General features: G+C 64.4%; 44 protein-coding genes, 2 tRNA genes, 3 rRNA genes and 2 other RNA genes (2 of these 51 only partly in view). 10 read left to right on the top strand and 41 right to left on the bottom strand.

The annotated features are described in order from the left end of the window. The 3 genes from C2U31_RS08850 to C2U31_RS08840 form a co-directional block, all read right to left on the bottom strand. Positions 1–414: the 5' portion of an Lrp/AsnC family transcriptional regulator gene (locus tag C2U31_RS08850; RefSeq protein WP_103272506.1), read on the bottom strand. The gene continues 45 nt to the left of window position 1, outside the view; the window shows 414 of its 459 coding nt (coding positions 1–414); it begins with the start codon at positions 412–414; its stop codon lies beyond the left edge, outside the window. Between the two features lie 38 nt (positions 415–452). After that, positions 453–1,712: a D-amino acid dehydrogenase gene (locus C2U31_RS08845; protein WP_103272505.1), complete on the bottom strand. Its 1,260-nt coding sequence runs from the start codon at positions 1,710–1,712 to the stop codon at positions 453–455. Positions 1,713–1,924: 212 nt separating this feature from the next. Continuing rightward, complete coding sequence (locus tag C2U31_RS08840; RefSeq protein WP_103276317.1) at positions 1,925–2,707, bottom strand: SDR family oxidoreductase; 783 nt, start codon at positions 2,705–2,707, stop codon at positions 1,925–1,927. Between the two features lie 212 nt (positions 2,708–2,919). Between C2U31_RS08840 and C2U31_RS08835 the strand changes: the two genes are divergently transcribed. After that, on the top strand, positions 2,920–3,468 hold the full coding sequence (locus tag C2U31_RS08835) for a cysteine dioxygenase family protein (protein WP_103272504.1): 549 nt from the start codon (positions 2,920–2,922) through the stop codon (positions 3,466–3,468). Between the two features lie 106 nt (positions 3,469–3,574). Here C2U31_RS08835 and C2U31_RS08830 read toward each other — a convergent pair whose 3' ends face one another. The 6 genes from C2U31_RS08830 to C2U31_RS08805 all read right to left on the bottom strand — a co-directional run bounded on the left by C2U31_RS08830 (position 3,575) and on the right by C2U31_RS08805 (position 11,904). Next, positions 3,575–5,269, bottom strand: a complete 1,695-nt coding sequence (locus C2U31_RS08830) for a thiamine pyrophosphate-binding protein (RefSeq protein ID WP_103272503.1) — start codon at positions 5,267–5,269, stop codon at positions 3,575–3,577. A 54-nt stretch (positions 5,270–5,323) separates the two neighbouring features. Beyond that, positions 5,324–6,313 (bottom strand): tripartite tricarboxylate transporter substrate binding protein, encoded by a 990-nt coding sequence (locus tag C2U31_RS08825; RefSeq protein WP_103272502.1) that lies wholly within the window; start codon positions 6,311–6,313, stop codon positions 5,324–5,326. Beyond that, positions 6,310–7,050: a GntR family transcriptional regulator gene (locus C2U31_RS08820; protein ID WP_103276316.1), complete on the bottom strand. Its 741-nt coding sequence runs from the start codon at positions 7,048–7,050 to the stop codon at positions 6,310–6,312. The genes C2U31_RS08825 and C2U31_RS08820 overlap by 4 nt, the downstream gene beginning before the upstream one ends. Positions 7,051–7,268: 218 nt before the next feature. Next, positions 7,269–7,991, bottom strand: coding sequence for a VOC family protein (locus C2U31_RS08815; RefSeq protein WP_103272501.1), 723 nt, complete (start codon positions 7,989–7,991; stop codon positions 7,269–7,271). A gap of 15 nt (positions 7,992–8,006) precedes the next feature. Then, positions 8,007–10,742, bottom strand: coding sequence for a preprotein translocase subunit SecA (gene secA, locus C2U31_RS08810; protein ID WP_103272500.1), 2,736 nt, complete (start codon positions 10,740–10,742; stop codon positions 8,007–8,009). 175 nt (positions 10,743–10,917) lie between these two features. Beyond that, on the bottom strand, positions 10,918–11,904 hold the full coding sequence (locus tag C2U31_RS08805; RefSeq protein ID WP_103272499.1) for a M23 family metallopeptidase: 987 nt from the start codon (positions 11,902–11,904) through the stop codon (positions 10,918–10,920). A 127-nt stretch (positions 11,905–12,031) separates the two neighbouring features. On the opposite strand from C2U31_RS08805, the gene C2U31_RS08800 reads away from it, so the two are divergent. Beyond that, positions 12,032–12,436, top strand: coding sequence for a flagellar hook-length control protein FliK (locus tag C2U31_RS08800; RefSeq protein ID WP_103272498.1), 405 nt, complete (start codon positions 12,032–12,034; stop codon positions 12,434–12,436). Between the two features lie 352 nt (positions 12,437–12,788). On the opposite strand, the gene lpxC is transcribed toward C2U31_RS08800, so the two are convergent. From lpxC to rnpB, 16 genes are all read right to left on the bottom strand, one after another. After that, positions 12,789–13,712 carry a UDP-3-O-acyl-N-acetylglucosamine deacetylase gene (lpxC, locus tag C2U31_RS08795; RefSeq protein ID WP_103272497.1) on the bottom strand — a complete coding sequence of 308 codons (924 nt, stop codon included), beginning with the start codon at positions 13,710–13,712 and terminating at the stop codon, positions 12,789–12,791. Positions 13,713–14,013: 301 nt separating this feature from the next. Continuing rightward, positions 14,014–15,198 (bottom strand): cell division protein FtsZ, encoded by a 1,185-nt coding sequence (gene ftsZ, locus C2U31_RS08790; protein WP_103272496.1) that lies wholly within the window; start codon positions 15,196–15,198, stop codon positions 14,014–14,016. A gap of 185 nt (positions 15,199–15,383) precedes the next feature. After that, positions 15,384–16,610 carry a cell division protein FtsA gene (gene ftsA, locus C2U31_RS08785; RefSeq protein WP_102775405.1) on the bottom strand — a complete coding sequence of 409 codons (1,227 nt, stop codon included), beginning with the start codon at positions 16,608–16,610 and terminating at the stop codon, positions 15,384–15,386. A gap of 4 nt (positions 16,611–16,614) precedes the next feature. Then, positions 16,615–17,439, bottom strand: a complete 825-nt coding sequence (locus tag C2U31_RS08780) for a cell division protein FtsQ/DivIB (RefSeq protein ID WP_103272495.1) — start codon at positions 17,437–17,439, stop codon at positions 16,615–16,617. Positions 17,440–17,451: 12 nt separating this feature from the next. Next, positions 17,452–18,402 carry a D-alanine--D-alanine ligase gene (locus tag C2U31_RS08775; protein WP_103272494.1) on the bottom strand — a complete coding sequence of 317 codons (951 nt, stop codon included), beginning with the start codon at positions 18,400–18,402 and terminating at the stop codon, positions 17,452–17,454. Continuing rightward, positions 18,399–19,805, bottom strand: a complete 1,407-nt coding sequence (gene murC / locus C2U31_RS08770; protein WP_103272493.1) for a UDP-N-acetylmuramate--L-alanine ligase — start codon at positions 19,803–19,805, stop codon at positions 18,399–18,401. Before murC ends, C2U31_RS08775 begins: the two co-directional genes overlap by 4 nt. Then, on the bottom strand, positions 19,802–20,878 hold the full coding sequence (gene murG / locus C2U31_RS08765) for an undecaprenyldiphospho-muramoylpentapeptide beta-N-acetylglucosaminyltransferase (protein ID WP_103272492.1): 1,077 nt from the start codon (positions 20,876–20,878) through the stop codon (positions 19,802–19,804). Before murG ends, murC begins: the two co-directional genes overlap by 4 nt. Beyond that, a complete protein-coding gene (gene ftsW, locus C2U31_RS08760) occupies positions 20,875–22,068 on the bottom strand; it encodes a putative lipid II flippase FtsW (RefSeq protein ID WP_103272491.1) in 1,194 nt (397 codons plus the stop codon). Before ftsW ends, murG begins: the two co-directional genes overlap by 4 nt. Next, positions 22,065–23,597, bottom strand: coding sequence for a UDP-N-acetylmuramoyl-L-alanine--D-glutamate ligase (murD, locus tag C2U31_RS08755; protein WP_103272490.1), 1,533 nt, complete (start codon positions 23,595–23,597; stop codon positions 22,065–22,067). Before murD ends, ftsW begins: the two co-directional genes overlap by 4 nt. Continuing rightward, the gene (gene mraY, locus C2U31_RS08750) at positions 23,594–24,763 is read right to left on the bottom strand and encodes a phospho-N-acetylmuramoyl-pentapeptide-transferase (protein WP_103272489.1); all 1,170 of its coding nucleotides are present in this window, start codon (positions 24,761–24,763) and stop codon (positions 23,594–23,596) included. The genes murD and mraY overlap by 4 nt, the downstream gene beginning before the upstream one ends. Beyond that, the gene (gene murF / locus C2U31_RS08745; RefSeq protein WP_103272488.1) at positions 24,753–27,608 is read right to left on the bottom strand and encodes a bifunctional UDP-N-acetylmuramoyl-L-alanyl-D-glutamate--2,6-diaminopimelate ligase MurE/UDP-N-acetylmuramoyl-tripeptide--D-alanyl-D-alanine ligase MurF; all 2,856 of its coding nucleotides are present in this window, start codon (positions 27,606–27,608) and stop codon (positions 24,753–24,755) included. Before murF ends, mraY begins: the two co-directional genes overlap by 11 nt. Next, on the bottom strand, positions 27,605–29,332 hold the full coding sequence (locus C2U31_RS08740) for a penicillin-binding protein 2 (RefSeq protein WP_103272487.1): 1,728 nt from the start codon (positions 29,330–29,332) through the stop codon (positions 27,605–27,607). The genes murF and C2U31_RS08740 overlap by 4 nt, the downstream gene beginning before the upstream one ends. Beyond that, entirely contained in the window at positions 29,329–29,613 is a 285-nt protein-coding gene (gene ftsL / locus C2U31_RS08735; protein WP_103272486.1) for a cell division protein FtsL, read from the bottom strand. Before ftsL ends, C2U31_RS08740 begins: the two co-directional genes overlap by 4 nt. Then, the gene (gene rsmH, locus C2U31_RS08730) at positions 29,613–30,707 is read right to left on the bottom strand and encodes a 16S rRNA (cytosine(1402)-N(4))-methyltransferase RsmH (RefSeq protein WP_103272485.1); all 1,095 of its coding nucleotides are present in this window, start codon (positions 30,705–30,707) and stop codon (positions 29,613–29,615) included. Before rsmH ends, ftsL begins: the two co-directional genes overlap by 1 nt. Before the next feature lie 7 nt (positions 30,708–30,714). Then, the gene (mraZ, locus tag C2U31_RS08725) at positions 30,715–31,143 is read right to left on the bottom strand and encodes a division/cell wall cluster transcriptional repressor MraZ (protein ID WP_043542651.1); all 429 of its coding nucleotides are present in this window, start codon (positions 31,141–31,143) and stop codon (positions 30,715–30,717) included. Positions 31,144–31,567: 424 nt separating this feature from the next. Then, an RNA gene (rnpB, locus tag C2U31_RS08720) (RNase P RNA component class A) lies at positions 31,568–31,972 on the bottom strand. A gap of 112 nt (positions 31,973–32,084) precedes the next feature. Between rnpB and C2U31_RS08715 the strand changes: the two genes are divergently transcribed. Further along, complete coding sequence (locus C2U31_RS08715; protein WP_103272484.1) at positions 32,085–33,914, top strand: ATP-binding cassette domain-containing protein; 1,830 nt, start codon at positions 32,085–32,087, stop codon at positions 33,912–33,914. 93 nt (positions 33,915–34,007) lie between these two features. Here C2U31_RS08715 and pyrC read toward each other — a convergent pair whose 3' ends face one another. After that, positions 34,008–35,072, bottom strand: a complete 1,065-nt coding sequence (gene pyrC / locus C2U31_RS08710) for a dihydroorotase (RefSeq protein WP_103272483.1) — start codon at positions 35,070–35,072, stop codon at positions 34,008–34,010. A 14-nt stretch (positions 35,073–35,086) separates the two neighbouring features. Then, positions 35,087–36,280: a M20 aminoacylase family protein gene (locus tag C2U31_RS08705; protein WP_103272482.1), complete on the bottom strand. Its 1,194-nt coding sequence runs from the start codon at positions 36,278–36,280 to the stop codon at positions 35,087–35,089. Positions 36,281–36,428: 148 nt separating this feature from the next. Here C2U31_RS08705 and C2U31_RS08700 point away from each other — a divergent pair, with 148 nt between their 5' ends. Beyond that, positions 36,429–36,707 (top strand): SWIB/MDM2 domain-containing protein, encoded by a 279-nt coding sequence (locus C2U31_RS08700; RefSeq protein ID WP_006217453.1) that lies wholly within the window; start codon positions 36,429–36,431, stop codon positions 36,705–36,707. A 528-nt stretch (positions 36,708–37,235) separates the two neighbouring features. Here C2U31_RS08700 and C2U31_RS08695 read toward each other — a convergent pair. The 7 genes from C2U31_RS08695 to C2U31_RS08665 all read right to left on the bottom strand — a co-directional run bounded on the left by C2U31_RS08695 (position 37,236) and on the right by C2U31_RS08665 (position 45,723). Further along, positions 37,236–37,601, bottom strand: coding sequence for a hypothetical protein (locus tag C2U31_RS08695; RefSeq protein WP_199770974.1), 366 nt, complete (start codon positions 37,599–37,601; stop codon positions 37,236–37,238). 1,055 nt (positions 37,602–38,656) lie between these two features. Then, positions 38,657–38,769: ribosomal RNA gene (gene rrf, locus C2U31_RS08690) — 5S ribosomal RNA — on the bottom strand. Between the two features lie 195 nt (positions 38,770–38,964). Then, positions 38,965–41,844: ribosomal RNA gene (locus tag C2U31_RS08685) — 23S ribosomal RNA — on the bottom strand. A gap of 307 nt (positions 41,845–42,151) precedes the next feature. Then, a tRNA-Ala gene (locus C2U31_RS08680) sits at positions 42,152–42,227 on the bottom strand. 35 nt (positions 42,228–42,262) lie between these two features. Continuing rightward, positions 42,263–42,339 (bottom strand) — tRNA-Ile (locus C2U31_RS08675). 130 nt (positions 42,340–42,469) lie between these two features. Beyond that, a 16S ribosomal RNA gene (locus C2U31_RS08670) occupies positions 42,470–44,000 on the bottom strand. Together the 16S, 23S and 5S rRNA genes with 2 tRNA genes alongside form the textbook arrangement of a ribosomal RNA operon. 1,246 nt (positions 44,001–45,246) lie before the next feature. Next, complete coding sequence (locus C2U31_RS08665) at positions 45,247–45,723, bottom strand: Lrp/AsnC family transcriptional regulator (RefSeq protein ID WP_103272480.1); 477 nt, start codon at positions 45,721–45,723, stop codon at positions 45,247–45,249. Positions 45,724–45,879: 156 nt separating this feature from the next. Here C2U31_RS08665 and hppD point away from each other — a divergent pair, with 156 nt between their 5' ends. Further along, positions 45,880–46,992, top strand: coding sequence for a 4-hydroxyphenylpyruvate dioxygenase (hppD, locus tag C2U31_RS08660; RefSeq protein WP_103272479.1), 1,113 nt, complete (start codon positions 45,880–45,882; stop codon positions 46,990–46,992). A 113-nt stretch (positions 46,993–47,105) separates the two neighbouring features. Here hppD and msrA read toward each other — a convergent pair whose 3' ends face one another. From msrA to ilvD, 3 genes are all read right to left on the bottom strand, one after another. Beyond that, the gene (msrA, locus tag C2U31_RS08655) at positions 47,106–47,660 is read right to left on the bottom strand and encodes a peptide-methionine (S)-S-oxide reductase MsrA (protein ID WP_103272478.1); all 555 of its coding nucleotides are present in this window, start codon (positions 47,658–47,660) and stop codon (positions 47,106–47,108) included. Positions 47,661–47,738: 78 nt separating this feature from the next. Further along, positions 47,739–48,077, bottom strand: coding sequence for a c-type cytochrome (locus C2U31_RS08650; protein WP_199770973.1), 339 nt, complete (start codon positions 48,075–48,077; stop codon positions 47,739–47,741). Beyond that, a complete protein-coding gene (ilvD, locus tag C2U31_RS08645; protein WP_103272477.1) occupies positions 48,061–49,746 on the bottom strand; it encodes a dihydroxy-acid dehydratase in 1,686 nt (561 codons plus the stop codon). The genes C2U31_RS08650 and ilvD overlap by 17 nt, the downstream gene beginning before the upstream one ends. A gap of 126 nt (positions 49,747–49,872) precedes the next feature. Here ilvD and lgt point away from each other — a divergent pair, with 126 nt between their 5' ends. After that, a complete protein-coding gene (lgt, locus tag C2U31_RS08640) occupies positions 49,873–50,661 on the top strand; it encodes a prolipoprotein diacylglyceryl transferase (RefSeq protein ID WP_103272476.1) in 789 nt (262 codons plus the stop codon). Here the strand turns inward: lgt and C2U31_RS08635 are convergent. The 4 genes from C2U31_RS08635 to C2U31_RS08620 all read right to left on the bottom strand — a co-directional run bounded on the left by C2U31_RS08635 (position 50,636) and on the right by C2U31_RS08620 (position 52,456). Further along, positions 50,636–51,400: an SIMPL domain-containing protein gene (locus C2U31_RS08635; protein WP_103272475.1), complete on the bottom strand. Its 765-nt coding sequence runs from the start codon at positions 51,398–51,400 to the stop codon at positions 50,636–50,638. The genes lgt and C2U31_RS08635 overlap by 26 nt on opposite strands. A 73-nt stretch (positions 51,401–51,473) precedes the next feature. Continuing rightward, a non-coding RNA gene (ssrS, locus tag C2U31_RS08630) (6S RNA) lies at positions 51,474–51,658 on the bottom strand. 40 nt (positions 51,659–51,698) lie between these two features. Further along, positions 51,699–52,010: a cell division protein ZapA gene (locus tag C2U31_RS08625; RefSeq protein WP_103272474.1), complete on the bottom strand. Its 312-nt coding sequence runs from the start codon at positions 52,008–52,010 to the stop codon at positions 51,699–51,701. Beyond that, positions 52,010–52,456 carry a hypothetical protein gene (locus C2U31_RS08620; protein ID WP_199770972.1) on the bottom strand — a complete coding sequence of 149 codons (447 nt, stop codon included), beginning with the start codon at positions 52,454–52,456 and terminating at the stop codon, positions 52,010–52,012. The genes C2U31_RS08625 and C2U31_RS08620 overlap by 1 nt, the downstream gene beginning before the upstream one ends. Positions 52,457–52,952: 496 nt before the next feature. Here C2U31_RS08620 and C2U31_RS08615 point away from each other — a divergent pair, with 496 nt between their 5' ends. The 4 genes from C2U31_RS08615 to C2U31_RS08600 all read left to right on the top strand — a co-directional run. Continuing rightward, entirely contained in the window at positions 52,953–53,417 is a 465-nt protein-coding gene (locus tag C2U31_RS08615; RefSeq protein ID WP_103272472.1) for a tripartite tricarboxylate transporter TctB family protein, read from the top strand. Between the two features lie 13 nt (positions 53,418–53,430). After that, entirely contained in the window at positions 53,431–54,936 is a 1,506-nt protein-coding gene (locus C2U31_RS08610) for a tripartite tricarboxylate transporter permease (protein WP_103272471.1), read from the top strand. A 180-nt stretch (positions 54,937–55,116) separates the two neighbouring features. Further along, positions 55,117–56,721 carry a gamma-glutamyltransferase family protein gene (locus C2U31_RS08605; protein ID WP_103272470.1) on the top strand — a complete coding sequence of 535 codons (1,605 nt, stop codon included), beginning with the start codon at positions 55,117–55,119 and terminating at the stop codon, positions 56,719–56,721. A gap of 52 nt (positions 56,722–56,773) precedes the next feature. Continuing rightward, positions 56,774–57,671 carry the 5' portion of an NAD(P)-dependent oxidoreductase gene (locus C2U31_RS08600; RefSeq protein WP_103272469.1) on the top strand. It continues 8 nt past the right edge of the window, so only the first 898 of its 906 coding nucleotides appear in the window; the start codon lies at positions 56,774–56,776; its stop codon lies off the right edge, out of view.

Raw genomic sequence — 57,671 nt, 5'->3', positions numbered from 1 at the left:
CATCGAGAAGCTGGCGCTCACGTCCAGCAGGTCCACCGCGTCGATGAGGCGGCGATAGAAGCGGTCGTAGGCAGCCATGTCCTCGACCACGACCTTGAGCAGGTAATCGATATCGCCCGCCATGCGGTGGAACTCGACCACATTGGGCAGCGCCATCACCGCGTTGATCAGGCTCTGCGTCCACTTGGCGTTGTGCTGGCTGGTCTTGATGGACACGAACACGGTCAGGTTCAGGCCCAGCGCCTTCGGGTCCAGCAGGATCGTGTTGCGCGCGATGACGCCGTCGTCCTTGAGCTTCTGGATGCGCCGCCAGCACGGCGTGACGGACAGGTTCACCTGCTCGGCGATCTCGGCCACGGAACAGGTCGCGTCCTTTTGCAGCAGCGCGAGAATCTTGATGTCTGTCTGGTCCATGCCCTTTCCTCGACTTTCCAACGCACCGGCGGACCGGGTCATGACGCGTAGCGCTCCGCCGTCAGGCCTTCCATGTCCACCTCCGGCGGCCGGCCGGCGACGATGTCGGCCACAATCTTGCCCGTTCCGCATGCCTGCGTCCAGCCATTGGAGCCGTGGCCGCAGTCCAGGAACAGGTTGTCGTAGCGCGTCCGGCCCAGGATGGCCGGGCCGTCCGGTGTCATCGGCCGCAACCCGGCCCAGGGCTGGGCCCGGTCCAGCGCGATGCCCTGTGGAAACCACTCGCGCACCACGGACGTCAGGAACGCCACCCGCCCCGCGTCCACCTCCAAGCCATAACCCTTCAATTCGGCCATGCCCGCGGCCCGGATCCGCGAGCCCAGCCGCGAGATCATCACCTTGTTGTGCTCATCCATGATGGCGGCCTGCGGCGCGCGACCCGCATCGGTCACGTCGGCGGTAATGGAATAGCCCTTGAGCGGATAGATGGGCAGCGTCATCCCCAGCGGTCGCAGCAGGAAGGGGCTTTGACCGCCCAGCGCCACCACATAGGCATCGGCCGTCAGCGTGCCCTGATCCGTCTCGACGCCGGCAATGCGTCCTCCCTGCCCGGCCAGGCGCCGGATCTGGACCCCATAGCGGAAGTCCACGCCCTGACCTTGCAGGTAGGCGCTCATCCCGGTGGCGAACTTGTAGCTGTCGCCGGAGCCGTCCGCCGGCAGGAACAGCGCGCCCGCGATGGACGCGCGCGTGTGCGCCAGCGCCGGCTCGACGCTGGCCGCGTCGGCCCCCTCGAGGAAACGCCACGGCACTTCGAATTCATCCAGCGCGCGGGTGATGCCGGGAACCGCCTTCAGGCCGGCCTCGTCGCGGAACAGTTGCAGCGTGCCATCCTGATGGAAATCGAAATCGATGGGCAGTCCCGCGCCGGCGATCTCCTTCAGGCAGGCAAAGCTGTAGTGCGCCACCCGCTGCATGCGCAGCTTGTTGACGCGAAATCGCTCGGCATTGCACTGCCCCATCCAGCGCGCCAGCCAGGCCAGCTTGCGCGGCTCGGGCGACAGCGAGAAACGGATGGCAGAATTGCGCTGCAGGGACATCTTCAGCACCTTGCCGATCATGCCCGGTGCGGCCCAGGGCCCGGCGAAGCTGGGGCACAGCCCGCCCGCGTTGCCGAAGCTGGTCTCGCGCGCGGCGGCCGGCTGGCGGTCCGCCACGACGACCTCATGCCCGTCCCGCCACAGATAGTAGGCCGCCGCCACACCCGCGACGCCAGCGCCCAACACCAGCACTTTCATGAATGTCCTTTCCTCGTCCTCAATGTCGCACCATCATCCTCGGCACGGTGTCCGCCCCGATCCTGCCAAGAAAACGGCAATGCTGGCGCCACCGGGCACTGCGCCCCCCCGGCACGGCCGCCCCCAATCGGGGCCGCGCGGATCCGGCTCCGCCGGTCCGCCACCGGCGCCCCCTGGGGGGAAGCGCGCAGCGCTTCGGGGGGGACCTAGACCTAATACACTCCGGGATAGCCACCGCCGTCGAGCAGGATGTTCTGCGCGGTCAGATAGCCGGCCTGGGCGGAACAAACATAGGCGCACAAAGCGCCCAGCTCTTCGGGCTCGCCATAGCGGCCCGCCGGATTGGAACGCCCGCGCTCGTCCCAGACCTGCTCGAAGCTCTTGCCCGGGAACTGGTCCATCATGCCCCGGATGTGGCGGGCCTGCGCGTCGGTGGCGAAAACGCCCGGCAGCAGGTTGTTGATGGTGACGTTGTGCCGCACGGTCTGGCGCGCGACGCCGCCGACGAAACCGATCAAGCCGGAGCGCGCGCCATTGGACAGACCCAGCTCGGCGTGCGGCGCCTTGACGCTGCGCGACACGATGTTGACGATGCGCCCGAAGCGGCGCTCGACCATGCCGTCGACCACGCGCCGGATCATGTCGATGGGACCGAGCATCATGGCGTCCAGGGCGGCGACCCAGTCCTCGTGCGACCAGTCGCGGAAATCTCCGGGCAGCGGCCCATCGGCGTTGTTGATCAGGATGTCCGGATGCGGGCAGGCGGCGATGGCCGCGTCGCGTCCGGCCGGCTGCGTCAGGTCGGCCGAGACCCAGCCCACGCCAATGCCGGTTTCGCGCGCGATCTCGGCGGCGGCCTGTTCCAGCCGCTCGGGATTGCGCGCCGCGATCGTCACGGACACGCCCTCGCGCGCCAGTTGCTGCGCGCAGGCGCGCCCCATGCCACGGCTGCCGCCGAACACCAGCGCCGTCCTGCCCTTGATTCCCAGATCCATGCTTTCCCCTTGCCGGTCCATGCCGCATCGCCTGTCTGGCGGGCTTGCTGCATGGCCGGCTGTCTGCGGCCGAAGCCAATCAGTATAGGAGCGCGCCCCCGCGGACGGCGTGGAATTTTTTTCTAATCTTCGCCGCCTCATCCGCCGATTTGGCAAAGGCATTCCAGCCCGAATCCCTAAGATGAAGGTCTGTCCACACCGCGACCGATCCCATGTCCGACGTCCAAACTGCCTGCCCCGATCTGCGCACGCTGTGCGAGTCGGTTCAAACCGCGCAGATGAACGCGGCCCGCGCGCTGCTGCGCGACCTGGCCTCCAGCGTCGCCAGCGCCAATGGCATCCTGCAGGGCCTGCCCGACGCGCTGCGCGCCGGCCGTGCCGAATCCTACATGCGGCACATCGCCTACGCGGATCCGCACGGCGCCTTCACCATCGCCTACCTGGTCTGGCGCCAGGGGCAGTTCAGTCCCGTGCATGGCCACAAGACCTGGTGCACCTATCAGGTTTTGCAGGGCGAGCTGTCCGAAACCCACTACCGCTGGGACGCGGAGGCATCCGCCGCCATTGCTTGCGGCGGAACCACGCGCCGGCCGGGCGACATCGTCACGGCCACGCAGGGCCTGCACCAGATCCACAGGCTGGGCAACGCCAGTCCCGAAGTCGCCATCTCGCTGCACATCTACGGCGTCGATCAGGCCGATATCTGCAGCGGCGTGAATCATCTGATCGACAAGGTGCTGGACGCGTCGCCCAGGCGCTGATTCCGCCGAACGCCTTCCTCGCACGCAGGCGGTCTTGCCGCCTGGCCCATGCCCGCAAGGCGCCACGCCCGGGCAGGACGTTCCCGCCCAGCCCGATGTCCGCGCATCACCCCATCCACTGACTGACCGGCGCCGCCGCATCCTGCAGCGGCTGTGCCAGCACGTCGATCAGGGCCGGGCCATCATGCGCCAGCGCGGCCTTGATCGCCGCGTCCAGCTTGGCCGGATCTTCCACCCGCCATGCCTTCACGCCATAGGCTTCGGCAATGCGGGCGTGGTCGGTGCGATCGAAATCCACGCTGTAGTAGCGCTTGTCGTAGCCGGCCTTCTGGCTGGCCTTGATCCAGCCATAGACCGAATTCGAGAACACCACCATCAGCAGCGGCGCCTTGTGTCGCACGATGGTTTCCAGTTCACCGACCGTGAAGCCAAAGCTGCCGTCGCCCATGACCGCGACGCACTTGGACTGCGGCCGCCCCACCCACGCGCCCATGGCGGCCGACATGGAAAAGCCCAGCGCCCCGTGCGCGCGGTTGGTGATGAAGTGACGGCCGGGACGCGACACGTCGTAGTACGCCGAGAAATACGGGCACGGCGTGCCAGGATCGGCGCAGACCACCGCGTCGTCCGGCAGCAGGCGGTTCAGCGACTGCACCACGCGCTCGGGACGGATCGGCGTATCCAGGCTGGCGGCCAGCGTCTCCAGCTGTTCGCGCCGCGCCTGCTTCGCCCGGCCGGCCAGCACCGAGCCGTCGACCGCGTCGGCGGGTCGATGCGCCAGGCGTTCACGCACCTCGACGGCCAGGGCCTCCAGTGCCAGCCGGGCATCGCCCACCATGCCGACTTCGGTGCGGTAGTTGGCGCCGATCACCGAGGGATCCACGTCGATGTGCAGGATCGGCACGTCACGACTCGGAAAGCGCCAGTGCTCGGTGGACGTGGAGCCCGCGCGGCAACCCACGAACAGCACGGCGTCGGCGGCGGCCACCACATCGCGCGTGGCCATGACGCCGCCGTTGGAACCGACCACGCCGGCGTTGAGCGGATGCGTGTCGGCCAGGCTGCCCTGCCCGCTGACCGTCAGGCAGACGGCCGCCTTCAGCATCTCCGCCAGATCCTGCAAGGCGGCGCTGGCGCCGGCTATGACCACGCCGCCGCCGCAGATGATGACGGGCGAACGCGCGCCGGCCAGCCGCTGCGCGGCCCGCACCACGTCGGCGGGGTCCGGCGCGCAACGCATGGCCGGATAGCTGCCGTGCTCGGGCTGCGCCCAGATGTCGGCCGCATCCACCTGCTGCTTCATCACGTCATAGGGAAAGCAAAGGTGGGCCGCGCCCGGCTTGCCGGAGGTCATGTGGCGGAAGGCCGCGCGCACCATGCCCGGGATCTGGTCGGCGCGGTCGATCGTGCGGTTCCATTTGGTCAACGGACGGTACAGCGCCTCCTGGTCCAGCTCGGTCAGCGGATACTTGCCGCGCGAGCCGACCGCCACGTCCGACGTGATGCCCAGCACGGGCACCGACGACTCGTTGGCCTCCACCAGGCCGGGCAGCAGATAGGTCGCGCCGCCGCCGCTGGGGCCTTCGCATACGCCCACCTTGCCGGTCACCCGGGCGTAGGCGTCGGCCATGTAGCCGGCGCTGCGTTCGTCGCGCGTGAGGATGTGGCGCATGCCGTGGTCGAGCCGGTACAAGGCGTCATAGAACGGCAGGCTGGTATCGCCGCACAGGCCAAAAATATGCTGGACGCCGTTGTGCTGCAGCATGCGCACCATCGCTTCCGCGCCGGTCAGGGTATTCATATCGTCTCCGTGCTTGCTTGACGCTGGGGGGCGGCCCGCCGGGCCGCCGGCGCGTCAGTTTTCGAGGTTGATGTTGCTGGTCTTGATGAAGGCGTTCCAACGTTCGTACTCGGCCTTCACATAGGCATCCAGCGCAGGGCCGTCGGAGGCCACGATCTCGAAGCCCGCCTCGCCCAATTTCCTGCGGACGTCCGGGTCGGCCAGCACGGCCTTGAAATCGCGGGTCAGCTTCTTGATCGTGGCATCGGGCGTGCCCTTGGGCGCGAACATGCCGCTCCATGAGTAGGCGACAAATCCGGGAAAACCGGACTCCGCCACGGTAGGGACGCTGGGCAGGTCGGCCAGCCTTTTTTCGCCGGCGACCGCCAGCGGCTTGATCTTGCCCGCCTGAATCTGGCCACGCAGCGCGGCGAAGCTGAGCCAGGTCATGTTGGCCTGACCGCCCACCACGGCCTGGATCGCTGGTCCGCCGCCGCCATAAGGCACGTGCAACAGTTCCACCTTGGACAGGCGCTTGAGCTCTTCGGGGGCCAGGTGATTGAGCGACCCCACGCCGGTCGACGCGTAGTTGTAGCGATTGGCCGGCTGCCTGGCTGCGGCGGCCAGGAAGTCCTTCAGGTTGTCGCCGGGCACGGACGGATTGGCGCCCAGCACCAGCGGGAAGCGCACGGTCTGTGTGATGGCGACGAAGTCCTTGAAGGTGTCATAGGGCAGCTTGGGTTTCACGGCGGGATTGATGCCGTGATTGTCGAAGCTCACCAGCAGCGTGTTGCCATCGGGTTCGGCCCGGGCCACGAAGGCCGTGGCGATCTGACTGGCGGCGCCCGGTCGATTTTCGACCACGACCGCACGCCCGCCCAGTTCCTGCGACAGGCGCGGCTGCAGGATGCGCGCCAGGATATCGGTGCTGCCGCCCGGCGGATACGGCACCACCAGGATCAACGGCCGCTCTTCGGCCGCCGCGTCGGCCGCCATCCCCAGGCCGCCTATCGCCGCCACCGCGCAGGCCATGGCCAGCGCGCGTCTGTACAACGTATGGATCATCGGTGTTCCCCTGTTGTGGTGTCGGCCTGCGCTGCCTGCGCGGGGTCGGCCTGGTCCCGCATGTAGATGTTGGAAAAACCCGTGCGTATCACGTCGGTGATCTGGTCCAGGCGGCGGCCGATGTGCGCCCCCATCATCGCGGGCAAGGCCTCGATGTCGCGGCGTTCCAGCGCCTGCACGATGCGCATGTGCTCGGCCTGCGTGTGCGCGCGGCGCCCTTGCTGCATGTCGATCCAGCGTACGAAATGGATGCGGGCATTCACGCTTTCCAGCGCGCGCACGAATTCCTCGTTGCGCGAGTAACGCGCCAGCATCAGGTGGAAGGCCTCGTCCAGCTCCAGCAGGCGCGTGGCCTCGCTGTCTTCCGGCACGTCGCGCGAACGCTCGACGAAGGCCCGCAGTTCGGCCAGCTCCGCATCGCTGGCGCGTTCGCAGGCCGCGCGCACGATGCCGGACTCCAGCACGGCGCGGTACTCATACAGCGAATGGATCTGCTTGGCGTCCAGCAGCCGGGCGATGAAGCCCCGGTTGACCGCCCGGGTCAGGAAGCCTTCCACCATCAACTGGTTGAGCACCTCGCGCAAGGGCGTGCGGCTGACGTTCAGGCGCCGGGCCAGTTCAACCTCGTTGATGCGCTCGCCGGGCTTGAAGTCGAAACGCACCGCCATCGCCTTGACGGTGTTGTAAAGCTCTGCCTGGCCTTCGGAGGTGCGGGACGCGAGGCGGGTCTGCGTCATGGTCGGGTCTCCGGCGCCGCGCGCCTTGGGATCAAAGTGCATACTAAAGTGCATACACTTTGACCGACAACCCGGGTTTGCCCGGACGGTAGCGCACAGGAATGCGGCCGGATCACCCGGCGTGCGGTGGCCAGAACGATCCGACGGCCGAAGGCTGGCCGATCAGAGAGAAAACATGCGGGAAGGAAATGCAGTTGGACGCCAACGGCGCCCGGGGATCAGAGCCCGGTATCCAACGCGTAATGCGCGCCGTCCCGGTTCTCCAGGGTCAAGGCCGACAGAGTCGGCTGCGCGGCTTGCGGGTCCTCGCTGACATGGATCCGCAGATTGGCCAGCGGCACGTCCCAGCCGCCGTCCTTGCCAGCTTGCGCGGTCACGCCGGCGACCAGCGCCAGGCGTTGCGCGGCGGCATGGGCGTCGGCCGCGCGGGCATCGATGCGCAGCAGGCTGCGCGCGCCATTGGGGTGGGACATCAAGGCCGGCGACCAGACGCATTCGGGCGTCAGGTGACGACAGAAATACATGCGGATGCCGGGCAAGGGCTGCTCGGCGAAGCGCACGGTATGGAAGCGCGCGGTGACTTCACGTCCGTCCAACAGAGCGGGACGGCTGAGTTCCTGCACCGGATTGACGGCAAAGCCGGCGGCGCGCAGCCGCTCGTAGGTGGCTTCGGCGTCGTGTGTGCGGAAGACCAGGGCTTCCAGCCCAAACGGCGAACCGGCGATTTCCTTGCGCGCCGGCGGCGCGCCGGGCGGCCAGCCCAGCAACTCGATGTACGTGCCCTCGAGCACGATCAGGCGGTTGCACGACCCCAGGTTGTGCACCCCCTTGTCGCTCAGGTGAAAGCCCTGGCGCTCGAAATGCGGCGCCAGCGCATCCAGCCGGTCGCGCACCATGACCACGGCGTGGTCGAATTCGGTGCGGCCGACTGCATGCAGCATGGTCTCAGGCTCCGCTCAGACCAGCTTGCCGTGGCACTGCTTGTACTTCTTGCCGCTGCCGCAGGGGCAGGGATCGTTGCGGCCGACCTTCGGCAGCACGTTGCGCACCGGCTGGGCGCCGCTGTCGTCGGCGGAACTGGCCAGCGCCTCGTCGTAGTCGGAGTGGTGGTACTGCACGTTCTGCACGTGCGGCTGCGCCGCTTCGGCCTCGGCCTGCTCAACCTGCTCCTGCGACTGCACCCGCACCGTCATCAGCACCCGCACCACATCGTCGCGGATGCGGTCCAGCATGCCGGAGAACAGCTCGAAGGCTTCGCGCTTGTATTCCTGCTTGGGGTTCTTCTGTGCGTAGCCGCGCAGATGGATGCCCTGGCGCAGGTAATCCAGCGAGGACAGGTGCTCGCGCCAGTGCGTGTCGATGGCCTGCAGCATGATCGAGCGCTCGAACTGCGACCACGATTCCGTGCCCACCTGCTCGACCTTAGCCGTGTAGTTCTGGCGCGCGGCGGCGACCACGCGTTCGCGCAGGTCCTCGTCGGTGATGTTCGGCTCTTTCTCGAGCATCTCGGTCAGCGGCAGCTGGATCTGCCAGTCGGCTTCCAGCGCCTTCTGCAGGGCCGGCACGTCCCACTGCTCTTCCACCGATTCCGGCGGCACGAAGGTGTTGAACATCTCCGTGACGGCGGCGTCGCGCAGGTTCTCGACCATCGCGCCCACGCTGGCGGCTTCGAGCACTTCGTTGCGCTGCGAGTACAGCACCTTGCGCTGGTCGTTGGCGACGTCGTCGTACTCGAGCAGCTGCTTGCGGATGTCGAAGTTGCGGCCTTCGACCTTGCGCTGCGCGGTCTCGATGGAACGCGTCACCATGCCGGCCTCGATGGGCTCGCCCTCGGGCAGCTTCAGGCGTTCCATGATGGCGCGCACGCGATCGCCGGCGAAGATGCGCATCAGCGGATCTTCCAGCGACAGGTAGAAACGCGAAGAACCCGGGTCGCCCTGGCGACCGGCGCGGCCGCGCAGCTGGTTGTCGATGCGGCGCGACTCATGGCGCTCGGTGCCGATGATGCGCAGGCCGCCGGCAGCCTTGACCTGCTCGTTCAGCGGCTTCCACTCGGAACGCACCTTCTCGATGCGCAGCGTCTTCTCGGTTTCCGTCAGCGACTCGTCGGCGCGGATCAGGTCGATCTGCTTGTCCGCGCTGCCGCCCAGCACGATGTCGGTGCCGCGGCCCGCCATGTTCGTGGCGATGGTGATGTGGCCCGGCTTGCCGGCCTCGGCGACGATCTCGGCTTCGCGCGCGTGCTGCTTGGCGTTGAGCACTTCGTGCTTGAGCTTGGCCTTCTGCAGCAGGCCGGCCAGCAGCTCGGAATTCTCGATGCTGGTCGTACCCACCAGCACGGGCTGGCCGCGCTCGTGGCAGTCGCGGATGTCGTTGAGGATGGCGTTGTACTTTTCCTCGTTGGTCTTGAAGACCTGATCGTTCTGGTCCTTGCGGACCATGGGCTTGTTGGTCGGGATGATGACCGTTTCGAGCCCGTAGATTTCCTGGAATTCGTACGCTTCCGTGTCGGCCGTGCCGGTCATGCCGGACAGCTTCTCGTACATGCGGAAATAGTTCTGGAAGGTGATCGAGGCCAGCGTCTGGTTCTCGTGCTGGATCTTCACGCCTTCCTTGGCCTCGACGGCCTGGTGCAGGCCGTCCGACCAGCGGCGGCCGACCATCAGGCGGCCGGTGAATTCGTCGACGATGACCACTTCGCCGTCCTGGACCACGTACTGCTGGTCGCGGAAGAACAGCGTGTTGGCGCGCAGCGCCACCATCAGGTGATGCATCAGCGCGATATGGCGCGGATCGTACAGCGACTCGCCCTCGGGCAGGATGCCCAGGCGCGCCAGGATGCCCTCGGCATTGACGTGGCCGGCTTCCGACAGGTAGACCTGCTGGCTCTTTTCATCGACCCAGTAGTCGCCTTCGGGTTCCGGCTCCTGCGGCTTGGGCTCGGTGGCCATGCGCTTGAGCAGCGGCGGCACCGCGTTCATGCGGATGTAGAGCTCGGTGTGGTCTTCGGCCTGGCCGGAGATGATCAGCGGCGTGCGCGCCTCGTCGATCAGGATGGAGTCCACTTCGTCGACGATCGCGTAGGCCAGCGCGCGCTGGCGGCGGTCCTCGACGCGGTACTCCATGTTGTCGCGCAGATAGTCGAAGCCGAATTCGTTATTGGTGCCGTAGGTGATGTCGGCGGCGTAGGCGGCCTTCTTTTCCTCGTTCGGCTGCTGCGGCACGACCACGCCCGTGGACATGCCCAGGAAGCGGTACAGGCGTCCCATCCAGTCAGCGTCGCGGCGGGCCAGGTAGTCGTTGACCGTGACCACGTGCACGCCCTTGCCGGCGATCGCGTTCAGGTAGACCGGCAGCGTGGCCATCAGCGTCTTGCCTTCGCCCGTGCGCATTTCGGCGATCTTGCCGCTGTGCAGGACGATGCCGCCCAGCATCTGCACGTCGAAATGACGCATGCCGAACACCCGCTTGCCGGCTTCGCGTACCACGGCGAAGGCTTCGGGCAGCAGGTCGTCCAGCGACGTGCCCTGGGCATGGCGGGAACGGAATTCGTCGGTCTTGGCCGCCAGTTCCGCGTCGGAAAGCGCGGCGATCTTGGACTCCAGTCCATTGATCTGGGTTACCAGCTTGCGATACTGCTTAAGCAGCCGATCGTTGCGGCTACCTATGAGTTTTTTGAGCAGAGAAACCATGCGTGTGTCGGCCGCACAGGCCACGCCGCGGCCATGCAGGCCTGGGCAGCGTCACCCGTGACTTTATGTTATTGGTTGAGCGGGGGTCCGCCGGGAAACGAACCAGTTTAACGCACCTGCGGCGTAATAGCCTGGAACTATGATCAGGCCATCACGCTTGCAGCCAGCGGCGGGATCAGCGCGTGGCGCTGTCCGTGCCGGCCGCGCGGGCCATGGCCGGCGGAGCGTTCTGCTGCGGCCCCAGGAACAGGCGCGGATCCAGCGGCTGGCCGGCCAGCCGCACCTCGAAGTGCAGGTGCGGACCGGTGGAACGTCCGGTGCTGCCGACGCGGGCGATCTGCTGGCCGCGATCGACCAGCTGCCCCTGCTTGACCAGCAGCGACGAGGCGTGCGCGTAGCGGGTGATCAGGCCGTCGCCATGGTCGATCTCGACCATGTTGCCGTAGCCCGGATGGAACTTGGACTCCAGCACCACGCCACCCGACGCGGCAAGAATGGGCGTGCCCGGCGGCGCGGAGAAGTCCAGCCCTTCGTGCAGCGCCGAGCGGCCCGTGACCGGGTTGCGGCGCCAACCGTAGGACGAACTCAAATAAGGATAGTCGGTGATGGGCATGGCGGTCGGCATGCGCGCCTGGTCCGCCGAACGCTGCGTCAACGCGGCGTCCAGCAGCTTCAGGTTGTCGGACTGCTGCGCCAGCCTGACCTGGATGTCGTCCAGCTGCCGGCCCAGTTCCTCGGCCGAGGCGGCCGTGGGCGGCGTCTGGTCGGTGAACAGCTCGTCCATGACGCCCGAGGCCTCGGGCTGGGTCGACACGCTCGGCTGCGCCGAGGCAAGCTGCTTGGCCAGCTCGGGATCGGTATAGGCCACGCCCGCCACCTTGGCCACGCGCTGGCCCAATCCGTCGATGCTGACCAGCTTGGCCTGGAGCGTTCCGATCTTCGCCGCCAGCAGATTCATGTTGCCGCGCAGGAAATCGGCATCGCGCCCGGTGTCCTCGGCCAGCGGCCAGCCCACGGCGCGCACGGCCGGCATGTCGGAAGTGAAGTATCGTTGGATGGCGGCGCCGAAAATGGCCGCCGTGACCAGCGCGCCCCCAAGAAACAAGGCCAGGTGCGCCCCGCCGAGGGTGAAATGCCCGTCCCGCCCGTCGCGGGCGTGCATAATCACGATTTTCAAGGTTGTGCTTCCTAATTCTAGAGACGGCATGAATAGACCCACTTCATTCCGCCAACGTTCCAATTCCAGCCGGCGAGGGGAAAATACCGCCCTGGGATGGCTGGGTCATGACATGCGGGGCGCCGGCGTCCTGGCGACTGCCCGCAAGCACTTGCAAATTCAGTACGCGGTGGCGGCGCTGTTGCCGGCCCCGCTGGGCTCCGTCTGCCAGGTAGGCAAGCTGGAAAACCAGCGCCTGCTGCTGGTTGTGCCCGGTCCCGCCCATGCCGCGAAGCTGCGTCAATTGGCTCCGCGCATCGCGCAAAGCCTGGCGGACCAAGGCTGGAACCTTAACGAAATTGCCGTGAAGGTACAAGCCGGCCTGCCCAAGCCCGGCGCCCGTCAACCGAAGCCGCCGAAAGAAGCGCAACCCCTGGGCGATACCGCCCTGGGCGCGTTCGAGACCTTGCACCACAATTTGCGGCCCGGCCCGCTGGCCGATGCCGTGGCGAAGCTGCTGAAGCACCACAAAGAGTAGCCGAAACCCGCGGGCTTTGCCCGCCCCGTCCCCGCACCATGGAACCCGGCGGTCCTGATAATCGGGGACAGCCTTCTCGCGTTGATGCCGGGCAAACAATGCAGGGACCCGTCGCGCCAGCGCCGCGCAAGTCTGCGCGTCACCCGCCCAGGCGCGCGGCGCCTTTCATAAGTGCATCCAGCCACGGAAAGGTTCCCGGTTGGGATGCACGCAATGCAGTGGCTGGCCAGACCTCAGGGAATGATCAGCGCCGGCCAGGCCATGCGAGTAGGGGCGGCTCGAATGCGGACGGCCTAAATGACAAGGCCGTCCCTGGGACGGCCCGCATCGGATTGGTCCGAGAAAACCAGCCTCAGGCCAGCTTCCACTCGTGACGGAAGGCCTGCGGCGCCTCAGCCTGGGATTCGTAGGTGATCAATTCCCACGCGTCCTGCTGCGCCAGCAGCGCGCGCGCCAGCTGGTTATTCAGTCCGTGTCCGGACTTGCAAGCCACGTAGCGGGCCACCAGCGGCTTGCCCAGCAGATACAGGTCGCCGATGGCGTCCAGGATCTTGTGCTTCACGAATTCGTCGTCGTAACGCAGCCCGTCGCTGTTGAGCACGCGGTACTCGTCCATAACGATGGCATTGTCCAGGCTGCCGCCGCGGGCCAGGCCCATCGAGCGCAGCGCCTCGACTTCGTTGACGAAGCCGAAGGTGCGTGCGCGAGCGATCTCGCGCACGTAGGAATGGGTGGCGAAGTCGATCTCGGCGAAATTGGCCGTGGAGTCGATCGCGGGATGGCGAAAATCGATCGAGAACGCCAGCGCGAAGCCGTCATGCGGTTCGAGGCGGGCCCATTTCTCGTTGCGGCCTTCACCCTCGCGGACTTCGACGGGCTTGAGCACGCGGATGAATTGCTTGGGCGCGTTCTGTTCGACGATGCCGGCCGAGCGCAGCAGGTAGACGAACGTGGCCGCGCTGCCGTCCATGATGGGGACTTCTTCGGCGGTCAGGTCGACATGCAGGTTGTCGATGCCCAGGCCGGCCAGCGCCGACATGAGATGCTCCACCGTGGAAACGCGGACATTGCCTTGTTGCAGCACCGACGCCATGCGAGTGTCGCCCACGCCGGCGGCTTGCGCGGGCAGGTCCACGACCTCGGGCAGGTCGACGCGGTGAAATACGATCCCGGTGTTGGGTTGTGCCGGGCGCAGGGTGAGCTCTACCCGCCGTCCGGAGTGGACGCCGACGCCTGTCGTGCGGACGAGATTCTGAATGCTGCGCTGTCGGAACATGACAATAAGGGATATTTAAGCCAGGAAGCTAGCAAGATGACACGCATATTGCCGGCATAACCGACGTATTGTAACTCTGTCCGATCCTTGACGCCAACGGCGGCGTCCGAATCGACCGGTAAAACCGTCCCTTTTTGATGCCGCGCAAAGGAAACGCGGACCGCTCCGCCTCCGGCCCACCCGCGGGGACAGGCGGGCCGGAGATGAGGGAGTGCGGATGAGCTGCCAGGCCGCTCTTCAGACTGATGCCGCGGCGCCAGGCGCCGGGCTCAGTCTATGGAGCGTCCAGGCGGCTCCAGGTTCAATCCGCTTGCTTGCGCAGGAAGGCCGGGATGTCGAAGTGATCCATGCCCGAGCTTTCCAGCGCACGCACCTGGGCCGACGCCTGGCTGCGCGGGTTGCGCATGACAGACGGCATGTCCAGGTTGCGGTAATCGCCCTGGCCGGCGGCCGGCATCCCGCCCAGGGGCAGGTTGTCGGTGCCGGTGCGCAGCGCCTCGGCGGTGGTCTGCACCAGTTGCGGACGAGCCTGCGCACGGCCCAGGCCGGTCGCAACCACGGTCACGCGCAGGTTCTCGCCCATCGACTCGTCATAGGCCGTGCCGAAGATCACGGTCGCGTCTTCCGAAGCGTAGCTCCGGATCGTTTCCATGATTTCGCGCGTTTCGCGCATCTTCAGCGTGCGGCTGGCGGTGATGTTGACCAGCACGCCGCGAGCGCCGTTCAGGTCCACGCCTTCCAGCAGCGGGCAGGCGATGGCCTGCTCGGCGGCGACGCGGGCGCGGTCAGCGCCCGATGCCGAAGCCGTGCCCATCATGGCCTGGCCCTGCTCGCCCATGATCGTCTTGACGTCTTCGAAGTCGACGTTCACGTTGCCTTCGACGTTGATGATCTCGGCGATGCCCGCGCAAGCGTTGTGCAGGATGTCGTCGGCCGAGCGGAAGCAGTCTTCCTGGGTGGCGTCCTCGTCCATCAGCTCATACAGGTTCTCGTTGAGCACCACGATAAGCGAATGCACATGCTTGGCCAGCTCGGAGATGCCATCCTCGGCCATCTTCATGCGCTTGTTGCCTTCGAAGGAGAAAGGCTTCGTGACCACCCCAACGGTCAGGATGCCCAGCTCCTTCGCCACTTCGGCCACGACCGGGCCCGCGCCCGTGCCGGTGCCGCCGCCCATGCCGGCGGTGATGAAGACCATGTGCGCGCCGTTCAGGGCGGCACGGATCTCCTCGCGCGCGGTTTCGGCCGAAGCGCGGCCCTGCTCCGGCTTGGCGCCGGCGCCCAGGCCGGTGCGGCCCAGGCGAATCTGCACCGGGGCGTTGGTCGCCGCCAGCGCTTGCGCATCGGTGTTGGCGCAGATGAAATCCACGCCGTTCACGCCGTTGCGAATCATGTGCGACACGGCATTGCCGCCCGCACCGCCCACACCAACGACCTTGATTACGGTCCCTTTGGTGTTGTTCTCAAGCATCTCAAAGTTCATCATGATGACTCCCTCACAAGTCCGTATTTGCAAATCACAAAAATTCCCCAACAACCTATTTTTTGTGAATCGCCTCAAAGCCGAAGCCGATCTCAGGATCCGCAACGGGTTTGAAGCGCCTCCCCTTCTGGCCCGCCCCGCCCGACTGCTGCGGCGCGCGCCAAGGAACAGGCCCCTGCCCTGCCCCCTCAATTCATGAACCACTCCTTCATGCGCGCCAGCAGGCTCTTGAAGTTGCCGGTCTGCGCGGCAACCTTGCGGCCGCGCACGCGCTGCATGCGCGCCTCTTGCAGCAGCCCCATCACAGTCGAGAAGCGCGGATTGCGCATCACGTCGGCCAGGCTGCCTTCGTATTCGGGCACCGCCACGCGCACCGGCTTCAGGAACACATCCTCGGCCAGTTCGACCATGCCGGGCAGCTGCGCGGAACCGCCGGTCAGCACCACGCCGGACGCCAGCAGGTCTTCGTAGCCGGAATCGCGCACCACCTGCTGCACCAGCGTGAACAGCTCTTCGACGCGCGGCTCGATCACAGCGCCCAGCGCCTGACGCTTGACCTGGCGCGGACCGCGATCGCCCAGGCCCGGCACTTCCACGGACTCGTCCGGGCTCGCCAGCACCTGCTTGGCCACGCCGTAGCGCAGCTTGATTTCCTCGGCATCGGGCGTGGGCGTGCGCAGCATGGCCGCGATGTCGTTGGTGATCTGGTCGCCAGCGATCGGCAGCACGGCGGTGTGGCGGATCGCACCGCCAGTGAAGATCGCCACGTCGGTGGTGCCGCCACCGATGTCGACCAGCACCACGCCCAGTTCCTTTTCGTCGGCAGTCAGCACGGCCAGGCTGGAAGCCAGCGGCTGCAGGATCAGGTCCTGTACTTCCAGGCCGCAACGGCGCACGCACTTGACGATGTTCTGCGCGGCGCTGACGGCGCCGGTCACGATGTGCACGCGCACTTCCAGGCGCAGGCCGCTCATGCCGATGGGCTCGCGGATGTCTTCCTGGCCATCGACGATGAACTCCTGCGTCAGCACATGCAGCACCTGCTGGTCGGTCGGGATGTTCACCGCCTTGGCGGTCTCGATGACGCGGGCGACGTCGGTGGCGGTGACTTCCTTGTCCTTGACGGCGACCATGCCGCTGGAATTGAAGCTGCGGATATGGCTGCCGGCGATGCCGGTATAGACGTCGCGGATCTTGCAATCGGCCATCAGCTCGGCTTCTTCAAGCGCGCGCTGGATGGAGTTCACGGTGGTCTCGATATTGACGACCACGCCCTTGCGCATGCCGCGCGATTCATGCTGGCCTAGGCCCAGCACTTCGAACCGCCCTTCAGGCAGGATTTCAGCCACCACAGCCACCACCTTGCTGGTGCCGATATCGAGGGCGACGATAAGGTCCTTGATGTCACGGGTCATGGCGTTAGCGTTTCTTGGGAGGTTTCGGTATGGATTTGGACTTGGTTTCCGACGGCGGCAACGGGGCCAGCGCCAGTGCGAAACCATTGGGATAGCGCAGATCGGCCTGGGTGATGGTGCGCCCTTCCAGGCGTCCGGCCACGGCGGGCCACGCCTGCACAAAACGTTGAATGCGCGCCGCGAACGGCAACGCGCCCGGCAGGCCGTGCGGATCCGGCGCGTCGGCGCCCGGATCCCGGCCCAGGTCCAGCAACATGCCGTTGGACAGCACGACGCGCCAGGCGTAGCGGGGACTCAGTTCGAGTTGCTTGACGTGCATGTCCAGCGGCGCGAACCAGCGCGCCAGCTCGGCATAGCGCTGCACCACCAGCGACTCGGTGCCTTCGGGTCCGGAGAACTGCGGCAACACGGTTTCGTCGTCCACCTCGCCCGTATTGGCCGTGAACGCCTCGCCCCAGGTGTTGATCATCTGGTTCTCGTTCCACAGCGCCAGCGGCTGCTGTTCCTCGATGCGCACGCGCAGCACGTTCGGCCAGATGCGCCGCACGGTGGCATGCCGCACCCAGGGCACCGACTCGAAGACCGAGCGGGCGTCGTCCAGGTCCACGGTGAAGAAGTTGCCCTTGAAGCGACCCGCGATCGCCGCGCGCACCGCGCCCGGCGAGACATAGTGCAGCTCGCTGTCCGGCATCGGTTCCAGCTCGATGGCTGACAGCGTGAAGTACGGACGCTGCGCCACCCACGCCACGCCCGCCAGGAGCATGGCGCCGACCGCCAGCACGGCAAGCGTGTTGGCGATCAGGTTGGTAGTTCGGGCGTCGTTCCACACGGAAAATCCAGGTCAGGCGTTACGGGCGGGGCTGCGCATCTTGCACGCAGCGCCAGCGAGAATCGACACGCAGAGATCGGCATAGCTCATCCCCACGGCCTTGGCCGCCATCGGCACGAGCGAATGGCTCGTCATGCCGGGCGAAGTGTTCATTTCCAGCAACCAGGGCTGATTGGCGCGGTCCAGCATGAAATCGGCCCGCCCCCAGCCCTCGCAGCCCAGCGCGCGATAGGCGCGCACGGCGATGTCCGCGACCTGCGCCGCCACGTCCGCCGGCAGGTCGGCCGGGCAGAAGTACTGCGTGTCGTCGGAGAAATACTTGTGTTCGTAGTCGTAGTTGCCGCCGGGCGCGGCGATCTCGATCACTGGCAGCGCGCGCGCGGTCTTGCCTGCGCCCAGCAGGGCCACCGTCAACTCGCGGCCGGTGATGAACTGTTCAGCCAGCACCTCGGCGTCGAACTTCGCCGCCGCCTCGTAGGCGCCCTTCATGTCGGAATAGCCGGCGACCTTGGTGATGCCCACGGTCGAGCCTTCATGCGGCGGCTTGATGATCAGCGGCAGGCTCAGGCGGTCGGGCACCAGACGCAGCTCGGTGTCGGCGTCCAGCACCTCGAAGGCCGGCGTGGGCAGGCCGTGCTGCAGCCATACGCGCTTGGTCATGGTCTTGTCCATGGCCAGCGCCGAAGCCAGCGGGCCGCTGCCCGTATAGGGAATGCCCAGCAGTTCCAGGGCGCCCTGGATCGAGCCGTCCTCGCCATAGCGACCGTGCAGCGCGATGAACACGCGGTCAAAGCCCTGCGCGGCCAGGTCGGCCAGGCTGCGCTCTCCGGTGTCGAACAGGTGCGCGTCAACGCCGGCCGAGCTCAGCGCCTGCTGCACGCCCGCGCCCGACATCAGCGACACGTCCCGCTCGGCGGAACGGCCGCCATACAGCACACCCACCTTGCCGAATTGCGCGCTCATGCCAGTTCTCCCACTTGGGCCGGGACCTTGCTGATCGACCCCGCGCCCATCACGATCACCACGTCGCCGTCCCGCACGAAATCCAGGACCGCCTGCGGCAGTTCCGCCACGTCTTCCACGAACACCGGTTCGACCTTGCCCGCCACCCGCAGCGCGCGCGACAGGGCTCGGCCGTCGGCGGCCACCAGCGGCGGCTCGCCCGCGGCGTACACCTCGGTGAGCAGCACGGCGTCGGCCGTTCCCAGCACGCGCACGAAATCCTCGAAGCAGTCGCGGGTGCGCGTGTAGCGGTGCGGCTGGAACGCCAGCACAATGCGGCGGTCGGGCCAGGCGCCGCGCGCGGCGGCCAGCGTGGCGGCCATTTCCACCGGATGGTGACCGTAGTCGTCGATGACGGTGAAGGTGCCGCCGCCATGCGCGGCCGGCACGGCGAATTCGCCTGTCTGGGTGAAGCGACGGCCCACGCCCTTGAAGGCGGCCAGCGCTTCGCAGATGGCCTCATCGGTCACGCCCAATTCGGTGGCCACGGCGATCGCGGCCAGCGCGTTGCGCACGTTGTGCAGGCCAGGCAGGTTCAGTTCCACCTGCAGCGGCGGCAGCAGCGTGTCCATATACGTGCGCTGCACGTTGAAGCGCATGCGCGTGCCGTCGGCCTGGACCTCGTAGCCGCGCACCAGGGCTTCCGGGTTCAGGCCGTAGGTGGTGATGGGACGCGACACGAAGGGCATGATCTCGCGCACGTTGGCGTCATCCACGCACAGCACGGCGCTGCCGTAGAACGGCAGGCGTTGCGTGAACTCGATGAAGGCGCTCTTCAGGCGCGCCACATCGTGCCCGTAGGTGTCCATGTGATCCGCGTCGATGTTGGTCACGATGGCCATCACCGGCAGCAGGTTCAGGAAGGACGCGTCGGATTCATCGGCCTCGACCACGATGTAGTCGCCCTGCCCCAGGCGCGCATTGGCGCCGGCGGAATTCAGGCGGCCGCCGATCACGAAGGTCGGGTCCAGCCCGCCGGCGGCCAGCACGCTGGCCACCAGGCTGGTGGTGGTGGTCTTGCCGTGCGTTCCGGCCACGGCGATGCCGCGCTTCAGGCGCATCAGCTCGGCCAGCATGATGGCGCGCGGCACCACCGGAATGCGGGCGGCGCGTGCCGCGATCACTTCGGGGTTGTCGCCGGCCACCGCGGTGGACGTGACGATGGCACCGGCGCCGGCCACGTTGCTGGCCGCGTGGCCAATCGCGATCTTCACGCCCAGGCCCGCAAGGCGACGCGTGACGGCCGACTCATTGAGATCGGAACCGCTGATGGCGTAGCCCAGGTTGAGCAGCACCTCGGCGATGCCGCTCATGCCCGAACCGCCGATGCCTACAAAATGGATGTGTCGAATTCTGTGTTTCATGATGAACGCCCCGCTGCTTGTTCACAGACGTCGGCGATATGAGCCGCGGCTTCGGGGCGCGCATGCGCGCGGGCCCGTTCGGCGACGGCTTGCAGTTCTTGTCGGGTGCGCCCGGCCAGCCAGTCCGCCAGCCACTCGGGCGTCAAGGCGGGCTGCGGCTGCAGCCAGGCGGCCTGCGCGTCGCTCAGGAAGCGCGCGTTGGCGGTTTGATGATCATCGATGGCATGCGGGAACGGCACGAACAGCGCAGCCACGCCCGCCGCCGCCACCTCGGACACCGTCATGGCGCCCGCGCGGCAGATGAGCAGGTCGGCATCGCCCAGCGCGCCGGCCATGTCCTCGATGAACGCGCGGCAGTCGGCCTGCACGCCCGCCTGGGCGTAGGCCTGCTGCAACGCGGGCAGATGCTGTTCGCCGGCCTGATGGATGACCGTCGGACGGCGATCCGCCGGCATGCGGGCCAGCGCCTGCGGCACGGTGGTGTTCAGCGCCTGCGCGCCCAGGCTGCCGCCCACGACCAGCAGGCGCAATGCGCCGGCGCGCGCGCCATAGCGTTGCGCCGGATCGGGCAGCGCGCACAGGTCGGCGCGCACCGGATTGCCCAGCGCTTCGCCCTTGGGCAACACGCCAGGGAAACCGCTGAGCACGCGGCGCGACATCCGGGCCAGCCATTTGTTGGCCGTGCCGGCCACGGCGTTCTGCTCGTGCACGACCAGCGGCGTGCCCCGCAGCGCGGCGATCACGCCGCCGGGAAAGGCCACGTAGCCGCCCATGCCCAGCACCACGTCCGGCTTGACGGCGGACAGCCGTCCCCAGGCCTGGGCGAAGGCGCGCAGCAGCAGGAACGGCAGCTTGAGCAAGGCCGCCGCGCCCTTGCCGCGCACGCCGGCAAAACGCAGCGGCACCAGCTCGATGCCGCGAGGCGGCACCAGCCGGCCTTCCATCTTGTCGGGATTGCCCAGCCACAGCACGCGCCAGCCGCGTTGGCGCAGCACATCAGCCACGGCCAGGCCGGGCATGATGTGGCCGCCGGTGCCACCGGCCATGATGAGGATGGTCCGGGCGTTCGTCATACCCGTCCCCCGCGCATCATGACGCGGTTTTCCACGTCCACGCGTATCAGCATGGCGAGCGCGCACAGGTTCATGACCACGCCCGAGCCGCCATAGCTCATCAGCGGCAGCGTCAGGCCCTTGGTGGGCAGCAGGCCCAGGCACACGCCCATGTTGATGAAGGCCTGCACGCCGAACCACATGGCCACGCCATGCGCGACCAGGCCGGCGAACGTGCGTTCCATGGCGATGGCCTGGCGGCCGATGTCGAAGCCGCGATAGACGATGATGGCGAACAGCGAGATCACCAGCATGACGCCGGCGAAGCCGAGTTCTTCGCCCACCACCGCCATCAGGAAGTCGGTGTGGGCTTCGGGCAGGTAGTGCAGCTTCTCGACGCTGGCGCCCAGGCCCACGCCGAGCCACTCGCCGCGACCCAGCGCGATCAGCGAATGCGACAGCTGATAGGCGCTGCCGTAGGCGTTATCTTCGTTCCAGGGGTCCAGATAGGCGAACAGGCGCGCGCGGCGCCAAGGCGACAGCCAGATCAGCATCAGGAAGGTGCTGACCAGCACGCCCAGCAGGCTGCTGAAATACTTGCCGTTGATGCCACCCAGGAACAGGATGCCGATGGCGATGGCCACGATCACCATGAATGCGCCCAGGTCGGGCTCGAGCAGCAGCAGCATGCCCACGCCAGCCAGCGCGAAGGCCATGGGCAGGAAGCCTCGGGCGAAGGCCTGCATGTGCTCCTGCTTGCGCACGGTGTAATCGGCGGCGTAGAGCAGCGCGGCCAGCTTCATCAGCTCGGATGGCTGGAAGTTCAGCGGACCCAGCGGAATCCAGCGATGGGCGCCGTTGACCTCGCGACCGATGCCTGGGATCAGCACCGCCACCAACAGGATCATGGCCAGCACGAACAGCGGCACCGCCAGGCGCTGCCAGACGCGGATGGGAATGGTCAGCGTCACCGCGGCGGCCAGCAAGCCGGCGCTGATGAACGCGCCGTGGCGGATGACGAAGTAATAGCGGCCGTAGGACGCATAGCGCGGGCCGTCGGCCAGCGCGATCGACGCCGAATACACCATCAACAGGCCAAGCAGCAGCAAGGTCGACGCCGCGATCACCAACGGCAGGTCGAAGTTGCGCATGCGCGTACGGCCGGGCCGTACGGCGTTGACGCTGGCGGTGAGTTCGGCGAACAGGCTCATGCGACCTCTCCGTTGTCACGGGCGAGTTCGTCGACCTCTTCCACGAAGACCTGGCCGCGATGCGGATAGTTGCGAAACATGTCCAGGCTGGCGCAGGCCGGCGACAGCAGCACGGCGTCGCCCGGCTTGGCCAGTCCGGCGGCATGGCGCACGGCTTCGCGCATCGAGGTGGCGGACACAAGCTCGACGCCGGTCTCGGCCAGCACGCGGCCGATCTCCGGGCCGTCCTGTCCGATCAACACCACGGCGCGCGCATGGCGCGACACCACCGGGATCAAGGGTGAGAAGTCCTGGCCCTTGCCTTGTCCGCCCGCGATCAGCACGACCTGCTGGCCCATGCCTTCCAGCGCGGCCACGGTCGCGCCGACGTTGGTGCCCTTGCTGTCGTTGATGTAGTCGACATCGCCGACGGTGCGCACGAAGGCCGCGCGATGCGGCTCGCCAGCATAGTCGCGCAAGGCGCGCAGCATGGCGCCCCAGCCCAGGTCCAGGCAGCGCGCCAGCTGCATGGCGGCCAGCGCGTTCAGTGCATTGTGCGTGCCGCGGATGCGCAGGGCGTCCACCGGCATCAGGCGGCTCATGCGGCCGTTCGGGCGCACGGGTTCCGGCGCATCCTTCTTGCGGCGCACGGGCGGCGCCGGCTCATCGAAATCGTTGGGCTCGGCGGCCACCAGCCAGGCCATGCCCTGGCCCGGTTCCAGGCCCATATCGCCGACCCGCTCCGGCAGTTCACGACCGAAGCTGCGCACGTCCAGCGCGTCCAGCTTGGCGACCATGGCCACGGTCAGCGGATCATCGCGGTTGACGATCTTGACGCGCGCCATCTTCAAGAGGCGCGCCTTGGCATCGGCGTAGGCCTGCATGCCGCCATGCCAATCCAGGTGATCCTGGGTCACGTTAAGCACCACGGCGGCGTCGGCCTGCAGGCTGTGCGTGGTTTCGAGCTGGAAGCTGGACAGCTCCAGCACCCAAACCTGCGGCAGCGCATCGGCATCGAGCGCGCCCATCAGCGCGGTCAGCGCGGCAGGGCTGATATTGCCGGCGGCCAGCACCGACATGCCGCTGGCATCGATCAGTTCGCGCGTCAGCGCGGTCACGGTGGTCTTGCCATTGGTGCCGGTCACGGCCAGCAGGCGCGGGCGGTAATCGCGCGATTCGGCCAGCTCGGCCAGCGCACGGGCGAACAATTCGATTTCGCCCACGACCTCGATGCCGCGCGTGGCGGCCTCGTCCAGCAACGCCTTGGCTGGCGGCTGGCCGGGGGCCAGGCCCGGGCTGATCACGACTTGCGACACGCCGTCGAGCAGCGCCACATCGAAGGACGTGTCGCAACCCAGCCGGAACTCCACCTCGCTTTGCGCCAGCGCGTCGCGCAGGGCGGCGAGTCCGCCCGGCTCGGCGCGCGTGTCGGCCACGCGCAAGCGGGCGCCCTGACGGGCGCACCAGCGTGCGGCGGCGACACCCGACTCGCCCAATCCGAGGATCAGGACGAGCGGCGCGTCAGCGCGAGAGGATTCCATCGTATTCATCGCAACTTCAATGTCGAAAGGCCAATCAGCACCAGCATCATGCTGATGATCCAGAAGCGCACCACCACCTGGGTTTCCTTCCAGCCGCCCACTTCGAAGTGATGATGCAGCGGAGCCATGCGGAATATGCGTCTACCTGTTCCATAACGTCGCTTGGTGTACTTGAACCAGGTCACCTGGATCATCACCGACAGCGTTTCGACGACGAAGACGCCGCCCATGATGAACAGCACGATCTCCTGGCGCACGATGACCGCGATGGTGCCCAGCGCGCCGCCCAGCGCCAGCGCGCCCACGTCGCCCATGAACACCTGCGCCGGATACGCGTTGAACCACAAAAATGCGAGTCCCGCGCCCCCGATCGCCGCGCACAGCACCATCAGTTCGGAAGCGCCGGGGATATACGGAAACAGCAGGTACTTCGAATAGTCGACGCGGCCGACCACGTAGGCGAAGATGCCCAGCGCGCTGCCCACCATCACGGTGGGCATGATCGCCAGGCCGTCCAGGCCGTCGGTCAGGTTGACGGCGTTGCTGGTGCCCACGATCACGGCCCAGGTCAGCGCCACGAAGCCCAGCACGCCCAGCGGGTAGCTGACCGTCTTGAAGAACGGCACGATCAGGTCGGCGCGGGTTGGCAGGGACATGGTGAAGCCGCTGCCCACCCAGGCCTTGAACAAGGGCCACAGATCGGCGTTGGCCGGCGCGGACACCGCGAAAGCCAGGTACACGGCGGCCACCAATCCGATGGTGGCCTGCCAGAAGAACTTCTGCCGCGCGGGCATGCCTTCGGGATCGCGGTAGACTACCTTGCGGTAATCATCCATCCAGCCGATCCAGCCGAAGCCGAACGTCACCAGCAGCACCACCCAGACGAAGCGGTTGGTCCAGTCCGCCCACAGCAGAGTGCTGATGGCGATGGAAATCAGGATCAGCACGCCACCCATGGTGGGGGTGCCGGTCTTGACCAGGTGGGACTCGGGACCGTACGAACGGACGGCCTGGCCGATCTTCATCTCGGTCAGCTTGCGGATCACGCGCGGACCGGCGACCAACCCGATCAGCAGGGCGGTGGCGCACGCCAGCACGGCGCGCAGCGTGATGTATTCGAACACGCCCAGGGCGCGCACATCATCGGAAAGCAGACGGGCCAGCTCAAGCAGCATGGTTGTCTCCCGGCGCCTGGGCCGTCTGTCCGTCGTTGGTGGAAAAAGCCGTCACTACCCGCTCCATGCGCATAAAGCGCGAACCTTTGATCAATACGCAGGACGGCCGCAAACCGCGCAAGGCGGCAACCACTTCGTCTACCGATGCGCAGGCGCGCGCGCCTTCGCCGAAAGCGGCGGCTGCCGCACGGCTGGCTTCGCCCAGCGTAATGAGCGCGTCGAGCCCCTGCTCGCGCGCGTAATTGCCCACCTCGACATGCATGGCGGGACCGTTGTCTCCGACTTCGCCCATGTCGCCCAGCACCAGCACACGAGCGCCCGCGATGCGCGCCAACACGTCGATGGCCACACGCACCGAGTCCGGATTAGCGTTGTAGGAATCGTCGATGAGCAGCGTTCCGTCGCTCATGACCTTGTGCTGCATGCGGCCCGCCACGGGGCTGAAGCCGGCCAGCGCGCGGATCGCCGCTTCCAGCGGCGCGCCCGCGGCGACGGAAGCGGCGATCGCCGCCAGCGCGTTGCGCAGGTTATGCAGGCCGGCCACTGGCAACACCAGGTCGGCCGTGCCCACCGGCGTCACTACCTTGCAGCGGGTGGAGGACACTTCCGCCAGAATCTGCTCTGCGTAGACGTCCAGGCCCGGCTGCAGGCCGAAGCGCAGCGTGCGGCGCGAGCCCGCCAGCGCATCCCAGATGGGGGAATAGGGCTCGTCGCCCGGATAGACGGCCACGCCGTTGTCCGGCAAGGCGGCGATCGCCGCGCCGTTCTCATGGGCCACCGCCTCGACGGTGTGCATGAATTCCTGGTGCTCGCGCTGCGCATTGGTCACCAGAGCGACCGAAGGCGCGGCAATGGCGGCCAGCTGGGCGATCTCGCCCGGATGATTCATGCCCAGCTCGAACACCGCGGCGCGATGCGTGGCGCGCAGGCGCAGCAGCGTCAGCGGAACGCCGATGTCGTTGTTCAGGTTGCCGGCGGTCGCCAGCCGGTTGGCCTCGCCCTTCCATGCGGCCAGCACGGACGAGATCATTTCCTTGGTCGTGGTCTTGCCATTGCTACCCGTCACCGCCACCACCGGCAGCGAGTAGCGGGCGCGCCAGGCGGCGCCGATGCGCATCAGGGCCACGCGCGTGTCGCCCAGCACCAGCTGCGGCAGCTTCACGCCCGCGACCGGATGCGCCACCACCGCGGCGCAGGCGCCGCGCGCCTCGGCCTGGTCCAGATAATCGTGGGCGTCGAACCTCTCGCCGGCCAGGGCCACGAAGAGTTCGCCGGCGCCGATGCGGCGGGTATCGGTGGAGACCGTAGCGACCTGCGGCAGCAGCAGCGCCAGGCGCGCCCACTCGCGGTCGTCGAACGGCAGTTTCTCCCCGCCACTGTCCTGATAGGTTTCATGACCCTTACCAGCCAGCAGCAGCACGTCTTCCGGCGCGCAGGCCCAGACGGTCTGCATGATGGCGCGGGCGCGGTCGACCTGCTCCACGGCATCCGCCGAAGCGGGCACGCCGGCCATGATCTGCCGGACGATATCCTCGGGCACTTCGTGGCGCGGATTGTCGCTGGACACCACCACGCTGTCGGCCAGTTCCGCCGCGATGCCGCCCATGACGGGACGCTTGCCCGGATCGCGATCGCCGCCGCAGCCGAACAGGCAGACCAGCCGGCCCGAGCGGGCGTTCGCCACCGGCCGCAGCGCGGCGAGCGCGCGCGCCAGCGCGTCAGGCGTGTGGGCATAGTCCACCACCACCAGCGGGCCGCGAGCGCCCGCGGCCTGCACGGCAAGGGGTTCCACGGTCTGCAGCCGGCCATCGACCGGATCGGTGGCGGCCAGTTCGCGCGCGATCTGCGCGAACGGCAGGCCCAGGCGATAGAGCACGCCGGCAACCAGCAGAAGGTTGGAAACGTTGTGCGCGCCCAGCAGGCGCGTGACGATCTGCGCCTCGCCGTGCGGCGAGACCAGCGTGAAGATCTGCCCCTGCGCCGTCGCCTGCAGGTCGCGCGCGCGCATCGTCGCGGGCACGGTGGCGTCATCGCTCAGGCTGTAGCCGGTGGCGGCCAGGGCCTGCGGCAAGGCGGCCAACAGGCGTCGGCCGGCCTCGTCATCGGCGTTGATCACGGCGCCGCCCAGTTCAGGCCAATGGAACAGGCGGGCCTTGGCGGCCTCGTAGCGCTCCATGGTGCCGTGGTAGTCGAGGTGATCGCGGGTCAGATTGGTGAACGCGGCCAATGCAACGCGCACGCCGTCCATGCGGCCTTGCTCGATGCCGATGGAGGAGGCCTCCATGGCCACTGCCTTGGCGCCGGCGTCGCGCATGGCGGCCAGCAGGCGATGCACCGTCAGCACGTCGGGCGTGGTCAGGCTGCCACCCAGTGTCTGACCGTCGGGCAACACCGCCCCCAGCGTGCCGATGGTGCCGCAGGCCTTGTCATTGCGACTCAGCGCGTGCGCGATCCATTGGACCGAAGAGGTCTTGCCGTTGGTGCCGGTGACGGCGACCACGGCAAGCTCGGCCGACGGACGGTCGTACCAGGTATCGCCCAGCCCGCCCAACAGGCCGCGCAAGCCAGTGACCTGCAGCAACGGGACCTGGCCGGCCTGCGCCAGCATGGCGTCGTCCACGGGCGCTTCGCACAGCACCGCGCGGGCGCCCTGCGCCACGGCCCTTTCTATATAGAGACGTCCGTCGCTGGACAGGCCGGCGCAGGCGACGAACACATCGCCCGGCTCGATCTCGCGCGAGTCCAGCTTGAGATGCGCGGTCAGCGACACGCGCTCATGCAACCACGCCACGGTCTGTTCAACCGTGGCGGCTTGGGAATTTGACTGGAAGCCTTTGGCGTTCATCTGCCTGGCTCCTTCAAACCAGCAACAATCGTGGATTCGAAGGGCGCGTCGGGACGCACCCCCATAAGTTGCAGACTCCCGCCGACAATGCGGGAGAACACAGGCGCGGCGATAGCGCCGCCGTAATAGCCGCCGACCGTCGGCTCATCGATGGACACGGCCACGACGATCTTGGGATCGGACACCGGCGCGAAACCGACATAGGAACTGCGGTAGCGCTGCATGCTGTACTTGCCGTCGACGATCTTGCGCGCCGTGCCGCTCTTGCCCGCCACGCGGTAGCCGCGCACTTGCGCGGCCTTGGTGCCCTCGGGGCCGGCGGCGGCTTCCAGCATGCCGCGCACCAGCGCGGTGGTCTTGGGCGTGTAGATGCGCACGCTGGTGGGATCGCTGTCGCGCTTGACCAGCGTCATCGACACCATGTCACCGTTGCGGGCGAACACCGTATAGGCGCGCGCCACCTGCAGCAGCGACACGGACAGGCCGTAACCATAGGCCATGGTGGCCTTCTCGATCAGGCGCCAGCGCTCCCAGGGACGCAGGCGTCCGGGCGCCGCGCCGGGAAAGCCGACCTGCGGGGCCTGCCCCAGGCCCAGTTCCGTGAAGCGGTTCCACATCTCGCGGGATTCCAACTTCTCGGAGATCAGGGTCATGCCGATGTTGCTGGACTTGCGCAACACGCCGGCCACGTCCAGCGTGCCGTTGCGGCTGACGTCGCTGATGGTGCTGCCCTGATAGACGAAACGGCCGTTGCCGGTCTCGAACAGCGTATTGGGCGTGATCCGGCCCAGGTCCAACGCCAGCGCAGCGGTGAACGGCTTCATGATGGAGCCGGGCTCGAACGTGTCGGTAATCGCCTGGTTGCGCAGCTTTGCGCCCTGGAAGGTCTCGCGCTTGTTCGGATCGAAGGTCGGCACATTGGCCAGCGCCAGGATTTCCCCGGTATGCACGTCCAGGACCACGGCGGTCGCGCCCTTGGCCTGGTGCTTGTCCATGGCGTCCTTCAGTTCCTTGAACACCAGGTATTGCAGACGGGTGTCGATGGACAGGCGCAGGTCGCGGCCATCCACCGGCAAGGTGACGGCCTGCACGTCTTCGATGACGCGACCCAGGCGGTCCTTGATGACGCGGCGGCTGCCGGGCCGACCCGACAGCTGCTGGTTGAATGTCAGCTCGACGCCTTCCTGGCCCTGGTCCTCGACGCTGTTGAACCCGACCACGTGCGCCATCACGTCGCCGTCCGGATAATAGCGGCGGGTTTCCGGCTGTTGATGCACGCCAGGCAAGCCGAGTTGCTTGATCTTGTCGGCCGCCTCCATCGAGACCTGGCGCTTGAGATAGACGAAGTTCTTATCCTCGTCGACCCGGTGCCGCAGATCGGCCGCGGGCATTTCGAGCAGCTTGGCCAGCGCGTCGAGCTGCGCCGGCGTGGACTGCTTCACGTCTTCCGGAATGGCCCAGATGGCGCGCGCCGGCACGCTCGAAGCCAGCACCGCGCCATTGCGGTCCATGATCTTGCCGCGCGTTGCGGACAGCGTCAGAGTGCGCTCATAGCGGCGCTCGCCCTGCTGCTGCAGGAATTCGGTCGACAGCCCCTGCAGGAACAGCGCGCGGCCGGCCAGCACGGTGAAACCGCCGAACAGCAGGATCAGCACCAGCCGGGCGCGCCAAGTCGGCAACTGGCCGCGCAGCACGGGATTGTCGAAGAATGGGACGCGCTTCATTGGGCGCCTCCAGTGGCCGGCGCCTGATTCAGGTACAGCGTGCGGTCCGGCACGATGGAAATCATCTTGAGGCTATCGCGCGCAATGGCATCCACGCGCGCGTTGCGCGCCAGCTCGGCGCGCTCCAGCTGCAGCCGCCGCCAGCCGACCTCCAGGTCGCGCTCCTGCGCCTGATCCCTGCCCAGCTCGACGAAGAGCTGGCGCGACTGATACCGACTGGTGACCAGTGAAATGGCCGACAGCATCAGCAACGCGGCAATGATCAGGTTGACGCGGCCCATCAGCGGCGCCCTCCCTTTCCGCCCTTGCGCGGAACGGCAAGGTCGCTGCCGGGCAAAGAACCCGTATGCACGAAGGCGGCTCCGCCTTCGGCCGGCAGCGGCGTGGCGCTGCGTTCGGCCGCGCGCAGCACGGCGGAACGGGCGCGGGCATTGACCGCCACTTCATCGTCCTCGGCCTGGACGCGGCCAAGGGAATACAGCACGGGCTGGGGCATTTCGCTTTCGCGCAGGGGCAGGCGTGCATACGCGGCGGCCGGCCTGGCCGCCGCCGCGATGCATTGCTTGACCATGCGGTCTTCGAGCGAATGAAAGCTGATCACCGCCAACCTCCCCCCCGGGGCGAGCAGATCTAGAGCTGACGCGAGGGTGCGAGCGAGCTCTTCGAGTTCCCGATTGATGTAAATCCGTAGAGCCTGAAAGGTGCGTGTGGCCGGATGCTGCCCCTTTTCGCGCGTGCGGACGGCGCTGGCGACGCACTCGGCAAGTTCGAGCGTGGTGCGCAGCGGCCTTGTTGCGCGGCGAGCAGCAATCGCCTTTGCAACCTGAAAAGCAAACCGTTCTTCGCCATAATCCGCTATGACCTCCCGCATCTCATCCACACTGGCTTGCGCCAGCCAATCCGCCACCGTGGGACCACGGGTGGTGTCCATCCGCATGTCGAGCGGGCCGTCCCTCATGAAAGAGAAACCACGCTCGGCATCGTCGATCTGAGGCGAGGAAACGCCCAGATCCAACATCACGCCATCGACCTTGTCGATGCCGCGTTGCCGCAATTCTTCGGCCATGGTGGCAAAGCCGCCATGCACCACTTCCACCCTGGAATCCTCCGCGGCCAGCGCGGTGGCCACGGCGATCGCCTGGGGATCCTTGTCGAACACCACCAGCCGCGCCTGCGGGCCCAGGCGGCTCAGCAGTTCGCGGCTGTGACCGCCGCGGCCGAACGTGCCGTCCACGAAGACGCCGCGCTCCGCCCGCAAGGCGGCATCCGGCCCGGACTGCGGATGCGACCGAGACGCGCCCTTGCCGCCGAAATCGGCCAGCAAAAGCGCGTCCACCGTCGGCTCCAGCAGGACGGGCCGATGTTCGAATTCCATAGCTGTTTCAGAACGAAAACTGGTTCAACACATCCGGCATACCCTTGGCCAGGTCCTCGGCCTCGCGGCTGGCCAGGGTAGCGGCGTCCCACAGCTCGAAGTGCGCGCCCAGACCGAGCAGCATCACATCGCGCGTCATACCGGAAGCGTTGCGCAGTTCAGGAGCGATCAGGACCCGGCCGGAGCCGTCCAATTCCACATCCTGTGCGTTGCCCAGCAACAGCCGCTGCAGCGCGCGGGCCGACATGGGAAAGGCGGCAATCTGCTCGCGCTTCTTTTCCCACTCGGGACGCGGATACACCAGCAGGCAGCCGTCGGGATGGCGAGTCAGGGTCAGCCGGCCATCGGCCTGCGACATGAGCGCGTCACGGTGCCGGGTCGGAATCGAGATCCGCCCCTTGGCATCCAGCGTGAGCGCGCTGCTTCCCTGAAACACCACTTTTACCCCACTTAATTGCACAATTTCCTACTATTTCCCACTCTACGGTATGGGGCAAAGCGGGTCAAGCGCACGGTTGCAATTTTTTCAATCACAACAAGGACTTAGAGCAACTTGTAAAACATAAAAAAAGAAAACCTCCCAATAAATCAGGAGGTTGCGTCACTATCTAAAAGTCCTTCTTGAAAAGTGGCGGCTAACAATGGCTTTGCATTGTTTTGCAGAGCGCTCCCGCCCCCGGCGGCGCGGGCTTCGAACGCCGCGCAGGGCTTGCGGCCTTCAAAAATTTGCCGCGCCAGGTTCGCCGACGCCGTTACCCACCAACAGCATCGGCAGCCCACCCCAAGGTCCCGCGGCACTGCACGGCGCCCAGACCCGCAATCGGCGCCCATGCCCGCGAGGCCGCGCCGCGAAGATATCAATGCAAGACGGGCCTGTAGGCCGGATTCTGTACACCGGGTTGCCCCGGCGGACGATCATTCCTCTGCGCGGATCATTGCTGAGCCGCTGTAGCCATCTACCCGCATGCTTGGACGGAGCCGCCCTTCGCGGCCCGAAGACCGCACGCATGCCTATTTGATGTTGCTCCGGGTAGAGGTTGCCGCGTTTCACCCTGCGATGCCGCCGCCCGTTACCGGACGGCGCGATACGGAGATGGCCGTACCTGTGCGCGTCGCCGCGCCCGCCCCGCAGACTCGTCTCTGTGGCCCTATTCCTCGACATCGCCCTAAGACGACGCCGGACGGCCGTTAGCCGCTACCCTGCCCTGTGGAGTCCGGACCTTCCTCGATGGATTCGCATCCACCGCGATCGTCCAGCCCGCCTTGCGCTGCGTATTCTAGTACACCCCGCGACTCCGTCCCCGTGAGGCAAGGGCCGAGGCTTCCTGCGACAATACGCGCTGATTCCCGCATCGACGCCGCAGACACGATTCCTACATGGCCCTCGCAACCCTCATTACCCTGACAGACATCCAGCTGGCCTACGGCCATCACCCGCTGCTGGACCATGCCGACTTCTCCATCCAGGCCGGCGAACGCATCGGCCTGATCGGCCGCAACGGCGCCGGCAAGTCCTCGCTGCTCAGGCTGCTCGATGGTCGGACCCTGCCCGACGATGGCGACATCGCTCGCAGCTCGGGCCTGCGCGTGACCACCGTCGAGCAGGAACCCGAGTTGGATGAGAACGCCACCGTGTTCGACGTGGTCTGCAACACGGAAGGCGAACATGAAGACTGGCAGCGCCCTTCGCGCGTGCGCGCCGTACTGGAAAAACTCGGCCTGCCCGCGGACGCGCAGATCGCCGGCCTGTCGGGCGGCACGCGCAAGCGCGTGGCCCTGGCCCGCGCGCTGGTCGACGAACCAGATCTGCTGCTACTGGACGAACCCACCAACCATCTGGACTTTGACGGCATCGCCTGGCTGGAAGACATGCTGCGCAACTGGAAAGGCGCCGCCGTCATCATTACCCACGACCGACGCTTCCTCGACGCCGTGGCGACCCGCATCGTCGAACTGGACCGCGGGCGCCTGCTCAGCTTTCCCGGCAATTTCTCGCAATGGCAGGAGCGCAAGGCCCAATGGCTGGAATCCGAGCGCCTCGAACAGGCGCGCTTCGACAAGCTGCTGGCCCAGGAGGAAGTGTGGATCCGCAAGGGCGTGGAGGCCCGCCGCACCCGCAACGAAGGCCGCGTGCGTCGGCTCGAGCGCCTGCGAGTCGAACGCGCCGAGCGCCGCGAGCGCGTGGGCAACGTCTCGCTCGCGCTGGCCGAAGGCCAGCGCTCCGGCAAGCTCGTCGCCGAACTCGAACACGTCGGCAAGCGCTTCGGCGACAAGACCGTGGTGGACGACTACTCGACCACCATCCTGCGTGGCGACCGCATCGGCATCATCGGCCCCAACGGCGCCGGCAAGACCACGCTGCTGAAGCTGATCCTGGGCGAGATGACGCCAGACAGCGGCAACACGCGCATGGGCACCAACGTCGAGGTCGCCTATTTCGACCAGATGCGCGCCCAGCTCGACGAGAACGCGACGCTGGTGGACATCATCAGCCCGGGCAGCGAGTGGGTGGAGATCGGCGGCACGCGCAAGCACGTCATGAGCTATCTGGGCGACTTCCTGTTCTCGCCGGCGCGCGCCGGGTCGCCGGTGCGCAGCCTGTCGGGCGGCGAACGCGCGCGCCTGCTGCTGGCGCGGCTGTTCGCACGCCCGGCCAACGTGCTGGTGCTGGACGAGCCCACCAACGACCTGGATATCGAAACGCTGGAACTATTGGAAGAGCTGTTGCAGGAATACTCGGGCACCGTGCTGCTGGTCAGCCACGACCGCGCCTTCCTGAACAACGTCGTCACGCAGACCATTGCTTCGGAAGGCGACGGCCGCTGGCGTGACTATGTGGGCGGCTACGATGAATGGCTGGTCCAACGCCCTGCGCCCGCCGCGCCGGCCGCCGACACGGACAAGGCTTCCAAGCCGGCGCTCGACGAAGCCGCCGCGCGCGCCAAGGCCGCCAAACCGAAGCCGGCGCGCGCCGCGAAGATGAACTCCTGGGAACTGCGCGAACTGGAAGGCCTGCCCGACGCCATCGCCGCGCTCGAGGCGCAGCAGGCCGAGCTGGCCGGCAAGCTGGCCGACGGCAGCCTCTACCGGGACGCGCCGGCGGAGGTGGAGCGGATCAACGGCGAACTGGCCAAACTGGAGAGCGAACTGGAAGAGAAATTCGCCCGCTGGGAGCTGCTGGAAGCGCGGCGAGAAAGCGCGCTCTGACCACCGCGCGGTGCATGAAAAAGCCCTGCTTATATATATAAGCAGGGCTTTTTTCTACGCGGATCATTTCGGCCGGCCATCCCTGCCCGACACTCAGACCTGAGCGCGCCAGGCCAATGCCTCGCCGGCGGCCAGCGGCACCAGGGAAGTATTGCCGAAAGGCACTTCGTCCGGCACCTGATAGGTTTCGCGGACCAGCGTCAGCTTGCCGGTATTGCGCGGCAGCCCGTAGAAATCCGGGCCATGGAAGCTGGCGAAGCCTTCCAACTTGTCCAGCGCGCCCGCCGCGTCGAAGGCAGTCGCGTAGAGTTCCATCGCATGCAGGGCGGTGTAGCACCCAGCGCAACCGCAGGCATGCTCCTTCAGGCCGCGCGCATGCGGCGCGCTGTCCGTGCCCAGGAAGAAGCGCGGACTGCCGCTGGTGGCGGCCGCGACCAGGGCCTGGCGATGCGTCTCGCGCTTGAGGATGGGCAGACAGTACCAATGCGGCCGCACGCCACCCTGGAAGATCGCGTTGCGGTTGTACAGCAGATGCTGCGGCGTGATGGTGGCGGCGATCGGCCCTTCGGCGTCGCGCACGTACTCGGCGCCTTCCTTGGTCGTGATGTGTTCGAACACGACCTTCAAGGCGGGGAAGGCGCGGCGCAACGGCTTCATCACGCACTCGACGAACACCGCCTCGCGATCGAACACATCGATGGCCGGGTCCGTGACTTCGCCATGCACCAGCAAGGGCATGCCGCATTTTTCCAGCGCTTCCAGCGCCTTCGCGCATTTACCCAGCAGATCGGTGACGCCCGCGTCGGAGTTGGTGGTCGCACCGGCGGGATACAGCTTCACCGCATAGACCTGGCCGGATTCATGCGCGCGGAAAATCTCCTCACCCGACGTGTTGTCGGTCAGATACAGCGTCATCAGCGGCGTGAAGGCGTCGGCGTTGCCGCCCGCCTTGGCCAGGGCCTGCAGGATACGGCCGTGATAGGCGATCGCCTGCTCGGTCGTGGTCACGGGCGGCTTGAGGTTCGGCATGATGATGGCGCGCGCGAACTGTCGCGCCGTATCGGCGACCACGGCTTCCAGTGCCGCGCCGTCGCGCAAGTGCAGATGCCAGTCGTCGGGGCGGGTGATGGTGAGTTGCTTGATTTGCGCAGTAGACATGGGTCGCTTCTTGCTTAATCCGCCAGGGGCATCCCCCGCTCGGCCAGCGCGCAGAACATCGCACTGCCCAAGGGAATGACGGCATCGTTGAAATCAAAATGGGAATTGTGCAGCACGCAGCCGGAATCCGCTCCGCCCTGCCCCAGCCGGAAATACGCGCCGGGCTTGGTCTGCAGCATGAAGGAGAAGTCTTCCGAGCCCATGGAAGGCGTCAGGTCTCGAACCACGTTTTCCTTGCCGATCATCTCGGTCGCGATGTCGGCGACGAGGTTGGCGTGCTGCGGGGTGTTCAGGGTCGCCGGATAGATACGTTCGTAGATGAGCTCGGCGCTGCCGCCGAAGGCGCCCGCGATCGCCGTCACCAATTCGCGCATGCGCGTCTCGACCATTTCCTGCACTGATTTGCGGAAGGTGCGGACCGTGCCAACCAGCTTCGCCTCGCGCGGAATCACGCTCATGGCGCCGGGATGGCCGGCCTGCATGGAACCGATGGAAACGACGGCCGAATCCAACGGATTCACATTGCGCGACACGATCGTCTGCAAGGCGGTGATGATCTGCCCGGCGATGGTGACGGGATCGATGGTCTGATAGGGATGGGCGCCGTGTCCGCCACGACCCGTGATCTGGATCTCGAAGCGATCTGCGGCCGCCATCATCGGGCCTGGATTGATACCCACCGTGCCAGGTTTCAGGCCAGGCCAGTTGTGCAGGGCATAGATCGCATCGCACGGAAAGGTGTCGAACAAGCCGTCTTCCAGCATGGCGCGCGCGCCGCCGCGGCCTTCCTCCGCGGGCTGGAAGATCAGCACGGCGGTGCCATCGAAGTTGCGCGTCTGCGCCAGGTACTTTGCCGCGCCGATCAGGATCGCCGTGTGTCCGTCATGGCCGCAACCGTGCATCAGGCCAGGCTTGGTGGACTTGTGCCCGAACTCGTTGTCTTCAGTCATTGGCAAGGCATCCATGTCGGCGCGCAAGCCGATCATGCGTCCACTGTCGCAGCGCTTGCCGCGAATCACGCCGACCACGCCGGTCTTGCCGATGCCACGATGCACTTCGATGCCCAACGCTTCCAGCGCGCCAGCCACGATGCCCGAGGTGCGCACCTCCTCGAATCCCAGCTCGGGATGGGCGTGCAAATCGCGCCGCAGCGCTGTCAATTCGTCATGAAAAAGCCGAATTGATTCCAGGGGAGACCTTGCGTACATAGGAGGTTACACAATGATGTGGTAGGTGGGACCAGTCTGTATATTTTAGTTGCTACAGAGGATAAATGCCTTTGTCTTTACGGGAGAGACACGTTATGCTCCGGCCGCAGGACAATTTTTCCAACAGCCAGAGAAGGAGCGCCGCATTATGGCCACAACCTCCAAACCCGCGACCGCGCGCAAGCCGAACGCTGCATTCATGAAGCCCCTGACCCCGAGCGCCGAACTGGCTGCTGTCATCGGTTCGGAAGCCGTGCCGCGTACCGAGGTCACCAAGAAGATCTGGGAATACATCAAGAAGCACAACCTGCAAGATGCCAGCAACAAGCGCAACATCAACGCCGATGCCAAGCTGCGCCCGATCTTCGGCAAGGATCAGGTCACGATGTTCGAACTGACCAAGCTGGTCAACGCACATCTGAAGTAAGCAGGCTAAGGGCGTACGGCGTACGTCCCTGCCTCTTGCCATTGCGACGCCCAGGCTTTGGTCCGGGCGCATCGCTCACACAGCGCCGGCGGTTCATCGCCAGGCAGCATCCCAGCCCTACGGGCAATCAAGCAAGCCAGCACCTTTCGCGTTTAACACGGATGAAATCCGTGGCATTGCCGATCGCGTGATAACCCCCCACTAGCTCGAAACCCGCGTCGATATTGACTCTCCGCGTGGCTCTCAAGATTTGCGATGTCGATGCCGAGCAGGCGGCGCCGTGCTTGAATCAGCGATACTACGACGGTCGCGTGATGCCAGCATCCGCGATGCTGAGCTCCTGATGGATGCAGACTTTCATGTGCGGACATGCTGCCCGCACAGCGCCGTAGGTGCCAGGCCTCGCCATGTGATGGAACGCCGTGACAGGCGACGCAGCGCTCGTGCTGCCCCACAGCGCTCCACAGGTGCGGCGCCAATGACAAGGCCGGCAATAGCCGGCCTTGATTTGATGGACTCAAATCCGCATCAGGCGTAATGCGTCGGCGCGTTGCCCTCCAGCAGCGCCAGCAGGCCCTTGATCAGGCGGTACAAGACCCAGACCACCGTCGCGGCCAGGCCGATCCAGCCGATGAAGATATACACGGCCAGCGCACTGATCGCCATCCACAGCAGCGCCCACCAGAACGTGCGCAGCAACCAGTCGAAGTGTGCGGCGTAGAACGTGCCAGCCACGTCGGCGCGTTTCAGATACATCAGCACGACGGACGCCAGCGTGGCAATGCCCAGAAAACCGCTGCTGAGAAAGCCGAGCGCATACAGGCCATAGGCCACGTAGGTCAGCGTGCGCAGGTCCAGTTTCGTACCGGGCACGGGGGTCTGGGTATCACTCACGATAACGCTCCAACGAATAGATTCCGATCAATCTTACCGCACAAACACCCCCCATCCACGGGCGTTGTTATTTATGCACAATGAGGATTGGCGCGGGTTTCCGGGCCATTGCGTATCGATCTCAGGCGTTTGCACTAGGCACTCGGCACTTCTGGCCAACGTACCTTGCCATGCAAGCTCGGCACCGGGAATCGAGTTGGCCTGCCTGTTGTTGTCCCTGAAAGCATGACTGCTGCATGTCGTGTCACGATGACAACCAGCTTGACGAGCACAAGTAGCGGCGCCTCTGAACCTGGAACGCGATTCTTTGCGCGTTTCCGAGCTGCCCCCCTCAAGAGCGTACATGCTGGCGCGAGAGCTCGCGCAATCGGCGGGGCGACCGCTTGCGGGCAAAAGCGACTATTCGAGAGTGTGGTCGAAGCGGCTTTTCGAGCTGCTGTGACGGCCGCAGAGCTAGAAGCGCATCGGTCTCTACGTACTCCTGGCTCATTTTGGCTGGCATTGGCATGAAGAGTAGCGGCACGATGCACGGCAGCATGCGGCCGATCGCGTGCCGATGCGTCGGCTGAGCGAGGACTTCCTGCCATCTTGCGGCAGGCCGTGGAACGGATCAGCGCGTTTCTGGCTGCCAGCCCGGGCATGCCGTGCCGTAGTCAGAAGCAGACCTTGCCCCGCTCAAGGGCAGCAATCCTGAGGAAGTAGCTGGCGTTAAAGCCTCTCTGCAAATCCGAGGCGCTTGTAGCGTCCGCATCCCGGATAGACCGGTGCGGCCCGCATTCCCGCCAGAGCCTCGCGGACGGGGCGTGTGGTCACCAGCAGGCGACCCGCATGCGGCCGCGATGGCAGGCGCCCGGTTCGCGCGCACAGCGATGCAACGTAAAAGGCCCCGCGGCGCGAGCCGCGGGGCCTTTCTTGTGTTCATGTCTTGCGCGAGCCATGGCTGTAGCGGGCCTGTGCCTGGCGCTGGTCTGTCCGCCCTCGAGGCGCCACAGCATTTGCGTGCGCACAAAAACAAAACCCCGCAGCGGTGAGCTGCGGGGTTCTGAGCAATAAAAGCCTGACGATGACCTACTTTCACAGACGTCCGTCCACTATCATCGGCGCAAAGTCGTTTCACTGTCCTGTTCGGGATGGGAAGGAGTGGGACCAACTCGCTATGGTCGTCAGGCGTAACCGGTTGAGCGCGCGCCTAGGGCATGCGCTCCAATCTTGGAAGAAACACAACAGGCGCATCAGAGAGTTCTCTCGATGATCGCGCACTCGGGTTGTAATCGATGTTGGCTGGCTGCTGACGGGGCAGCCAGATTTTGTATTGAACGACACTTGTATACGCTATACACCAGGTCATAACCATCAGTGTTATAGGATCAAGCCTCACGAGCAATTAGTATCGGTTAGCTTAACGCATTACTGCGCTTCCACACCCGACCTATCAACGTCCTGGTCTCGAACGACTCTTTAGGGGGATCAAGTCCCCGGGATACCTAATCTTCAGACGAGTTTCCCGCTTAGATGCCTTCAGCGGTTATCTCTTCCGTACTTAGCTACCCGGCAATGCCATTGGCATGACAACCGGTACACCAGAGGTACGTCCACTCCGGTCCTCTCGTACTAGGAGCAGGCTCCGTCAAGTATCCAACGCCCACGGCAGATAGGGACCAAACTGTCTCACGACGTTTTAAACCCAGCTCACGTACCTCTTTAAATGGCGAACAGCCATACCCTTGGGACCGGCTACAGCCCCAGGATGAGATGAGCCGACATCGAGGTGCCAAACACCGCCGTCGATATGAACTCTTGGGCGGTATCAGCCTGTTATCCCCAGAGTACCTTTTATCCGTTGAGCGATGGCCCTTCCATTCAGAACCACCGGATCACTATGTCCTGCTTTCGCACCTGTTCGACTTGTCAGTCTCACAGTCAAGCACGCTTATGCCATTGCACTATCAGCACGATTTCCGACCGTACCTAGCGTACCTTCGAACTCCTCCGTTACACTTTGGGAGGAGACCGCCCCAGTCAAACTGCCCACCATGCACTGTCCCCGATCCGGATAACGGACCAAGGTTAGAACCGCAAACAAACCAGGGTGGTATTTCAAGGATGGCTCCACGTGATCTAGCGACCACGCTTCAAAGCCTCCCACCTATCCTACACAGGCCGGTTCACAGTCCAATGCAAAGCTACAGTAAAGGTTCATGGGGTCTTTCCGTCTAGCCGCGGGTAGATTGCATCATCACAAACACTTCAACTTCGCTGAGTCTCAGGAGGAGACAGTGTGGCCATCGTTACGCCATTCGTGCAGGTCGGAACTTACCCGACAAGGAATTTCGCTACCTTAGGACCGTTATAGTTACGGCCGCCGTTTACCGGGGCTTCGATCAAGAGCTTGCACCCCATCACTTAACCTTCCGGCACCGGGCAGGCGTCACACCCTATACGTCGACTTTCGTCTTTGCAGAGTGCTGTGTTTTTAATAAACAGTCGCAGCCACCGATTCTCTGCGACCCCATCATGCTAAGCGCGCAGGCGCTTCACACTACCGGGGTATACCTTCTCCCGAAGTTACGGTATCAATTTGCCGAGTTCCTTCTCCTGAGTTCTCTCAAGCGCCTTGGAATATTCATCCCGTCCACCTGTGTCGGTTTGCGGTACGGTCTCGTACAGCTGAAGCTTAGAGGCTTTTCTTGGAACCACTTCCAATCACTTCGCAAGCTATGCTCGCTCGTGCCATACCCTTGATTTACGCGCCCGGATTTGCCTAAGCGCCATCTTCGATACAGCAACAGGGACATCCAACACCCTGATGATCTTCCGCGATCCGTCCCCCCATCGCACTGTACGACGGTGCTGGAATATTAACCAGCTTCCCATCAGCTACGCATCTCTGCCTCGCCTTAGGGGCCGACTCACCCTGCGCCGATGAACGTTGCGCAGGAAACCTTGGACTTACGGCGAGGGGGCTTTTCACCCCCTTTATCGCTACTCATGTCAGCATTCGCACTTCTGATACCTCCAGCAGCCTTTACAAGCCACCTTCGCAGGCTTACAGAACGCTCTCCTACCGCGTGCACAAAGTGCACACCCGCAGCTTCGGTTTATCGCTTAGCCCCGTTACATCTTCCGCGCAGGACGACTCGATCAGTGAGCTATTACGCTTTCTTTAAAGGATGGCTGCTTCTAAGCCAACCTCCTGACTGTCTATGCCTTCCCACTTCGTTTCCCACTTAGCGATAATTCGGGACCTTAGCTGGCGGTCTGGGTTGTTTCCCTCTTGAGTCCGGACGTTAGCACCCGGTGCTCTGTCTCCCAAGCTGTACTTGCAGGTATTCGGAGTTTGCCATAGTTTGGTAAGTCGCCATGACCCCCTAGCTATAACAGTGCTCTACCCCCTGCAGTAATACTTGAGGCACTACCTAAATAGTTTTCGGAGAGAACCAGCTATTTCCAGATTTGTTTAGCCTTTCACCCCTATCCACAGCTCATCCCCTAATTTTTCAACATTAGTGGGTTCGGTCCTCCAGCACGTGTTACCGTGCCTTCAACCTGGCCATGGATAGATCATCTGGTTTCGGGTCTACACCCAGCGACTGAATCGCCCTATTCGGACTCGCTTTCGCTACGGCTTCCCTATTCGGTTAACCTTGCCACTGAATGTAAGTCGCTGACCCATTATACAAAAGGTACGCAGTCACCCCTTACGAGGCTCCTACTGTTTGTATGCATACGGTTTCAGGATCTATTTCACTCCCCTTCCGGGGTTCTTTTCGCCTTTCCCTCACGGTACTGGTTCACTATCGGTCGATCACGAGTATTTAGCCTTGGAGGATGGTCCCCCCATCTTCAAACAGGATTTCACGTGTCCCGCCCTACTTTTCTTACGCTTAGTTCCACACTCAAGATTTCATCTACAGGGCTATCACCTGCTACGGCCGGGCTTTCCATCCCGTTCGATTATCCTGAATGCTAAAACGTAAAGGCTCTTCCGATTTCGCTCGCCACTACTTTCGGAATCTCGGTTGATTTCTTTTCCTCGAGCTACTGAGATGTTTCAGTTCACCCGGTTCGCTTCCACTGACCTATGTATTCAGTCAGGGATACTCCTTGCGGAGTGGGTTTCCCCATTCGGATATCTGCGGATCAAAGCTTGTTTGCCAGCTCCCCGCAGCTTTTCGCAGGCTACTACGTCCTTCATCGCCTGTGATCGCCAAGGCATCCACCATATGCACTTAGTCGCTTGATCCTATAACGCTGTAGGCTATAGGACCTGAGTATTAGCGTTTGTGCCGTTCATAAGTTTCAAAGCAGTCTGAAGTTATTCACTTCAGTCTTGAGAACTTGGAACAAAATTAATGCAATCACAACCCGTACCCATCTTCATCAGCCAAGCTGACTACTCGATGAGCACATTTTGTTGTGCTTCTTCCAGATTGTTAAAGAACAAATATAGCTGTCAGGTAAAACCTAACTCATAAAACCGTCTGCAATCTGCACACGACGCTATGAGTTAGCCTCTACTTCTCACCAGGCGATCAACCTTCGTCAATCAGTGGTGGAGGTGAACGGGATCGAACCGATGACATCCTGCTTGCAAAGCAGGCGCTCTCCCAGCTGAGCTACACCCCCATATCCCACGACGCTTACCGCGCCCTGCGAATACCTGGTGGGTCTGGTTGGATTCGAACCAACGACCCCCGCCTTATCAAGACGGTGCTCTAACCGACTGAGCTACAGACCCAAAACCTTCTCGGATCAGTAGTCAGAAGTCATGGACACAGGGAGGAATCCCTCTACCCAAGCCCACAACCGATCCCAGCTATATCAAACAACCGATAAGAGTGGACGCTTAACACGAGCACTAAGCTCTGAAAGGAGGTGATCCAGCCGCACCTTCCGATACGGCTACCTTGTTACGACTTCACCCCAGTCATGAATCCTACCGTGGTAATCGCCCCCCTTGCGGTTAGGCTAACTACTTCTGGTAAAACCCACTCCCATGGTGTGACGGGCGGTGTGTACAAGACCCGGGAACGTATTCACCGCGACATGCTGATCCGCGATTACTAGCGATTCCGACTTCACGCAGTCGAGTTGCAGACTGCGATCCGGACTACGATCGGGTTTCTGGGATTGGCTCCCCCTCGCGGGTTGGCGACCCTCTGTCCCGACCATTGTATGACGTGTGAAGCCCTACCCATAAGGGCCATGAGGACTTGACGTCATCCCCACCTTCCTCCGGTTTGTCACCGGCAGTCTCATTAGAGTGCCCTTTCGTAGCAACTAATGACAAGGGTTGCGCTCGTTGCGGGACTTAACCCAACATCTCACGACACGAGCTGACGACAGCCATGCAGCACCTGTGTTCCGGTTCTCTTGCGAGCACTCCTAAATCTCTTCAGGATTCCAGACATGTCAAGGGTAGGTAAGGTTTTTCGCGTTGCATCGAATTAATCCACATCATCCACCGCTTGTGCGGGTCCCCGTCAATTCCTTTGAGTTTTAATCTTGCGACCGTACTCCCCAGGCGGTCAACTTCACGCGTTAGCTGCGCTACCAAGGCCCGAAGGCCCCAACAGCTAGTTGACATCGTTTAGGGCGTGGACTACCAGGGTATCTAATCCTGTTTGCTCCCCACGCTTTCGTGCATGAGCGTCAGTGTTATCCCAGGAGGCTGCCTTCGCCATCGGTGTTCCTCCGCATATCTACGCATTTCACTGCTACACGCGGAATTCCACCTCCCTCTGACACACTCTAGCTCGGTAGTTAAAAATGCAGTTCCAAAGTTAAGCTCTGGGATTTCACATCTTTCTTTCCGAACCGCCTGCGCACGCTTTACGCCCAGTAATTCCGATTAACGCTTGCACCCTACGTATTACCGCGGCTGCTGGCACGTAGTTAGCCGGTGCTTATTCTGCAGGTACCGTCAGTTCCACGGGGTATTAGCCCGCGACGTTTCTTTCCTGCCAAAAGTGCTTTACAACCCGAAGGCCTTCATCGCACACGCGGGATGGCTGGATCAGGGTTGCCCCCATTGTCCAAAATTCCCCACTGCTGCCTCCCGTAGGAGTCTGGGCCGTGTCTCAGTCCCAGTGTGGCTGGTCGTCCTCTCAAACCAGCTACGGATCGTCGCCTTGGTGAGCCGTTACCTCACCAACTAGCTAATCCGATATCGGCCGCTCCAATAGTGCAAGGTCTTACGATCCCCTGCTTTCCCCCGTAGGGCGTATGCGGTATTAGCTACGCTTTCGCGTAGTTATCCCCCGCTACTGGGCACGTTCCGATACATTACTCACCCGTTCGCCACTCGCCGCCAGACCGAAGTCCGCGCTGCCGTTCGACTTGCATGTGTAAAGCATCCCGCTAGCGTTCAATCTGAGCCAGGATCAAACTCTTCAGTTTAATCTCTGTATAAATTCGTATTTCTTAGTTCCGAAGAACCGAGTCATACGTCGCTACTCAAAGGAAGTGAGGTATGTTCTTAGACTTGACATCTAAGGCACTTCACTTCTAGTGAGCACTTGATTTCTTGTGCTTGCGATCAAACCAGGTAAACCCGGCCCGATCACTGCGCACTCGCATCAAGCGCCCACACTTATCGGTTGTTTAATTGTTAAAGAGCGGTACTGCCAAATTCTGTACTACTTCGCCTCAACTGCCGTTAACTTCAGCGACTTTCGAAGAATCAGGTCTTTCAACCCGCTTTCGCGTCGCTGCTGTCTCAGCAGCAGAGAAACGAGATTATGAAGAAGTTTTTATCGCTTGTCAAGTCAGCGTCGCGTTTAATTTCGCTTCACCCACTTGACGGCGACCCCTTCAGGTCTCGCCGGAAAACCCTTTCGGATCTCCCTCTTAGCAGCTATCGAAACATCAGGGTATTCCCTAACCTTTCGGCAACCGCCAAGCCCGAAACTATAACACAACTTTTGCAGATTATGCAACCGGCTTTTGCCTAATTTGCATCCTATCTTGCAACCCTGCTTTCTGGTCGCCTGTGCTTTCGCTCAAACTTCCTATCCGCAGCTTCGATTCAATTTGCATCGCATCGAAGGTTGGCTACACCTCGGTTGGCTTGCCATCTTGTTCAGACTGCCCACCCGGGTTAACCCTGAATCAACATCACCAGCCAAGCCCAAAACTATAACACACTATTGCAGTCTGTGCAACTGGCTTCTGCCTGATTTGCACCGAACCTTGCAATAACCGCTTGGCGCTCAACGCCCCGAAGGACCTCGTTTGCCGCTGCGGCAGATCGCTGGAAAAACCAACAACCCGTTGCGTCCTGCTTGGCTTCGCGGTTCAGAAAACTGCTTGAACTGCGAAGGAGCGAGACTATAGCACGGAATTTGAATCTGTGTCGCCGCTATGACACCTTTTTTGCAGAAACATGAAAAATATGGGGAACGATCCCTGATTTGACCAGCGGATCTGTCGCGAACGCCCTGCCCAACGGCATCACAGGCTGCTACTACCTACTCTGGGTCGCCCAGAGCCCCCTCTGTACCTACCTATATATATAGGTAGATAGTGAATGGCGCCTCTCTATGTAGAAGGAAGCGCATTCCTGACCCAGCCGGCCGGCCGCGCGCACCGGCTCGGGACGCATTCCCTGAAGAAGCTAACCGTCCCCCAATGGCTCTTCCCCGACCTACAAGCGCAGTTCCGTTGTCTCCTTGATCTGCTGTAGCGCGAAGAAGGAACGCATGTCCACCACGGCGGGATGCCGCATCAGCGTGTCCATAGCGAATCGGGAGAAATGCGCCAGGTCAGCCACCTGGATACGCAGCAGATAGTCCATGTCCCCCGACATGGCATAGCACTCCACCACCTCGGGCCAGAGCTGCACGTCGCGGGCAAAGTCGCTCATCGGTGCGTGACTGGACCCGCTGTACTTGTTGAGCCGGATGTTCACATAGGCCAGCAGGCCCAATCCAACTTTGCCAGCGTCGATCAGCGCGACGTATTTCTTGATGAACCCCTTCTCCTCCAGGCGCCGAACCCGGCGCAAGCACGGGCTGGGCGACAGGGAAACGCGGTCTGCCAGCTCCTGGTTGCTGAGCCTGCCATCGCGCTGCAACTCGGCAAGAATCCTGATATCTGTCCTATCCAGTTCATTGTCAGACATTTTCAACCCTTAAATTTCCAAGTACGGCAATTTAATTGCCGAGACTACTGCCTTTCGCAGCATGTTTGCAATAGTCTGCCTGCCTTTCCTACCTACAATCTCCAGCCTAGACTTGAAGAACAAGTCGTCCGCAAAACGATGCAAGGGAGCAGACTTATGAGCAGCGCTTTCCAACCCTGGGACAACCCGATGGGCACCGCCGGGTTCGAGTTCATTGAATATGCCGCGCCGGACCCCGCCGCGCTGCGCAAGGTGTTTGAACTGCTGGGCTTCAAGGCCATCGCCAAGCACCGCCACAAGGACGTGACGCTGTATCGCCAGGGCGGCGTCAACTTCCTGATCAATGCCGAGCCGGATTCTTTCGCGCAACGTTTCGCCCGTCTGCACGGTCCGTCGATCTGTGCCATCGGATTCCGCGTCCAGGACGCCGCCAAGGCCTACAAGCGCGCACTGGAACTGGGCGCCTGGGGCTTCGACTCGCACAGCGGCCCGATGGAGCTGAACATTCCCGCCATCAAGGGCATCGGCGATTCGCTGATCTACCTGGTGGACCGTTGGGCCGGCAAGGAAGGCCACGGGGGCATCGGCGACATCAGCATCTATGACGTGGACTTCGTGCCGCTGGACGTAGAAAACGCCCAGGCCGACCTGAACCACCGCGGCGCGGGCCTGACGCTGGTGGACCACCTGACGCACAACGTGCACAAGGGCCGCATGGCCGAATGGTCGGAGTTCTACGAGCGCCTGTTCAACTTCCGCGAAGTGCGCTATTTCGACATCGAAGGCAAGGTCACGGGCGTGAAGTCCAAGGCCATGACCTCGCCGTGCGGCAATATCCGCATTCCGATCAATGAGGAAGGCACGGACGAGAAGGGCCAGATCCAGGAGTACCTGGACCTGTACCGCGGCGAAGGCATCCAGCATATCGCCATGGCGACCGACGATATCTACGGCACGGTCGAAGCGCTGCGCCAGAACGGCGTGGTGTTCCTGGATACGCCCGAGACCTACTACGAACTGCTGGACCGCCGCCTGCCGAACCACGGCGAGGACGTGTCACGCCTGCAGAAGAACCGCATCCTGCTCGACGGCGCCCCCGGCGGCGGCCTGCTGCTGCAGATCTTCACCGAGAACCAGATCGGCCCGATCTTCTTCGAAATCATCCAGCGCAAGGGCAACGACGGCTTCGGCGAAGGCAACTTCAAGGCCCTGTTCGAATCGATCGAACTGGACCAGATGCGCCGCGGCGTACTGAAAACGGTGGAATAAGCACCCGCTCTTCCCCTGTCGGCGCCGCCGCTCGGGCGGTAGCGCCGGCCTTGAAACCTCGCCAAGCGGCGAGGTTTTTTTTCGCCGGATGCGGAACCGGCGGGCCCATCGGCTCAGCGCTGCAGGCGATCCTGGAATTGCTTGCGGAACTTCGCCACCTTCGGCGCGATGACGAACTGGCAATAGCCCTGTTCCGGATGCAGCTCAAAATAGTTGCGATGGTAGTCCTCGGCCGGCCAGAACGTCGCCGGCGCCAACAGCTTGGTCACGATGGGCGCATCATAGATTTTCTGCGCATCGACCTCGGCGATGACGGCCTGGGCCTGTTCGCGCTGGGTTTCGTTCTGCCAGAAAATCGCGGACTCGTATTGCGGACCGACATCGTTGCCCTGACGACCCGGCGTGGTGGGATCATGCGTGGCAAAAAAGACGCGCAGCAGATCGCCATAAGACAGCACTGCCGGATCGAATTCGACGCGTGCCACTTCGATATGGCCGGTATCCTTGCGGCAGACCTGCTCATAGGATGGCTGGTCAACGTGGCCGCCGCTATAGCCCGGCAGCACGCTGACAACCCCGCGCAGGTCGGTCAGTACCGCCTCGACGCACCAAAAGCAACCGCCACCTAGGACGGCGACTTCCTTTCCAGGAGATGCTTGTTCTGCCATGACGGCTCCTTCCATAGGAAAAACGGGCAGACCGCCCGGCCCGGCCGTCACACGACCGGGCGAATAGATGAATAGAGACTACTGCTTGGCGGGCGCCAGCGACAAGATCCATTCGGCCAGCTGGCGCGCATCTTCGGCGCTGACCTGCGTCTGGGCCGGCATGGGCACGGCTCCCCAGGCGCCGCGACCGCCGCCCCGGATCTTGCCAGCCAGATAATCCACCATGGCATCGCCCTGGCCGGCATAGCGCTCGGCCACGCTCTTCAAAGGCGGACCGACGCGCTTGGCCTCGACCTGGTGGCAAGCCATACAGGCCTTGCTCTTGGCCAGGTCCAATCCGGTGGTCTGCGCCTGCGCCGCGGCGGCCGCGCCCAGCACGCCGATCACGGCGGCCATCAAACTACGCTTCAAATGCATCGGTTACTGCCCCACGGCTCGCGGTGCTGGCGAGCTTGCCGAACTTGGCAAGCACACCGCGTGTATAACGCGGCTTGGGCGGGACCCAGGCCTGGCGACGGGCCGCCATTTCCTCGTCGCTGACATTGAGCTGCAGCAGCAGCTGATGGGCATCGATGGTAACCGAATCGCCCTCGCGGATCAGCGCGATCGGGCCGCCGACGAAGGCTTCCGGCGCGACGTGCCCGACCACCATGCCCCAGGTGCCGCCGGAAAAACGACCGTCGGTGATCAGGCCGACGGTCTCGCCCAGCCCCTGCCCGACCAACGCCGACGTTGGCGCCAGCATCTCGCGCATCCCCGGGCCGCCCTTGGGGCCTTCATAGCGAATCACCACCACGTCGCCATGCTGAATCCTGCGGGCCATGATAGCCTCCATGGCATCGTCCTCGGAGTCGAACACGCGGGCCGGCCCGGTGATGACCGGGTTCTTCAGGCCGGTGATCTTGGCCACGCAGCCTTCCGGCGACAGATTGCCCTTCAGGATGGCGAGGTGGCCCTGCGGATAGAGCGCGCGGTCCAGCGGCATGATGACGTCCTGGTCGGCGCGCGGCGCGTCGGGCACATCCACCAGTGTTTCGGCGATGGTCTTGCCGGTGATGGTGATGCAATCGCCATGCAGCAGGCCCGCATTCAACAACAGCTTCATGACCTGCGGAATGCCGCCGGCGCGGTGCAGATCCGTCGCGACGTAACGTCCGGAAGGTTTCAGGTCGCACAGCACCGGCACGCGCTGGCGGATGCGCTCGAAGTCATCGATAGTCCATGGCACTTCAGCCGCATGGGCAATGGCCAGGAAATGCAGCACGGCATTGGTGGAACCGCCCGTGGCCATGATGACCGACACGGCGTTTTCGATGGATTCGCGGGTGATGATGTCGCGCGGCCGCAGCCCGCGCCTGACGGCATCCATCAGCACGCGCGCCGACTCCGCCGCCGAGACGACCTTTTCCTCGTCCTCGTTGGCCATGGTGCTGGAGTAAGGCAGACTCATGCCCATGGCCTCGAAGGCCGAGCTCATGGTGTTGGCCGTGTACATGCCGCCACAGGAACCGGAGCCCGGAATGGCGCATTTCTCGATCTGCTTGAAATCGGTCTCGTCCATGCGGCCCATGGTGTACTCGCCCACGGCCTCGAACACGGAAACGATGGTCAGGTCCTTGCCCTGGTAGCGGCCCGGCTTGATGGTGCCGCCATAGACGTAGATGCCGGGCACGTTCATGCGCGCCAGCGCGATCATGCCGCCGGGCATGTTCTTGTCGCAGCCGCCGATGACGACCACGCCATCCATCCACTGGCCCTGGGCGGCGGTCTCGATACAGTCCGCGATGACTTCGCGCGACACCAGCGAATACTTCATGCCCTCGGTGCCCATGGACATGCCGTCCGAGATGGTCGGCGTGCCGAACACCTGCGGATTCGCCTTCGCCCGACGGATGGCGTCGATGGCGGCGTCGGCCAGCCGTTGCAGACCGCTATTGCACGGCGTGATGGTGGAATGGCCGTTGGCGACCCCGATCATGGGATTGTCGAAGTCGGCTTCCTGGTAGCCCAGCGCGTAATACATGGCGCGGTTGGGCGCCCGCGCGACGCCATGAGTGATATGGCGGGAACGTTCGTTGTTCGGCATGGTCTGGTCTCCTGACGACCGCCACGGCGCGCGGCGGCAAAGCCGGATAAGGGCGGACCCGCGCGGGCACGCCGTGCTGCAGGCTCGCCGGTTATTATCATTCAACTTCATTCTGCCGGGCGGAACATGCTGCAATATCCCGAATTCGATCCCGTTGCCTTGCGGATCGGCCCCGTCGCCATCCACTGGTACGGCCTGATGTATCTGGTGGGCTTCGCCCTGGTCTACCTGCTGGGCCGGCGCCGCATCCAGAGCGGCCACACCACGACGCTGACCACCCGCGACCTCGAAGACGTGATCTTCTACAGCGTGCTGGGCGTGGTGCTGGGCGGCCGGCTGGGATATGTGCTGTTCTACAAGCCGTCGTACTACCTGTCGCACCCGCTGGAAGTGCTGTATCTGTGGGAAGGCGGCATGTCCTTCCACGGCGGCCTGATCGGCGTGATCCTGGTGATGTTCCTGTTCGCACGCAAGAAGGGCCTGCCCTTCTTCGCCATCAGCGATTTCATCGCCCCGATGATTCCGCTGGGCCTGGGATTCGGCCGCCTGGGAAACTTCATCAACGGTGAACTCTGGGGCCGGCCGAGCGACGTGCCCTGGGCCATGGTGTTCCCGCAAAGCGGCGACGGCCTGGCGCGCCATCCGTCCCAGCTCTATGAGCTGGGCCTGGAAGGCATCGTGCTGTTTGCACTGATGTGGTGGTTTTCCAGCAAGCCGCGGCCCCTGGGACAGGTGAGCGCGGTCTTCCTGATCGGCTACGGAACGTTCCGCTTCCTGGTGGAATTCACCCGCGAGCCGGACAACTTCCTGGGCCTGCTCGCGGGCGGACTGAGCATGGGACAGTGGCTGTCCCTGCCGATGGTGGCGCTGGGCGCCATCCTGTTCAGCCTTACTGCAAAACGATCGTCCCGTTGACGGCGACGCTGACCGTCACTTCACCGGATTCCAGGGGAACGTCCGCGCTGTAGGCGGCGCCGCCCCCGGCGTCCTTGGCCATCGCCATCATGCGCGGCATCGGGCCAGGGCCGCCGGAGCCGCCAAGCTCAAGCTTGCTCAGGCGGTAGCCCGAAAATCCAAAAGCGTTGGCGGCGGCCAGCGCCCGGTCCTTGAAGGCTTGCGCCGCTTCCTTGAGCAGCTTGCGCTCCTCGGCCTCGCGCGCAGCGCGCGACAACGAGAAACTGATGCTGGAGATCGCGGTCTTGTCCGACAGCTTCGACGCCAGCGCGGCGGCGGCCTCGAAATCCTTGGACTCCAGGATTACTTCGCCCTGCCCGCGCCAGCCGGCGATCTTGCCCTTGCTGCCGGTATTGGGCCAGACGTTGTAATTACCCGTGCGCACTTCGACGCCCTTGGTGTCGCGCGCCCGCTTGACCACGTCGTCCAGCAGCGCACTGAGCTTCTTGCCCGTAGCCGGCTGGTCCGCCCCCTCCACCTCGGCAGCCAGCGCGATACGCACCGTGTCCTGCTTGACTTCGGATGACGCGGTGGCTTGCAGGCTCAGTTCGGGCGAGCGGTTGGCGGCGGCCTCGGCGGGCGCCGGCGACGCGGCCGGAGCCTGCGTTTGAGCGAAGACGGGCTGCGCCACGGAAATGGCGGCCACGGCGGCGCATGCCGCGCTGAGCCTGGTCAGCGTAGTAACGGTGTTTTTGAGCATGAACTGGTCCTAGGAGGGAGGACGATGGGAGGCACCCGAGGCGGACCTGCGCTCATGGCAGGCCCGCTGGGATAGATGCCCCGCCTGTGCCGTCTAGGCCGGCATCTCGAACCCTGAGGTTCAAGGTGGTCGCGTTCCGAGGAGCTTCGGGTTCGTCTACGAGAGACAATCACACCTGCTCCGCACTCCCGCAACCAATATGCCATAAGACATAGGTTCAGAGAATGTATGGCCAGGTCACGAGCACGGCAGGGACAAACTGAAAAAACAGACGGCACCAGGTGCCGGTACTAGAACGTCAGAGCAGCTTTTCCTGGCCCGAGAGGGCGTCGTCCAGCGTCGCGTTCATGTCCTCGATTCTACGCTTGAAGTCGCCGACCGCCAAACCGCCCAGCGGACCGTCGGGCGCTTTCATGGCCAGCAGCTCGCCAGCGATCTGCAGCGCGGCCATGACAGCGATGCGTTCGTTGCTGGAAACCTTGCCCGTGCCCTGGATGCGCAGCATGAGCTGGTCGACATGGCGAACCGCCGCGACCAGCGTGGGTTTTTCCTCGGACGAGCACGCCAGGGAATAGTCGCGCCCCAATATGGTTACGTCTACGCGTTCCATCAGTGTTGCTCCCCAGCCGGCGCGCCCGGCAAGCGGGCCAGCACGGCGTCGATACGCTCGCGCGCGGCCACGGCCGCGACGCGCAAGCGCTGCAATTCGGCGTCACGGTTTTGCAGGTTGCCCTGCAGTTCCGCTTCGCGGGCCGTGAAGCGCGCTTCGAGCGCCTGGCGCTCGGACGTTTCGCGGGCCAGCTGTTCGCGTAGGGCGGTTTCCGCGCGCTGGGCCTCGGCCAGCATCGAGGAAACTTCTCCGTCGTGGTCCTGCAGCTTGGCCTGCAGGGCAACGATTTCAGCCTCGCGTTCGGCGGCGCGCTGCTTGAGCGCGCGTTGCTCGGCTTCGGCGTCGTTCAGGCGCAGGCGCAGCGCGTCGCGCTCGGAGTGCAGGTGCCGGGTGCGTTGCACCAGTTGCCCGATACGGGCAGCGAGTTGGTCTAGGTCTTGCAGCATGGGCGCTATCGTAAACCATCCAGGGGTGATCCGGGCCACTACACGCAAGGTGAGAAACCCAGCAATATTCAGTAGGAAATCAGGGGCTGCGATTCATGGGCATGAAGCGAGCGGCCGGCACGTTAACCGATTCCCGGTCAGCCAGGAAAGTCCCTCGCATGCGAAAGCCGCCATCCTTCCGATCGTCTGCTTTCGCATTTCTTTCTATAAACTTTCACTTTGCTTTCAATCAGCCCACAAACCTCCTGACCCGTTACATCTCGGGATCAGGAGTTCCCCAATTTTAGGGAAAACCCCAGGCTTTCACCTAGCTTACAGGGTTTGCATCGTGCCGGGCGTCAATTACCATTCGCCCTTTCAAGAAGGCACTCCCAAGCTTTCAATACATAACTAATGGCACGCCGGAGTGCCTTTTTTGTGCCTGTCACTTGCCTTTCGGCGACCCGACAGACCACAAGCTTTTTTCTACATGCTGTAAACAGGAGCCAACCACATCATGCAGCTACGCAATCGACAGGATTTCTGGTCGGGGGTGATGTTCATCATCCTCGGGCTGGGATTCGCCTGGCAGGCCAGCAGCTACCAAATGGGTACTGCCGCCCGCATGGGCCCAGGGTATTTTCCTTTCTGGCTCGGCATCGTGCTGGCGTTGTTGGGCGCCGTGGTGTTGCTCGGCGCGCTGTCCAAGAAAGCCGAGGAAACGCATGTCGACAAATTCGACTGGCGCATCGTGTTCCTCGTGGTGGGCTCGGTCGTCGTGTACGGCCTGGTGCTCAAGCTCCTGGGCGTGTACATCTCCGTCTTCATCCTGGTCCTCATCAGCAGCCTGGCCAGCCATGAATTCAGCCTGAAGGTCGCCGTCGCCAATGGCATCTTCCTGGTGGTCTTCACCTACTTGGCGTTCATCAAGGGGCTGGGGCTGATTTTCCCGCTGTGGCCGTCGTTTCTGGGTATGAATTGAGGAGCTAACGGCCATGGAATTGTTTGACAACCTGATGCTGGGTTTCACGGTCGCGTTCACGCCCGAGAACCTGCTGTACGCGCTGCTGGGCTGCGTCCTGGGCACCCTGATCGGCGTGTTGCCGGGCATCGGCCCGGTCCCGACCATCGCAATGCTGCTGCCGATCACCTACGTGCTGCCACCGGTGGCCGGCCTGATCATGCTGGCCGGCATTTACTACGGCGCCCAGTACGGCGGATCCACCACGGCCATCCTGGTGGCGCTGCCTGGGGAAACCTCCGCGGTGGTGACCGTGCTGGACGGACACCAGATGGCCCGTAACGGCCGCGCCGGCGCCGCCCTGGCGATCGCCGCCCTGGGTTCGTTCTTCGCCGGCTGCGTGGCCACGCTGCTGCTGGCCGCCTTCGCGCCCCCGCTGGCCGAAGTCGCCTTCAAGTTCGGTCCCGCCGAATACTTCTCGCTGATGTGCCTGGGCCTGGTGGGCGCCGTGGTGTTGGCCTCGGGCTCGCTGCCCAAGGCCATCGCCATGATCATCCTGGGCCTGTTGCTGGGCATGGTCGGCACCGACGTCAACTCGGGCGTGGCCCGCTTCGACTTCGGCGTGCCGGAACTGCAGGACGGCATCGACTTCGCCATCGTGGCCATGGGCGTGTTCGGCTTCGCCGAAATCATGACCAACCTCGAGCAGAAGGAAAACCGCGTCGACATCACCGACAAGATCGGCTCGCTGTACCCCAACAAGCAGGAGTTCAAGGAATCGTATCCCGCGGTGCTCCGCGGCACGGCCCTGGGCTCTGCGCTGGGCATCCTGCCGGGCGGTGGCGCCGTGCTGTCGTCGTTCGCGTCGTACACGCTGGAAAAGAAGATCTCGCGCAATCCGGAACGCTTCGGCAAGGGCCATCCGGCCGGCCTGGCCGGCCCGGAATCGGCCAACAATGCCGCCGCTCAGACCTCGTTCATCCCGCTGCTGACGCTGGGCATCCCCGGTAACGCCGTGATGGCGCTGATGGTCGGCGCGATGACGATTCACAACATCCAGCCGGGTCCGCAGGTCATGACCAGCCACCCGCAGCTGTTCTGGGGCCTGATCGCCTCCATGTGGATCGGCAACCTGATGCTGGTGGTGCTGAACCTGCCGCTGATCGGCCTGTGGGTCAAGCTGCTGAAGGTGCCTTACCGCATCCTGTTCCCCGCCATCCTGGTGTTCTGCACGATCGGCGTCTACTCCCTCAACTACAACCCGTTCGACGTGTTCACCACCGCCATGTTCGGCATCGTGGGCTACGTCTGGTCGAAGTTGAAGTGCGAAGGCGCGCCGCTGCTGCTCGGCCTGGTGCTGGGCCCGATGATGGAAGAGAACTTCCGCCGCGCCCTGCTGCTGTCGCGCGGCGACTTCACCACCTTCATCACGCGCCCCCTGTCGGCCTCGCTGCTGGCGATCGCGGTCTTCCTGGTGATCCTGGTCGCCCTGCCCGCGATCCGCAAGAAGCGCGAACAGACGTTCGTCGAAGAAGACTGACGCAGGACGCTGCCGCCTCGCGGCGGTCCTTGTGCACAAGAGCCCCCGGCCCGTCCGGGGGCTTTTTTCGTCGAAATTTGACCCTTTAAAAGCAACCAAGAACTACAACAAACTACAAACTGTCGTAGAACCGTTTTCTTCTACGTTAAGCTACGGGTTTACCCCACGCGATCGTTCGACATGAATTTCGACTGGAACAACCCCTATCCCACCACGCGGATTCCGGTGTTCGCCCGCAATGTCGTCGCCACCTCGCAACCCCTGGCCGCCCAGGCCGGGCTGCGTGTCCTGGCCAGTGGCGGCAATGCGGTGGACGCCGCCATCGCCGCGGCCGCGACGCTGGCCATCGTCGAGCCTGTCAGCAACGGGCTAGGGTCGGATTGCTTTGCCATCGTCTGGGACGGTTCCCGGTTGCATGGCCTGAATGCATCCGGCCCGGCGCCGGGCGCGTGGAACCTGGATTACTTCCGCCGCAAGCACCAGGGCGCGATTCCGATGCGGGGCTGGGACAGCGTGACCGTGCCGGGCTGTGTGGCCGGCTGGGCTGCGCTGCATGACAAGCTGGGCAAGCTGTCCTTCGGCGACGTGCTGGCGCCAGCCATCGAATATGCCGAGCGCGGCTATGCCGTAACACCCGTCGTGCAACGCAAATGGGCTGCGCAGGCCGACATCCTGCAGCCCCAGCCCGGCTTTGCCGCGCACTTCATGCCGCGCGGTCGCGCTCCCCAGGTCGGCGAGCACTTCGTGCTGCAAGGCGCCGCGGCGACCCTGCGCCGCATCGCCGCCAGCGCGGGCCGGGATTTCTATGAGGGCGAGACCGCCCACAAACTCGTGGCCCACGCGCAGGCGCACGAGGCCGCGCTGACCCTGGCGGACCTGCGGGACTACGCGCCGGAATGGGTTACGCCCATCAGCCAGGCCTATCGCGGCCACACGTTGCACCAGATTCCTCCGAACGGGCAAGGCATCGCGGCGTTGATCGCGCTTGGCATCCTGCAGCATTTCGACCTGGCCGCGCGCCCCATCGATCATCCGGAAACGCAGCACCTGATGATCGAGGCCATGAAGCTGGCCTTCGCCGACGTCTACGCCCACGTGGCCGACGCACGGCACATGCAGGTGCCGCCTGAACAGATGCTGCAGGCGGACTACCTGGCCTCGCGAGCGCGGCTCATCGATCCGAATATCGCCCAAGCCTACGGCACGGGCCATTCGCCCCAGGGCGGCACGGTCTACCTCACCGCCGCCGATCGCAGCGGCATGATGGTGAGCTTCATCCAGTCCAATTACATGGGCTTCGGCTCGGGCGTGGTCGTGCCGGGCACCGGCGTCAGCCTGCAGAACCGCGGCTACTGTTTCGGCCTGGACCCCGAGCATCCCAATGTGGTGGCCGGCGGCAAGCGGCCCTTCCACACCATCATCCCGGGCTTTCTGATGCGCGACGGCGCGCCGGTGATGAGCTTCGGCGTCATGGGCGGCAACATGCAACCCCAGGGACAGTTGCAGACCCTGGTGCGCATGCTGGACTACGGCCAGCAGCCGCAGGCGGCCTGCGATGCGCCCCGCTGGAAATGGAACAGCGGTCTGACCGTGGACGTCGAGCCCGCCCTGGGCGCGAGCATGGCCGAAGGGCTGCGCGCGCGTGGCCATGTCCTGGAAGGATTGGACGACCCTTACATGGACTTCGGCTCCGGCCAGTTCATCTGGCGTCTGGGCGACCCGGCCGTGGACGGTTATGTCAGCGCCAGCGACAGCCGGCGCGACGGGCTGGCCGCCGGCTTTTGATTGCCCCGCTATTGCGGTAACGTTGCGGTTGAAAACAACCGGAGTTCCCTGCATGGCATCGATCGGTACCAAGAGCTACGACGCGGTCGTGGCTCAGAAAGTCGCATTCCTCGGCCTGGGCGTCATGGGCCTGCCCATGGCCGGCCATCTGGCGCGCGCCGGCCACCACGTCACCGTCTATAACCGCACGCCCGCCAAGGCGCAGGCCTGGGCCTCCGAATTCGGCGGCCGCCATGCCGCCACGCCGCGCGAAGCAGTCGCGGGCGCCCAGATCGTGTTCGCCTGCGTCGGCAACGACGACGACCTGCGCAGCGTGGTGTTGGGCCCGGACGGCGCGTTCGCCGGCATGGCGCCGGGCGCGGTCTTCGTCGACCACACCACCGCCTCGGCGGACGTGGCCCGCGAGCTGTACGTGCAAGCCAAGGAACTGGGACTGAACTTCATCGACGCGCCGGTTTCCGGCGGCCAGGCCGGCGCCGTGAATGGCGCGCTGACCATCATGTGCGGCGGCGAGCAGGCAGTCTTCGACGCCATCAAGCCGGTGGCCCAGGCCTTCGGGCGCGCCGTCACGCGGGTGGGAGCCCCCGGCGCCGGCCAGCTTGCCAAGATGGTCAACCAGATCTGCATCGCAGGCATCGTGCAGGGCCTCTCGGAAGCCGTGGCTTTCGGCCAGGCGGCCGACCTCGACATGAAGCTGGTGCTGGACGTCATCAGCAAAGGCGCGGCGCAAAGCTGGCAGATGGAAAACCGTGGCGGCACCATGGTCGACGATAAATTCGACTTCGGCTTCGCGGTGGACTGGATGCGCAAGGACCTGGGCCTGGTACTGGCCGAAGCGCGCAACAACGGCGCCCGGTTGCCCTTGACCGCGCTGGTGGACCAGTTCTACGGCGATGTGCAGAAAATGGGCGGCGGCCGCTGGGATACGTCCAGCCTGATCAAGCGCCTGC

It is taken from the genome of Achromobacter sp. AONIH1 (assembly GCF_002902905.1).
Taxonomy (GTDB): domain Bacteria; phylum Pseudomonadota; class Gammaproteobacteria; order Burkholderiales; family Burkholderiaceae_B; genus Achromobacter.
The sequence above is the reverse complement of the archived record's forward strand: the minus strand, read 5'-3'. Positions and strand labels throughout refer to the sequence as shown.

Coding starts and splice junctions, on each gene's coding strand:
- hppD (WP_103272479.1), top strand. CDS start 45,880: ATGAGCAGCGCTTTCCAACCCTGGGACAACCCGATGGGCACCGCCGGG.
- C2U31_RS08700 (WP_006217453.1), top strand. CDS start 36,429: ATGGCCACAACCTCCAAACCCGCGACCGCGCGCAAGCCGAACGCTGCA.
- C2U31_RS08635 (WP_103272475.1), bottom strand. CDS start 51,400: ATGCTCAAAAACACCGTTACTACGCTGACCAGGCTCAGCGCGGCATGC.
- C2U31_RS08610 (WP_103272471.1), top strand. CDS start 53,431: ATGGAATTGTTTGACAACCTGATGCTGGGTTTCACGGTCGCGTTCACG.
- C2U31_RS08705 (WP_103272482.1), bottom strand. CDS start 36,280: ATGTACGCAAGGTCTCCCCTGGAATCAATTCGGCTTTTTCATGACGAA.
- C2U31_RS08775 (WP_103272494.1), bottom strand. CDS start 18,402: ATGAGCGCGCAATTCGGCAAGGTGGGTGTGCTGTATGGCGGCCGTTCC.
- C2U31_RS08840 (WP_103276317.1), bottom strand. CDS start 2,707: ATGGATCTGGGAATCAAGGGCAGGACGGCGCTGGTGTTCGGCGGCAGC.
- C2U31_RS08665 (WP_103272480.1), bottom strand. CDS start 45,723: ATGTCTGACAATGAACTGGATAGGACAGATATCAGGATTCTTGCCGAG.
- C2U31_RS08625 (WP_103272474.1), bottom strand. CDS start 52,010: ATGGAACGCGTAGACGTAACCATATTGGGGCGCGACTATTCCCTGGCG.
- murD (WP_103272490.1), bottom strand. CDS start 23,597: ATGAATACGATGGAATCCTCTCGCGCTGACGCGCCGCTCGTCCTGATC.
- ftsL (WP_103272486.1), bottom strand. CDS start 29,613: ATGGGCCGCGTCAACCTGATCATTGCCGCGTTGCTGATGCTGTCGGCC.
- C2U31_RS08740 (WP_103272487.1), bottom strand. CDS start 29,332: ATGAAGCGCGTCCCATTCTTCGACAATCCCGTGCTGCGCGGCCAGTTG.
- C2U31_RS08845 (WP_103272505.1), bottom strand. CDS start 1,712: ATGAAAGTGCTGGTGTTGGGCGCTGGCGTCGCGGGTGTGGCGGCGGCC.
- C2U31_RS08805 (WP_103272499.1), bottom strand. CDS start 11,904: ATGCACGCCCGCGACGGGCGGGACGGGCATTTCACCCTCGGCGGGGCG.
- C2U31_RS08825 (WP_103272502.1), bottom strand. CDS start 6,313: ATGATCCATACGTTGTACAGACGCGCGCTGGCCATGGCCTGCGCGGTG.
- ftsA (WP_102775405.1), bottom strand. CDS start 16,610: ATGACCCGTGACATCAAGGACCTTATCGTCGCCCTCGATATCGGCACC.
- murG (WP_103272492.1), bottom strand. CDS start 20,878: ATGACGAACGCCCGGACCATCCTCATCATGGCCGGTGGCACCGGCGGC.
- C2U31_RS08800 (WP_103272498.1), top strand. CDS start 12,032: ATGCGGGGCGCCGGCGTCCTGGCGACTGCCCGCAAGCACTTGCAAATT.
- C2U31_RS08820 (WP_103276316.1), bottom strand. CDS start 7,050: ATGACGCAGACCCGCCTCGCGTCCCGCACCTCCGAAGGCCAGGCAGAG.
- C2U31_RS08650 (WP_199770973.1), bottom strand. CDS start 48,077: ATGCATTTGAAGCGTAGTTTGATGGCCGCCGTGATCGGCGTGCTGGGC.
- mraY (WP_103272489.1), bottom strand. CDS start 24,763: ATGCTGCTTGAGCTGGCCCGTCTGCTTTCCGATGATGTGCGCGCCCTG.
- msrA (WP_103272478.1), bottom strand. CDS start 47,660: ATGGCAGAACAAGCATCTCCTGGAAAGGAAGTCGCCGTCCTAGGTGGC.
- C2U31_RS08715 (WP_103272484.1), top strand. CDS start 32,085: ATGGCCCTCGCAACCCTCATTACCCTGACAGACATCCAGCTGGCCTAC.
- secA (WP_103272500.1), bottom strand. CDS start 10,742: ATGGTTTCTCTGCTCAAAAAACTCATAGGTAGCCGCAACGATCGGCTG.
- C2U31_RS08620 (WP_199770972.1), bottom strand. CDS start 52,456: ATGCTGCAAGACCTAGACCAACTCGCTGCCCGTATCGGGCAACTGGTG.
- lgt (WP_103272476.1), top strand. CDS start 49,873: ATGCTGCAATATCCCGAATTCGATCCCGTTGCCTTGCGGATCGGCCCC.
- ftsW (WP_103272491.1), bottom strand. CDS start 22,068: ATGAGCCTGTTCGCCGAACTCACCGCCAGCGTCAACGCCGTACGGCCC.
- rsmH (WP_103272485.1), bottom strand. CDS start 30,707: ATGGAATTCGAACATCGGCCCGTCCTGCTGGAGCCGACGGTGGACGCG.
- C2U31_RS08815 (WP_103272501.1), bottom strand. CDS start 7,991: ATGCTGCATGCAGTCGGCCGCACCGAATTCGACCACGCCGTGGTCATG.
- lpxC (WP_103272497.1), bottom strand. CDS start 13,712: ATGTTCCGACAGCGCAGCATTCAGAATCTCGTCCGCACGACAGGCGTC.
- C2U31_RS08835 (WP_103272504.1), top strand. CDS start 2,920: ATGTCCGACGTCCAAACTGCCTGCCCCGATCTGCGCACGCTGTGCGAG.
- C2U31_RS08830 (WP_103272503.1), bottom strand. CDS start 5,269: ATGAATACCCTGACCGGCGCGGAAGCGATGGTGCGCATGCTGCAGCAC.
- murF (WP_103272488.1), bottom strand. CDS start 27,608: ATGAACGCCAAAGGCTTCCAGTCAAATTCCCAAGCCGCCACGGTTGAA.
- murC (WP_103272493.1), bottom strand. CDS start 19,805: ATGAAACACAGAATTCGACACATCCATTTTGTAGGCATCGGCGGTTCG.
- ilvD (WP_103272477.1), bottom strand. CDS start 49,746: ATGCCGAACAACGAACGTTCCCGCCATATCACTCATGGCGTCGCGCGG.
- ftsZ (WP_103272496.1), bottom strand. CDS start 15,198: ATGATGAACTTTGAGATGCTTGAGAACAACACCAAAGGGACCGTAATC.
- pyrC (WP_103272483.1), bottom strand. CDS start 35,072: ATGTCTACTGCGCAAATCAAGCAACTCACCATCACCCGCCCCGACGAC.
- C2U31_RS08615 (WP_103272472.1), top strand. CDS start 52,953: ATGCAGCTACGCAATCGACAGGATTTCTGGTCGGGGGTGATGTTCATC.
- C2U31_RS08605 (WP_103272470.1), top strand. CDS start 55,117: ATGAATTTCGACTGGAACAACCCCTATCCCACCACGCGGATTCCGGTG.